This is a genomic window from Glaciibacter kafniensis (assembly GCF_039538945.1).
In the GTDB taxonomy this organism is placed as follows: Bacteria; Actinomycetota; Actinomycetes; order Actinomycetales; family Microbacteriaceae; genus Cryobacterium; species Cryobacterium kafniensis.
The window spans coordinates 113975-168526 of the sequence record NZ_BAABCN010000002.1; the positions used below are offsets into that span (position 1 = coordinate 113975).

A 54552-nucleotide genomic window follows, 5' to 3' on the forward strand; every position below is an offset into this window, starting at 1 on the left:
TGACCAGGTCCCATTCCTCGGGGGAGACCTCGAAGAACGGGCGCTTGCGCCCCTCATCCTTCGGCGAGATGCCGACGGCGTTCACCAGCACCGAGAGGGTTCCGAGGCCGAGCGCGGCGTCGACAGCCGCCTGGTTGGTGGCGGGGGAGGTGAGGTCGCCGGCCACGGCGGTGTGGCGTGCGCCGCCCGCGGTGGGGAGCGAGGCTGCGACGCGGTCGGCGGACTCTCGGCTCGCGTCGGCGACGACGACGTGAAAGCCGGCGGCGGCGAGCCGCTCGCTGACAACGCTGCCGATGCCGCCCCCGCCCCCGGTGACGATGGCGCTGCGTGCGATCTCTGTGCTCATGGGCATCTCCTGGTGCTGGGTTCTGGCTAGTAGTCGGCGCGTCCGCCGGAGGCGTCGAAGACGAACCCCGTCGTGAATGCGGCGTCGGCGGAGGCGATGAAGGAGACGATTCCGGCGATCTCCTCCGCGGTGCCGAAGCGGCCCATCGGAATGAGCGCCTTCTGCACGTCGCGGCGCTCCGGCGTCATCGCCTGGATGAGCGGCGTCTCGATGGAGGCGGGCGCGATCGCATTGATCGTGACCCCGCTGGCGGCGTACTCCTTGCCGACCGACTTGACGAGGCCGATCACGCCGGCCTTTGAGGCCGAGTAGGCGGCCATCTGCGGGTTGCCCTCCTTGCCGGCGATGGAGGCGATGTGGATGATGCGCCCGTTGCCGCGGGGAAGCATGAGCTTCAGCGCGGCGCGGGTCACGGCGAAGGCGCCGCCGAGGTTGAGGTTGACGATCCGGGCGAAGGTCTCTGGCGTGGTGTCCACGGTCGCTGAGATGGGGCCGAGGATGCCGGCGCAGTTCACCACGATGTCGGCCGACCCGAGGGCGGCGGCCGCCTTCTCGATCGCGGCGGAAACGCCCGCCGGGTCGGTCACGTCGACCGCGCCGAAGCAAGCAGCGGGAAGATCTTCGGGCCAGACCGCCGACTCCAGATCCAATGCGGCCGTCTGGATGCCCTGCGCTGCGAAGCGCCGTACGATGGCGGCGCCCATGCCGCTGGATGCCCCGAGCACGATCGCCCGGCGGGCGTCGATCGTCTGGGCGGAACGTTCAGTCATGGGTGAATCCCCTCGCAAAGCATCGTCGATTCGGTGGGCGTTCGAAGCTTCCGTTCGAACGTGACGATACAAACAGATGATTGCGAGAGAAGCAAATAACTGTAAGCTCATTTGCGTGTACCGCAAAGATGCCCCCAGAGTCGAGTCCGTCCACCGCGCGCTTGTGCTGCTCAAACTGATCATCGAAGAAGGTTCGATCAGCGTGACCGAGGCCGCCGCTGCTCTCGAGGTGAACGCCTCGACCGCGCAACGACTGCTCGTCACGCTCGTGCATGACGGTTTCGCCGCCCAGCGCGAGGACCGGCGCTACGGCGACGGTTCTGCGCTTGCCAACGTGGGCGTTGCCACCCCCCAGCTCACGACTCGGCTCCGACCGGCGCTGGAAAAGCTCTTCGAGCGCGTTGGCGAGACCGTGCACGTCGCGACGCTCGTGGGCACGCGCATTCAGAACATCGACGGCATAGAGGCGTCGTGGCATCCGTTGCGATTTGGATCACGCGTGGGGGCGTGGCTTCCGGCGCACATCACGTCAGGAGGAAAAGCGCTCCTCGCGGACCTCTCCGACGACGAGGTGGACGCCCGTTACAAAATGGCGTTGACAAGCCCTCGCGCGCACAGCGTCGATGTCGATCTGGTTTCGCTCCACGAGCAGCTTGACGACATCCGGGACAGCCGCATCGCCTGGAACTTCGAGGAGAGCGAGCCGGGCCTCGCGGCGATGTCGATCTCTGTTGGTGCACAGCACGGACCGCGCGCGGCGCTCAGCGTCGCCCTGCCGATCGCGCGTTTTACGAAGGAACTCGGCGCGAAGTGGAGTGCGGATCTCATCGAGATCGCTGACGAGATCGGCGGCAAGATCAGCGGCGAGATCGGCGGCGCCGCAGGCCCGTCTCCGGCCTCCCCGCGCTGAGATCGTGCGGTCATCGGTGTGTTCGACCGGTGCAGAGCTGACATGCGGATGGCCGCCCCTGGTAGTCGGGGCGGCCATCCGCTCACGTGAAGAACCCGAATCGATCCACTGAGCGCTGGGCTACAACCTCAGCACTGCCGGGATTCTTTGCCGTGTCACATTTCGGGCCTCCGCGGTGTCCTATGTTCACACGTTCGTTTGGCGATAGGAATCTCAATGTCTGCACTTTGTCGAGTGGTTATTATCGGCGCCGGGTATGCCGGAGTCATGGCCGCGAACAGGCTTGCCGGAAACCAGCGATTGTCCGAATCCATCAGCGTTACCGTTCTCAACCCGGTTGCCGATTTCGTGGAAAGAATCCGCCTTCATGTGGTCGCGGCCGGAAGTCGAGACTCCGCGGCTGTGCCGATGTGGTCTCTTCTGCATGAGCGTGCAGACCTGGTCGAAGGCACGGCTTCGCGTATTGACCCTGAACGGCGCACAGTGCACGTGTCAGGCGATCGCGCCCCGCTCGACTACGACGTTTTGCTGTACTCCGTGGGCAGCACCCAGGCATCGAGCAGCATTCCGGCAGGCGCGTATGGGCTGAAGGATTCCGAGGATGCACACCGTTTGCGGGCCAGGCTTTCACAACTAGAGCGGGGCGCAACCGTCAGCATCATCGGAGCTGGCCTGACCGGTATTGAGGTTGCTTCCGAAATCGCGGAAAAGTATCCGCAACTGCGGGTGCGTCTTATCTCCCGCGGAGTCATTGCGGAGAGCCTCTCCGGATCCGGGCGACACGCGATAACCAAGAGGCTTTCAATGATCGGAGTTGAACTGGTGGAGAATACCGAGGTGCAACGGTGTGATGATTCTTCGGTTAGAACTTCGGGTGGTGACTCCCTGCGATCTGACTGCACGATCTGGACCGCAGGATTCAGCGCACCACACCTGGCACGGGACAGCGGACTGCCAACCGACGCGCTGGGGCGCCTCATGGTTGACGAGTCGCTGTCGTGCCCGCAGTACCCCGACATTTTCGGGGCGGGCGACGCCATCCAAGCCTCCCGCACGGTTGCAGGTCACCTGCGTATGAGCTGCGCAACGGCACTGCCGCTGGGAGCCCATGCGGCCGATAGCATCATCGCCCGCCTCGAAAAACGAGCTCCGGCCCCGCTTTCGGCGGGATACATGCTCAGGTGCATTAGCCTGGGGCGCAAGTCAGGGCTCATTCAGATCGTGCGCGCCGACGACCAGCCGCGCCGCGTCTTCATCCGGGGTCGCCTCGCTGGACTGGCAAAAGAGCAGATCTGTCGCAAGACGCTTTCGTGGATTCGAGGCGAGCTTCGCAAGAACGGCTCGTACAGCTGGCCCCAGGGCCCGCGGTCGGTGGAAGCCCGATAAGGCCGTGGGATCCGCGGAGGTTTTCGAGGAACACCGTTCCCTGCTATTCACCATTGCCTACGAAATCACCGGAACAGCGACGGATGCGGAGGACGTCGTTCAGGACAGCTTTCTGCGATGGTCAGTGGTCGATGCAGACGCTGTCCACAATCCGCGGGCCTATCTGGCCAAGACCGTGACGCGCCAAGCGCTGAACTCCCTGAGGGCAGCTCAACGGCGCCGGGAAGACTACATTGGCCCGTGGCTCCCGGAGCCTGTGGCCACGGCCCCGGATGTCGCTGACAATGCGGTGCTGAGTGAATCGCTGTCATTTGCGATGCTCGTGGTGCTCGAGACGCTGTCCCCTGATGAGCGGGCCGTTTTCGTCCTCCGCGAGGTGTTCGACTTTCCGTATGCGGAGATCGCCGAAGCCACCGACAAGTCGCTGGCGGCCGTGCGTCAAGTGGCAAGCCGGGCCAAGGCGCACGTCCGCGCGCGGCAACCCCGCTTTGAGGTGGACGCGCGCCGGCAACGGGCGGTCGCTGACCGGTTCCTCACGGCGCTGCTCGGGGGCGACATGCAGTCCCTCATGGATGTGCTCGCCCCGGGAGCCGTGCTCCTCTCCGATGGTGGCGGAAAAGTTTCAGCAGCCCGCAAGCCTGTTATCGGTGCGGACAATATCGCGCGCTTCCTCGCCGGTATCGCCAGAACCCCGGTGCCCGATATGCGGGTTGAATCGTCATCTCTGAACGGGATGCCGGCCCTCATCGTTTACAGCGGCGACAGGGTTGACCTCGTCGCCCTTGTTGAATCAAGCAACGAACACGTTACCGGCATCTACCTCGTACGAAATCCGGACAAGCTCGGTGCGACCACCGGCGCGTCCCTCTCATGGAAGGGCAATCGCACTGATTGAGCCCGAGGTTCTCCTCGCGATGTCTGAGGAATAGGATCTCGCCATGGAAAGCAGGGAGATCGGAAAAAGCGAAGGCCAGAAACCGGCCACGGATGCTGCGGCACCGGGCGACGCCGCCTGGACACTACCGGAAGCCATGACCGGCAGGGCAAGCCCCGCGAAAGCGATGCTCGGCGACAAACCGGTCTTTGCTTACCTCGCGAGCCTGCCTCAGCCGCAGCGCGGCATCGCCGAAGCCATCGACGCGCTGGCGGCCAAGACGCTGCCTGACCTCCAGCGCTCCGTGAAGTGGGGCATGGCGTACTACGGCGTCGGCGACGGATGGTGCTTCAGCTGCGGCGGCTTCGCCGGCCACGTGAAGCTCATGTTTATCAATGGCGTGGCGCTCGAGCCGGTACCGCCGGTGACGCCGGTGGGGATGGGCAAGTCGACGCGGGGTGTGGAGCTTGAGTCCGTGGACGACCTCGACGAACGCCAGATCGCGGCATGGATGAAACAAGTCACGTCGGTGCCGGGTGTCGGCGGCAAGAAGCATTGAGCTCGCCGCAGCTGTTCTCAGGAAGCTTTTGCCGCTACTGGCATGCTGCATTGGAGATGGTGACGGCGAGGTCTGTTGGTCGACTCCACATCGGCCAGTGCCCGGTCGGGAGGTCCACAAGTTCGAGGTCGCGGAGGTTGGCGACTTCCGCCATCATCGGATTCCCTTCGCGAGCCATCTGCATTATTGCCTCTGAGGGGTAGGAGCAGGCAACGATGGTTGAGGGAACGTCTCGTCGCGACTCGTTCGTGAGGCGCACTGGAGTGCGCATGACGGTTGCGGGCTGCGGCACTGCCCGCTGACGGAACAGTTCGAGGTCTTCCTCGCTCAGCCCGTCGAGGCTGGCAACCAGTTGCTCGAACGATGGCAGTGGCGCCTCCCGTTGATCGGGTGGTACCGACGCATCAAAGACAGCACCATCGGCGGACGGACCGCTATCGACGTAGATGATCCGAGAGACCGCGGTGGGGTCCTCGTCCAGAAACACGGAGGCGGGGAATCCGGCGCCGCTGTGAACGACGAGGACGACGGGAGAGCCGTCGGCGCCAGCACCACGAACGGCTGAGCGCAGGGCGTCCACCTGATCGACCAGGCCCCGTGAAGTTCGATCAGGATCGTCGGGGTCGAGGCCCGGAAGGGTCATCGCGATGACATAGTGGCCACGGTCACGTAGTTCTGCCGCAACGGCGTCCCACGCCCACCCACCGAGCCAGTGGCCAGGGACGAGAACGAGAGATGTGAGGGTAGGTGCATTTGTTTCCATGTGCTCATGTTCCTCCGGACACACGTCAACGGCTTGTCACTATTACTGTCACCATTTCTGAGAAAATAGCAGAGTGAATCGAACCGAGCGCCTCCATGCCCTCACCGAGTCGTTGCGTCGGGCCGGTGCTCGAGGCCGCACTGCGCAGCAACTCGCCGACGAATTCGAGGTGACCGTCCGCACGATCAAACGTGACATCACCGCTCTCGAGGCCGGCAGTCTGCCGGTCTGGGGGCGAACCGGTCCCGGCGGTGGCTACGGGTTGACGGAGATATCTTCTCTACCGCCGGTGAACCTCACTGCAGCGCAAGCGCTGGCCCTCACCGCTGCAGTGTCGGCGACCGCTCAGGCGCCATTCTCCGATTCGGCGCGCGCTGCAATTCGTAAAGTGCTTGACGTGCTGGATCCAGTGGCCCGCCGTCGAGCAGCTGAGCTGTCAAACCGAGTGTGGGTCGTCGTCGGCCCAGCGGCTCCCCGTCGAGTGATGTCTGTGCTTGAGCAAGCTACCGTCGACCAGCTCACCATCAACCTCACCTACACCGACGGGAGGGGCCGGAGAACGCAGCGCGAGATAGAGCCGATGATCTTCGCCCTCAACAGTGGTCGATGGTTCCTTGTTGCATGGTGCAGGCTCCGAGACGATGTCCGTTGGTTCGACCTGACCAGAGTTCAGAGCGCAACAGCAACCCGTCATCCGTGCACCGGTCACCAGGTCCACGAGATCGGCACCCCTCCCGAGCTGGCACGCCCGGTCGACCTCTGACCGATACCGATCACGTCAGCGGACCGGTGCGTACCGGGCGGCGATGATGCCCGAGTCGTGGCCCTGCACCCCGAGTAGTCTCAGGCCGATGGGATGCGGTGTACGCAGGCGAATCTCGGCGTTGCCCACCGTGAACGGATGGATGCCGGCGTGTATCCGATGAGTGTCGCGTTCCAGTCGAGCGGGCCAGAGAGCGTACGCGAGGCGACGTACTTGGGGAGCGCGTTGTAGTGCGCGGCGAAGCCACGGTCGTCTGTTTGCTTCGGCCAGTACTCGCGAAAGAACTCGTAGCTTTCCCTGCCGAGCAGCACTGCGTCGGCACTGAAGACAAGTTTGTCAGAGGCTCGCTGCACCCCCGGATCTTCCGGATCGAACCACTGCTCCATCTGGTCGAACACCCCGTCGAGAGTCATTTCAAAAGAAATCGTCACTTTTCCCATGTGCCGAGTATTCTCCGATCCACTCCGAAGGTCATGACCCTTGCGCCCACCTGCCCAGGCGCGCAGGTTCACCATGCCGAAATCCCAAGTGACATCTGATGATCGATCCGAACGGACCATCTAAGTCACAGGCCGGTGGCGCCCCGCCAGTGCGCGGCGGCCGAGCCGCTGGCATTCGTCGCCACGATCTTGACCGTAAAGAAGGTGCCGAGCCCGCTTGATCCGCAGCTGATCGGCACGCCGGCGACACCCGACGGACTCAGTCCGGAGGCGACCACTACGTAGCCCGACGTTGCTTGGACTTCGCTGTCCGTCATGGCGACATAGAGATCCACCGTCGAGGCGTCGGCGGCGGTCCAAGAGAAGTCCTTCACGACGACGTGGTTGCTCGTCATGTCAGGGCAGATGACGCTGTCACTTCCGACCCAGCCGAATGCGGTGAGGCGGGGCGGAATCTGAATAGCGGGCGGCTCGGGCGCTGGCACCGCGACTGGCTCGGGCGCTGGCTCCGCGACCGGCTCGGTTTCCGGCTCCGCAGCCGGTGGCTGCGCGGGTGACTGAGACTGCTCGTCGGCGGTGGGAGGGGGAGGAGGCGTCGGGGTCTCCGCCGCGTTGCTGGCGGTCGGGGCAGGCGTGCTCGTTGCAGTCGGACTCGGTGATGCGGATGGCGCCGAACTCGGCGGCGCAGAACTCAAAGCTTTGGACGAGGTCGCGCGTGCTGACGGCTCGAGTGCCGATAAAGCTCCACTGCCGATGAGGGGAAGGAGGAGCATCGCGGCGACGGTTAGCAGGACGATTGCGACGGCGATGAGGATGACGGTCCGCGTGCGAGCATAGACCCAGGTTTTCGGCCCCACGTTCATCCCCTCGCTAGATTCAACGTCGAGAGTCTAGACGGTGAGCTGTATTCGGTCATGTCGTTCTTCTCATCGACGGATTCAGTCACAATGCGCTGCGGGACGACTACAAGCCCCACTTCATCACTGAGGAATTGTCGAGACTTCTTTCGTTTGCGCCTCCGCGCGCGTAGGTTGAGTTATATCGCGTTTGCGACACAGGGGCCGCGGCGGAGACATCACGGAGGTGCAACTCATGAACTCGAAGCTCGCGACGAGGTGCAGGAGGTGGCAATCATGGACATCCTATTCGGGGTGCTGATCTCACTGGCGGTCATCGCCGCCATCTCGTGGATCGCCTTCTTCCTGATCGTGCGGACGCTGTATCGCCGCATCCGCCGCAGTCGCACGGTCAACGGGGCGGTGCTGAAGAGTCGCGCGCAGCTGAGTTGGGGTCCACGACGCAAGGTCTTCGCACTGCAAATGCAACTCGAGGAGGCGATCGACAGCGGCAGGGCGGCGATCGACCTCGCCGTTCGCAGCAACGGCCGTCGCGGCGACCTTCCCCGGCTGTTCCGGCGCATTGAGGCGGAGGGGACCGCCCTGCGGGCGCAGTTGCACCTGATGGAGAGCGAGACGGATTCCGGCGCACTGACCGATGAGCTCGCTGCAGCGGGCTTGGCGGTCGACCAGATCTCCGACATGATCCGAGAGCTGCGGGCATCCGTCGCCGACGGACTCAGCGACCCCACCGGGGCGGCACTCTCTTCCCTTCGTGCCGAGGTCGACCTGGAGGTGGCGGCCCTGCACGCGGGACTGGTGGAGTTGGCGCACCTGAATGGCGGCAACGTACGCGCCGACATCACCACCCAGTACCCATCAAATGATCGCTTCCCGACCAGAGGAGTCCAGTCATGAGCGACAACAGCGCACGGATGCGCACCATCTTTCGCACGAAGACCTCCAAGGCACTCAACCACATGGAGGACCCGCGCGACGCCCTCGACGACAGCTACGAGCAGCAGGTGAAGCTGCTCCACCAGGTGCGCCAAGCCGTCGCCGAGGTCGCCACGGCGAAGAAGCGCATCGAGCTGCAGGGCGAGGAGATGGGCGCGCGCTACGGGCGCTTGGGCGCTCAGGCTCTCGAAGCGATGGAGCAGGGGCGCGAGGATCTTGCTCGCGCTGCCCTCGAACGCCGCGCCGGGCTCGAAGGCCAGGTCGGAAAGCTGCAGGCGCAGCACAGTTCCCTGCAGAAGCAGATGTCCCAACTGCAGGAGCGGGAACATCGCCTGGCCGAGCAGATTGCCGCGTTCCGCGTCGAGAAAGAGACGATGAAGGCCACCTACAGCGCCTCCGAAGCACAGGTTCGCGCGAACGAGGCTGTTGCGGGGATCGGCGCGAACATGAACGATATCGGCGCCAGCCTCGATCGGGCGCGTGATCGCGTCGCCCAGATGCAGGCCCGCGCGCAGGCCACCGATGAGCTGCTCTCGAGCGGTGCCCTCCAAGACCTGACGGCGGCGCCGGATGCCGACATCGAGCGCCAACTGGCCGAGTTGGCGTCACGATCCGACATCGAGCGCCAACTGAAGGCGATGAGGGCTGCGGGCACCGACCGCGCCAGTACCACGGGGGCACCGAGTGATTCCTCCGACGGCTGGCTCGGTATCGGACAGGCGCCGACGCCGTAGTTGCATCAGGCAGTGGACAGGAGTTGCGAGACAGCGTGAGTGCGCGCTCGTAGAACGACCTTCAGGCTGTCTTCGGTGCGCCGAGCAAGAAGGTGCGCCGAGCAAGAAGGTGCGCCGAGCAAGAAGCAGGACGCTAGAGTCGGGTTCCTCTCGCTTCGAGCGCGTCGAGAAGGAGCTCTGTCGAATCAGCGAATACCTCTTCAGGGTCGGGGTATAGAACCCATGCGGATGCCTGTGCTGCCGGGAAAATGGCGGGGTCTAGCGCTGCATAGGTTCGCCTCTGGCCATCGCGGTCCGTTGTATTGGTGATCCATGGCGAGAATGCAGCGACGAGCCCGTGCCCCACAGTGTGGTTGTACACGGCCTGATAGGCGTGGCCGATTTCAGCGGGGGTGATGCCAGCCCGCAGGAGTTCCCGAAGGCACCAGTCGGTCAGGTGGAAGAGTTGAGGCTCGTCGTCTGCCTGGCCAGCCATAGCTTGGGCGAGGCTCGCATGGTCGCGGTATATTCGCCACCAGCTGCGCATGATCTCGCGCAGGTTGTCCCGCCATGGTGCATTCGCTGGTGGCTCCGCGATGTCGAGGAAGAGTTCGTCGATGAGCGTGGAGAGAAGCGCTTCCTTGTCGCGAAAATGCCGGTACATCGCAGTCGAATCGACACCAAGTTCAGCACCGAGGCGGCGCATCGTGAGCGCGGGCAGCCCTTCTTCGTCGCAGAGCGCTCTGGCCGCGTCAAGAATGCGCTGCCGATCGAGCCGCGCCGCGCCGCGCCGCGCGGGTCGTCCTGTTATAGCCATGACTGATCTTCTCATGAGCTTTCGGGGAGATTGCGTACTTATTACGATTCCGTCAACAACGTTGTCAACGTCGTTGACAAAGCCCTGAGTGTGGTGCCATTCTCTACTCCGAGCCGTCTTTGCCCTGAAAAACCGTCCGCATCGACCCTTATGAACCCGCCTATCGCTGTATGCGGAATGTCCAGGAAAGGACACACCATGACCACCGCTGCACCACAAAAGTATCGGCAGGAACTTCGCCGCTCGCTCTCGCTCTGGGGAAATCTTTCCTTGGTCGTATCAGCTGTCACCCCAGCCACCGGCGCATTCATCATCGCGCCAGTGCTCTTTGGACTCAACGGAACTGGAGCGGCCCTCACCTTCGTTATTGCGGCGGTCCTCGGTTTTGCTCTCGCATACTGTTGGGCCGAGCTCGGAGCTGCGTATCCGATCGCCGGGGGCGACTACTCATTTATCGCCCGCATTCTGGGCCGCGGCCCTGGGTTCGTCTCGCTTGTGCTCTCGGGGCCGGTGCAAGCAATCCTGATTCCCGCCGTTGTTGCGCTTGGGATGGCCGAGTACCTCAGCGTCATCATCAATCTCGACGCCAATATTCTCGGCGCCATCATCATCCTGCTTGGCACTGTCGTGGCGATCTTCGGGGTGCGGCTGAGTGCCGTTGCGGTGGGTGCTCTGCTCATTGTTGAGCTTCTCGCCGTAGTCCTCGTCACGGTACTTGGTTTCGTCAATAGCCAGCGCCCGATCAGCGTTCTGTTCAGCCCCGAGGTTTTTGCGGCGGATGGATCGGCTAGTCCGCTGACTTTCGGCGCAATCATCGCGGGCCTTGCAGTTGCAAGCTTCGCCTACAACGGTTTTCAGGGGGCGTTGGTGTTTTCAGAGGAGACGAAGGGGGGTGGACGCAACATTGCGCTCGCCGTTTTCGTCGCACTCGGTGTCGCAGTTGCATGTGAGGTTCTTCCCGTCGCCGCTGCGCTTCTCGGTTCGCCCAGTTTGACCGAACTCTCACACGCAGATCGTCCATGGCAGTACTTCCTCACCTCCATCGGCGGCGAGACGTTCAACACCATCGTCAGCCTCGGAATTGCCGTTGCAGTCCTCAATGCCGTCATCGCTCTCATGCCGTTCTTTGCGCGCATCCTGTACAGCTCAGGCCGTGACATGGCGTGGCCGGAGCCCGTCAGCAAGCTCGTCTCCACAGTGCACCCGCGCTTTGAGACCCCTTGGGTTGCGACAATCATCATCGGCGTCGGTGGGGCGATAATGATCCTGTTCACAGATATCGCCACCCTCACCACCTGGATTGGCGCGGTTCTCGCCGTTGAATTCATCCTTGTTGCGTTGTCGGCGATAGTCAGTCGCATCCGAAACCCGGAACTCAAGCGACCGTATCGAATGCCGCTGTGGCCAGCCGCTCCAGTTGTGGCAATCGTGATGGCCGTCGCGGTGTTGACCCAACAGAATCCCGCAGACCTTGCCGTCGCTGGAGGACTCGTCGTGCTTTCTGTTCTGTACTACGTCTTCTACCTTCGGCCGAGGAGGGCAACTCACATGATTTTGCTCGACCCGCCGGATGGTGAGGACGAAGACGAGCGTGCTCCGCGTGAGCGAACTCTTCAGCCATAGGACCCCAGTGCCGGACTCGGTGATACTTCTTTGATATGAAAGCATCTACATGACACGCCTGCGCCTTGAGGATGAACTCCGTGCTCGGATCGACGACATCTTCGCGCGATTCTTTGCGGAGGGAAAAGCCGGTCCCGGCCTCGCCTACGGGATTGTTCATGGCGGCCGCCTCGTTCACGGAGGCGGACTGGGAACGGCGGAAGGAGGGCAATGTCGAACGGTCGATGCGGATACAGTTTTTCGTATTGCATCGATGTCAAAGAGTTTCACCGCGGCCGCAATTCTCATCCTGCGCGACGAGGGCAAGCTGAGTCTTGACATGCTCGTCACGGATTTTGTTCCGGCGCTGCGTGCGGCACCCGGACTTCCCTGGGATGCGCCGGAACTCACGATCCGGCATTGCCTCACGATGAGCGCCGGCCTGCCAACGGATGACCCCTGGGCTGATCGCCAAGAATCACTGACGCGGGCCGAGTTCGATGCAATTCTCGCCGCGGGAGTTCACTTCATTGATGTACCTGGTGTGCGCTTCGAGTATTCCAACCTCGGCTTCGCGCTTCTTGGCCGTGTCATCGAGGAACTGAGCGGTCATCCCCTCGCCGACTACCTGCGTATTCGAATTATCGAGCCCCTGGGGCTTCAGTCCACCACCTATGATTTTGAGCGTGTTCCAAGCCCCCGTCTTGCGCACGGACACCGGAAGGGCCCAAGCGGGTCGGTTGTAGTGCCGTTTTGTTCTCCTGGCGCATTTTCTGCCATTGGGGGAGTGCTCTCGAGCACCTCCGACATCGCGCGTTGGATGCACTGGCTGGGAAGAGCGTTTCTCCCCGAAGACGACCGCGATAATTCCGTACTGAGTAGGGCGTCTCGCAGAGAGATGCAACAGTTCCATCGCTTTATCCCTGCGAGTGCAGGGGCAGACCCAGCTCCGGATGTCGATAGCTCGACAGCGACGGGCGCACACACGATCGCCCATGGTTACGGATACGGCCTCTTTATCGACGAGCATCCGCGGCTTGGAACCTTCGTGCAACATTCCGGCGGCTATCCGGGCTTTGGTTCGCATATGCGCTGGCACAGCAGAACAGGATGGGGCGTCGTTGCCTTTGGAAACTGCACGTATGCTCCCGTCTCGACACCGGCCGAAGAAGCATTGACAACGCTGATGGCCGACCTCGATGCATCCGCGCCGGAGGAGCCAGCTTGGGAAGCGCTTGCAGATGCTCGTGCGGCGCTCGAAGCGGTACTCACCGGGAAAGACGATTCTCACGTGAATCCGATGTTCTCGCCAAACATTCTTCAAGATGAGCCTGCAAGTGAGCGCCTGGCTGCCATAAGAACGGTGCTCGCCGAAGTGGGGGCACTCAGTAAAGGCGATGCCCTTCTTGTGCGAGCTCCCACTGCAGCGCGACTGGTGTGGGTGCTCCCTGCCGAGCGCGGCCGTGTGCGCCTTGAGGTTCGTCTCACTCCAACAACGCCTCCGCTCATTCACAGCTACTGGGTTCGTGCCCAGCCGTCGGGCCCGGCAACTCAGGAATAACTCAGCACGTGCTCTCGCCTGCAATGTCCTGCTCCGTTGCATCTACGAGCCTCCGGCCAGCCATGCGGCCGAGCGAGCTCGAGGTGGCAAAAGGTTTACGCACTCACTTCGGAGCGGTGTGAGAATCGCTTCGGCAAGATCTTCGTCGATCAAACCCCCGAGGGGCCTCACCGATTCGGCGATGCCCTTCGGGGTCGTCCAGCAGCTCCGACATCAGCGAGCGAGCCAGCCACGCGAAGCGCGGCGTTTGGAATATATGCGGTGCTCACTGGGTTGTGAGGTGTATGCCCAATTGGAACACGCCGATTATTGAGGAATTCCGTGCGAACGACGGGAAGGTCGGCGGCCACTTCGCCGGGGCCCCGATCGTGCTGGTGCATCACCGCGGACGCAAGAGCGATCGCGAGTTCGTCACACCGATGATGTACCTGGCCGACGAGCAATCGGACACCATTTATGTCTTTGCCTCGAAGGCGGGCGCACCCACGAACCCAGACTGGTATTTGAATTTGGTTTCTGCCGGCCAGGGAAAAGTTGAGATCGGCGTCGAGAGCTACCCCGTCACAGTGCGCGATCTGACGGGCGAGGAACGTGATCGGGTCTATGCCGAGCAGGCGCGCCGCTACCCGGGATTTGCAGAGTATGCGGCGAAGACCGCCGGCATTCGCACAATCCCCGTTTTGGCGCTCAACCGCGCATAGCCACCGTGCTCATCGCGTTTCGAGTGACCTCGGATCGCACCCGGGAATCGACCTCGGCGAATAGCAGTTCAGTGAGTATCATCGAGGCGAGTCGGAGGTGTCGGGCATGCGCAAAATCGTTGTGTACGAGTTGGTATCGCTCGACGGGGTTGCCGAGGACCCAGATAGTTTCTTCGCGGATTGGGACGACGCTATGGACGCCAACCTTGCCGCAGTGATCGCGACACAGGACGCGGTCATTCTCGGCCGCCGGAGCTATGCCGAGTGGGCAGAGTTCTGGCCGAACAGTCAGATTGAGCCATTCGCGACATTCATTAACGGGGTCACGAAGTACGTCGCGACATCAACGCCCCTTGACCGAGACTGGGCCGATGCGACGGTGATCGGCGGCGAGCTCATCGATTTCGTTCGAGAACTCAAGCAACAGAGCGGCAGCGATGTCGGCGTGCATGCAAGTATTTCGGTCGCGCAGTCGCTGCTCGCCGCCGACATTGTCGACGAACTCAGGCTCGTGATAGCGCCGAAGATCGCCGGCCGCGGACGACGCCTCTTCGATGGCTTGTCGTCAATTCAGCTCGAATCGATCCGAAGCGAAATGTCGCCGACTGGTTATCTGCTCGTCGACTATCTTGTTGTCCGCTAGCGCGGATTCGAGCCACCCATGATGCCGGGACTGCCCGTATCGATGTCGCAATCTGTGTCGCACCGCGCGAGACGGTCACGGCTGCCAGAGATGCGTGTGTACCGTTCAACCTTGGTCGCCGGACGTTCACGCCCGGACCACGTCACCGGACGCGAGCCCCGCGATTGTCGCGGCGCACCTGTCTCGGTGCTCGCCCGCCGAGAAATGACGCGCCGGCATCCACCAGGAATCCCTGGCTCAGCGCCTGGCGGCCGATGAGCATCCGGAAGCCCATCTGGTCGCGGTTGCTCAGCGTCGTCTCGGCCGTGATCGTGCGTCCGAAGAGTGCGATATCGAGCAGCACGACGATGCGTTCCTCGCTGTGCCCCGAGGAACTGCGTACCACGCGCCGATCATGCACCGGGCATTCGACAACGGCAACGTCGTTCTCGGATAGCTGCCAGGGGTGCACCCGAAAGCGCACCCAGTCGATGGCTGCGCCATCCGTTTCGTCTGCGTTGTCCGCGTCGTTTGGGCGCACGAATTCCTCGACGTCGAAGGCGTGCAGGGCCGAACTGCGTGCGCCGGTGTCGAGCTTCGCTTTGATCCAGGGCACGTCGATGCCGGGTAGGCCGACCCACTCTCGCCAGCCCGCAATGGTGGTTGAATAGATCGGTTCGCTCACTCGTTTATTTTGGCAGGTTCACCGATGAAATTGGCTATCCTCTCGCGTGCCCCACAGGCGTATTCGACCCAGAGGCTCAAAGCGGCAGGATTGCAGCGCGGTCACCAGGTGAAGGTGCTGAACACGCTGCGCTTCGCGATCGACCTGTCGGGCCCCGAGCCTGACCTGCAGTACCGCGGCCGGCTGTTGTCGGACTACGACGCCATCCTGCCTCGCATCGGCAACTCGATCACCTACTTCGGCACCGCAGTCGTTCGCCAGTTCGAGCAGATGGATGTCTACACACCGAACACCGCGAACGGCATCACCAACGCGCGCGACAAGCTGCGGGCCAGCCAGATTCTGTCCCGGCACGACATCGCCATGCCCGCGACGGCGTTCGTGCACAGCCGCGCCGATGTGCGCCTGGCCATCGAACGAGTGGGCGGCGCCCCCGTGGTGATCAAGCTGCTCGAGGGCACCCAGGGCATCGGCGTGATCCTCGCGCCGGAGGTGAAGGTTGCCGAGGCGATCATCGAGACACTGCACTCGACGAAGCAGAACGTGCTGATCCAGAGTTTCATCTCAGAGAGCCGCGGTCGCGACATTCGTGCCCTCGTCGTGGGGGACCGCGTGGTGGCGGCGATGCGCCGGGTGGCAAGCGGCGATGAGTTCCGCTCGAACGTGCACCGTGGCGGCACGGTGGAGCCGGTCGAGCTGACCCCGGAGTATCACAGGGCCGCCGTGCGGGCCGCGCAGATCATGGGCCTGCGCGTCGCCGGTGTCGACATGCTCGAGGGCAACGACGGCCCCTTGATCATGGAGGTCAACTCGTCGCCGGGTCTCGAGGGTATCGAGCGGGCGACGAACCTGGATGTGGCCGGTGCGATCATCGACTACATCTCCGACCAGGTCGGCTTTCCCGAGATCGACGTGCGCCAGCGCCTGAGCGTCTCGACGGGATACGGCGTCGCCGAGATCATCGTCTACAGCAACGCCGATTTCGTCGGAAAACGGTTGGCCGACTCCGGGCTGGGTGAACGTGACATCACCGTGTTGACGCTGCACCGCGGGGCCACTGTCATGCCCAACCCCAAGGGTGATCTCGTGCTGGAGGCCAGTGACAGGCTGCTCTGCTTCGGCAAGCTCGACGAGATGCGCTCGATGGTGCCCGAACGCCGTCGGCGGCGCACCAAGGTGCGGAAGCTCCCGCAGGAGCCCATCCCCGCCGCCGAGGGGTAGCGCACCGGGGGAGGGCGCGCCGCTGGTGTCAGCCGCGGATCTGCTCTACCTCCGGAGTGTCTACACGTGATTACTCGGTGGTGGCAGGAGTTCGAACCCGGAGTTTTCCGTGCTCGATCCACGCCCTGAATGCGACCGCTTTGCCGAATCCGTCTCCGTCGAGTTCGATCTCCTCCGGCCGCGAGAAGCGCGCGGTGAATTCCGAGCCTGTTTCATAGCGCAGGTCGCCGTCGTTTTTCTGGTCACCCGCGAGAGCTCTGCCCGCCTTTGTCCGCCGAACAATTCCATTGGTCCAGGCCACTTTCACCCACACCCGTATCCATCCCAGTGCGCCGCCTGGCCGGATCATCATCACATCGAACAATCCGTCATCCAGAACAGCCTCGGGCATCAGCAAAATGTTGGCGGGCAGTGAGCCGCAGTTACCGAGAATAAGTGTGTGTACCGTCGCCCGCTTGGGCGCACCATTGTTGATTTGGAATCGCATATGGAGTTCGTCCGGGTCGCGCAACGACTTGACGATCGCTTTCACATACGCCGCCCACCCTGCCTTGTCCTTCAAGTCTTCGTCGGTATTGGTGATCATTTTCGCGTCCAGCCCCAAACCCGCCATCACCACGAATGCATGGTCATCGCGGGACTTGTCGTCTCGCTCGATACGAATCATGCCCACATCAATGGCGCGATCCATTCCGGTGAATGCGACGCGCACGCTTTCGTGCATGTCATTGAGGGTCATTTTCAGGTTGCGGGCGAGCAGGTTGCCCGTACCCGAGGGCAAAAGTGCGACGGGCACATCATGCCCGCGTACGGCCTCGACCACCGCGCGAACGGTGCCGTCGCCGCCAGCGACGATAACTAAGTCGACGCTGAGCGCGAGCGCTTCAGCGGTAACGCCCTGGCCAACGTCATCGACGGACGTTTCAAACCAGACGCTCTCTGCCCACCCTGCGGCAACAGCTTCGGCGTTCACAGCGTCCCGGAGCACGTCGATGTCGACCTTCACGGGATTGTAAATGACTGCGGCGGTTCGAGGCGTGGCATCACTCATCGGGACAGTGTAGATCAGGCAGTCCTTGTCAGCGCGTTTGCTTGAGGAATCAGCTCGACGAACCTCCACGTCGGACCACGCTGAATATTGCGCTGATGAGCAGCGGCGCATGCTCAGCGGTAGAGATGGGTGGCTGCGGCACACCCGCGCCATCGGGCGTAGCATGACTCAAAACCTACTTGTCATTGGAATTAGGGGGGACCAGTGAAGATCCCACGGCCACGCGGACCGGCGAGCGCTGCGTTAATCCAAGCCCTCAGCATGCACCCCGGCCAGGGAGACATTGGTCTGCTGCGCGACGCGGTACGAGTTGGCATCGATGGCACCGTCGATATCCTTCGCGACGAGGATCTCCAGCTCACTCTCTTTTGCCTCTACGAGTTGCACTATCTGGGCATCGAGACGGTCAGCGACGCCTGGGAATGGGACCCCGAGTTGCTCGCCATTCGTGCCACAATTGAAGATCCCTTTGAAGCTGCCCTGCGCGCGCGGGTACCCATCCCCGAGCTTCCCGCACAGACCTCGGACGCCGTCGCCGCGGCATTGTTCGCTTTGACCGCCGACGATTCTGGTCCGAGTCTCTCGCGATATGTCGCGAAATCGGCCACCGTTCTTCACTTGCACGAGTTCTTGATACATCGATCCATTTACCAGCTGAAGGAAGCAGACCCTCACAGCTGGGCAATACCGCGCCTGCGCGGCCGCGCGAAGGCCGCCCTGGTCGAGATCGAAGCCGACGAATACGGCGGGGGCCGACCGGAACGGATGCACTCGACGATCTTCGCTGGGACGATGCGAGGACTTGGGCTGGACAGCGTCTACGGCGCCTATCTCGATCACGTTCCCGGGCTGACCCTGGCGTCGACGAACATGATGTCGTTGTTTGGGTTGCACCGGAGGTTGCGCGGCGCTATTGCGGGCCACCTCGCCGCATTCGAAATGACCTCCTCTATTCCCAACCGCTTGTACGGCAACGGGTTTCGTCGGCATGGCTACGACGACGACGTCACCTGGTACTTCGACGAACACGTCGAAGCGGATGCGGTGCATGAACAAATCGCCGGCCATGACCTCGCCGGTGGACTGGTCGAGTCAGAGCCAGAACTACTCCCTGATGTGTTCTTCGGCGCGGCAGCTTGTCTGACCGTTGACGGATGGGTCGCCGAGGGTATCTTGACGGCTTGGACCGCTGGTGAATCATCCCTACGCGTGCCCATACCGGATGCCGGTTAGGTCGTGCGCGCAGACGTCACCCGGTTAGACGCAGAGTATGTACTTCCCATTCGGTGGGAGCAGGACGCCGCCCGGGAGCAGCTCACGACCTACCTGTCTTGGCTCTCGACTTACCTCGACATTACGGTCGTCGATGGGTCGCCGCAGCCGCTCTTCGACGCTCACGCACGCGATTGGGCTCCGTTTGCCCGGCACCTCGGAGTGGAACCCTGGCCCGGACGCAACGGGAAGGTTGCCGGGGTAATGACGGGCGTCCGGCATGCCCGCCACGAACTGCTTGTGATCGCCGACGACGACGTTCGCTACGACGAAGCGTCCTTGCGGCGGCTTGTCGGTCTGCTTGGTGCCGCCGACGTTGTACGTCCCCAGAATTACTTCTGCCTGCTGCCCTGGCATGCACGCTGGGACACCGCGCGAACCTTGATCAATCGGGCCATCGCTGTCGATTACCCGGGCACGCTGGGCGTGCGCAGATCCGCGCTCCTGGCCACCGGTGGTTACGACGGGGACGTGTTGTTCGAGAACCGTGAACTGATCTGTACCGTTCGAGCCTCGGGGGGCAGGGAGAGGCGCGCCAACGACCTGTTCGTTGCGCGGGTTCCCCCAACATGGCGTCACTTCATGAGTCAGCGGGTGCGCCAGGCGTATGACGATTTCGCCCAACCGGCACGCCTCGGAACCGAACTGATGATGCTCCCGCTGTTGGTCTGGGCGCTTCGCCGCTGGAAAACCACCGTCGGCATAGTCGCGGCCGCCTGCATTCTGGCGGAGACGGGCCGAAGACGCGAGAACGGCCGGTCAGTGTTTCCCGCGACCTCCCTTCTCTGGGCACCCGTTTGGGTTGTCGAACGCGCGGTCTGCATCTGGATCGCGCTGGGCATGAGAGCGACAGGCGGCGTTCGCTACGCTGGCGGCCGCGTCAAGCGTGCAGGCTCGTCGATGTCGTCTATTCGGCGGCGACAGGCCGACCGAACCATGAAACGGCAGGGGTAGCAAATGGCAGCGGGAAACCAACACGATGCGTCCGTGGTGCAGATTGTGCCCTGCGCCGACGGACCGCTTATCGTGCGCGGAGATTTCGAGATTCTCACGCCGGAGGGGGAGCCGGTGCCTCGGCGCCGGCAAACTGTCGCACTCTGCCGGTGCGGCGTATCGATGATCAAGCCATTTTGCGACGGCACCCACAAGGTGACCGGGTTCCGCACAGAACCTTCCGCACAAATCGAGGATCAGGCCGCGCGGCAGCCCGGCGAGGGGTAGAGGACGCGCCCGACTATGACTCGGTGCCGACTCACGAGAGTTGCGGTCGGTTCGCCTGTTCTTTCTCACGCGCCGCATTTGAGGTACGCTCACAATTGCGAGTTGTCCTTGCAGCAGAGATGAAAGGTCTTCGCCATGAACCTCTTACTCATCATCATCGTCATCGTCGCTGTTGTGCTCCTCATCACAGGCGGCTTCGTGCAATCCCTGCAGTTCCTGCTCTGGGTAGGAATCGTGCTTGCGATCATCGCTGTCATCCTCTTCATCTACCGGGCTATGACCGGCAAGAAGAACGTTTAGCCCGTCGTCGGACGCATCCTCGGGGACCGCGCCTCACGGCTGGACCCCTACTCGGTCGCCGCAATTAAGCGGCCGACTTCTGGCGCGTCTGTGAATGCAGTCGTGCCCGATCCGCCGCGTCTGCTCGAGGGTTCTGTGCTAACGCCCGAACAACGAGTCGATTGACCGGCTCAACTCGTAGCCGACCATGTCGCGTCCTGGCGAGAATTGGTCTACGGTGATCTGACCAACAACGGGAACGGTCGGGCCGAGTGGCCGTGGTTGTTCCCTCACGATGAGGAGGATCCGCACAATGAAAGCCTCAGCAACGCTCAGCAAGAATCTGCAGTCAGTTCTGGTCGATCTGATCGAGCTGCACCTTCAAGGTAAGCAAGCCCACTGGAACATCGTGGGCACGAACTTCAGAGATCTGCACCTGCAACTCGACGAAATCATCGCCGATGTGCGCGAATTCTCCGACGACCTCGCTGAGCGGATGCGCGCGCTTGATGCAGTGCCGGACGGTCGCAGCGAGACCGTTACCAAGACGACTCATCTCCCGAAGTTTCCGTCTGGTGAGGTCGACACGACCAGCACCGTGGACCTCATCACCGAGCGCCTCGACGCAACCGTCGCCAACATTAGAAAAGTGCACGATGAGGTCGATGAAGAAGACCCGACGACGGCGGACATCCTGCACACGTTCATCCACAAATTGGAACAGTATGCGTGGATGGTGAGCGCCGAAAACCGCAAACCTCACCGGGCTTCTTCGAAGTCCACTCACAAATAGCGGCATTTCAGCACGCACCCTCATCGGCGTTTGAGGCGGAGGTCCACCCCACCCGGGGTGGACCTCAGTTCGCGCTCAACCGGCGTCGAAGTGGATGGACTATTCTTCGGCGCCGAGCACCTGGGCGAGGGCGAGGTCATCGTCTGGGCTGAGAGCGGAGACGAGCATGCTTCCTCCGAATGGTTCAAGCTGGCGGGCGAATTCACCTTCTGCGATTTCGATCGCGTATAGGGCCAGCGCCCAATGGCCGTGCTTGACCGCCTCGGTGGCCCTGCGACGAAATTTCGAGTCCACCAGGTCGTCGTTCTTTTCGTGCGCTTTGAAGACATCGCCGATGATGCCGCCGGCGGCGAAGCCCAGCACGGGTGCGAGAGCGAGCGAACCAAGGATGAGCCCGAAGGCTGCACTTTGCACTGCGCGTACTCGGTCTAACTTGCCGTAGGAGGCCTTAGTCATGACTACTTGGTCTGCGTCATCCACGGTGAGTACGGCGGCACCAACAAGAGTGAGCAGCGCGGCGCCGTTCAATTCGTGGATTCGTTCGTATGCCGCCTGAGCCTGGTCCTGGTCAGAGAAATCGACGATGATGAGCGTGGACATCGATTCACCGCAGTATAAAATCGATGGACATCGCTCGGGCATCGCCGGGGACCTGGAGCGCTGCGCCGGTCTCAGAACGGCTGTCATTACGTGGACGTTGAGTCGTCGTGTCGTCGACCGCCCCGCGTTGATTGTCGGTGTGTTGCTGCATGGGTGCCTCCCCGGCCAGTTACCGTGAACGTCTCGATCACTCCACGCTACGCGCGCGAACCAGTCCTGACGAGGGTAGATATTCGAGACTGGATTGACTCGCCCGGGCCACGGCGGGGGAGTCGCTGGGCGTGCCGATCGCCCCGTGTTGCTTCACGTCAATACCCCACGAAAAAGGGGCCCCGCCGGTGCCGTTGGGCCTCTGCCTCAGAGACCCTTCCCTCCAGTGACGGGAAGGATACAGATTTGTTTCCATCACCCGTTTGAATTCATTGGTGCTGCCTCGGAACCTCGAAATGGTCTTGAAAATTTCGCAAACCTTGAGACCATCGCATTGGAATAGGTTCCAGCTGCCTGGGCGTGGGTGGCCCAGGCCAATCATCTTCCGCTGCGCCGGTCACCGAACTGGCTCAGAGGGAGATGCGGGCGTATGTTGGCCGGAATTCTCGGCACGTTGGTGCGAAGGGAGCGGACCATGTCAGATATTGATCAGAAGGGTCAGGGAAAGAGCCGCCTCGACAGCGTGGCAAAGGAGCAACACGCTCCCGACGCTGAGGACAATCGCAAACCTGACGCGATCTCGGAGGTGACGAAGCCGGCCTGGAGATACATTTTCAAGCGCACTCTGCACGAATTTTCCCGGGACGGATGCACAACGCTCGCTGCCGCCCTCACGTACTACGGCGTTCTGGCGCTCTTTCCCGCATTGTTGGCGCTCGTGTCACTTCTCGGTATTTTTGGTCAGGCCAAGCAAGCCACCGACGCCGTCCTGAAGATCGCGGCGAGCGTAGCGGATGACTCGACGGTCAAGATCATCCAGCAGCCCATCGAACAATTGGCCAGTGCACCCGGCGCCGGTTTTGCCTTTGCTGTCGGCCTGATCGGGGCGATCTGGTCCACGTCGGGCTATGTAAGCGCGTTCGCCCAGTCCATGAACCGCATCTACGAAGTCGACGAGGGCCGCCCACTCTGGAAGCTCCGCCCGGTGATGTTTCTGATCACGGTTGTGATGCTCGTGCTGGCAGTCGTCGTGGCCCTCCTGCTCGTCATATCAGGACCCGTCACGCAGGCAATCGGCGATGCTTTCGGGCTGGGTGATGCTGCTGTGCTGGTGTGGAATATTGCCAAATGGCCAATTCTCATCCTCTTCGCAATTGTCATGATCGCCGTGCTCTACTACGGCACCCCGAACGTCAAGCAGCCCAAATTTCGGTGGATCAGCGTGGGCTCCGTGATCGCCCTCGTCGTGCTTGCCGTGACGTCGTTGGCTTTCTTCTTCTACGTGTCGAACTTCGGCCACTACAACAACACCTACGGCAGCATCGGCGGAGCAATCGTGCTGCTCCTGTGGCTCTGGCTGGCGAACCTCTCGCTACTTTTCGGAGCCGAGTTCAATGCCGAGATGGAACGAGGCCGGCAACTCCAGGGCGGGATCGAGGCAGAGCAAACCATTCAGCTTCCACCACGCGACACCAAACGGAGCGAGAAGGCACTCGAGACGGAGAAAAGGGATGTCGAAAGTGGCCGCGCCATACGAGAAGAACAGGCTGCGCCGCCTTCAAATGCTGGCAGCGAGCCCCGGTGAAAGGCCTGATCCTGGGCCCGTATGGGTGACAGGACGAGGCAGCCGAGCGCATTCGGGTTCGGAGTGCCTCCAGCTATTCTCACGTTCGTATTTTGTTCAATCCAGCTCTTGACAAGAAAAAATCGGTGCCCCCACAATGGGTGTCAAGAATCGACGTTTTCAACTGGTGGGAGGGGATGACGAATGATGCACAACGTTTCTCAGGACCCGGCCATTCGCTGGAGCGACACCGGCCACGAGATCGAACGCGTCCACGGGGAAAGCGGGCCGCGCACCATGGGTGATCTCGAGGTGCAGCTGGTCGGCGATGGGGTGTGGCGAGTTCGCGATAAGCGGCTGCCCGAGCATGATGCATCCTGCGTGCTCGGAGTGATCGAGAAGACCCGCAGCGGCTATGAAGCCACCCGAGTCGGCAGAAGCCTCGAATGCTCAGTGACCGCCTCGTTCAGCGATGCCGCCGGCAGTTTCGTCTAGCAAACTCCAGGCGGTGGTCCCGTAGCGGACAAGTCCAGACGGTCCTACGGTAGCGGGCAAGTGGGCTTGCAGATCCAAAGTGGCAGTCGACTCGGTTCGAGTGCTTGCCATCCGGGACACATGATGTCCTCATCTCAATCGACCCTCACTCGTCCAGAAATACCCATGTGTACATCGACCGCGAGCCATGCCGCTTGGCGTGGCAACCGGATTCAGAGAAAGGGAAATGACATGTCGAATCCTTACCCGCCGGTTCCGCCCAGGGACGAAGACGCGCTGACAGACCTACATCGAGACGAGGCGCTGCCGCCGGCCCCAGGCGAGGAACCAACGACGGTCGAGATCTCTAGCCCCGGCCCTGGCACCGGCGACGCTGCTTCTATCGCCAAGGACGAGGCAGCGCATCTGAGTGAGCAGGCTGCCGAATCGGGACAGAAAGTTGCCGGAGTTGCCAAAGATGAGGCCGCGAAGGTCGCCTCCGAGGTGAAGGTGCAGGTCAGCGACCTCTTGTCCGAAGCCAAGGAGGAGCTCAACGAGCAGGCAACCGCCCAACAGGAACGCGTCACGGCTGGCCTGCATTCGATCAGCGATGAGCTCCAGCGCATGGCCGACAACTCGGATGAGGGCGGCATGGCTGCCGACCTTGTGCGGCAGGCTGCGGAGAAAACCGGAAGCGTTGCATCGTGGCTCGGTGATCGTGACCCAGGGTCCCTCCTGGAAGAAGTGCGCAAGTTTGCACGGGAGAAGCCGGGTACCTTTATCGCGATCGCCGCTGCTGCGGGCGTGCTGGCAGGTCGGCTCACCCGCTCAGTTGCCAGTGGGTCCGCCGACGCGCATGCGAGCACCGCGGGTGAGATGCCCTCCACGGGTACCGTGCCACCGACCGGCGTCACTTCCGGCTCGACCACGGGAGGCTCAGTGGGCACTACCGGGCCCGCGTCCTCATCGGTCAACATCGACCCAGATATCCAGGCGGGCTCGGCCACACCGATCTACGACGGAGCGTCTCTCGCGCACGGTCAGCGGGCCGGAGTCCCGCCCGAAGGTGGCGAACGGTGATGACTGATGCCCCCACCCCTTCAGAAGAACAAGCCGCGAAGAACTCTCTGGGTGACTTGCTCGGCGAGGTGACGCGTGATGTCTCCACATTGATGCGGCAGGAGCTCGAACTGGCTAAGGCGGAGCTGCGTGAATCTGCCACTCGCACCGGCAAGGCCGCCGGAATGTATGGTGCCGCGGCATACGGCGGCATGATGGCGGTGCTGTTCCTGTCGATCGCTGCTTGGTGGGGCCTGGGCTACCTCATCGGGAACGCCTGGTCAGCAGTCGTGATCGCGGTGGTGTGGGCCGTCGTGGCCCTCATCCTCTATTTGTCGGCCCAACGCAAGATGAAGACTGTGAAGGGTGCCCCTCAGACGGTCGACACCCTCAAAGAAATTCCCGAAACACTCAGAAGAAATGAGGAAAACCGATGACGAACAGCGACCCGGACCAGATCCGCGCCGACATCGAGCGCACGCGGTCCGAACTCGGCAGTGATGTGGACGCATTGGCCGACAAGGTGACCCCTTCGAAGATTGCCCATCGTCAGACCGAGAAAGTGAAGAACGCCCTCGGCTCCGTGACGGAACGCGTGATGGGGACAGCGGCGGATGCTCGTGAAGCGGGATCCGATGTGGTCGGTGCCCTCGCCGACGCCCCGCACAAGGCGGTCGAGAAGGCGAAAGGAAATCCTCTGGCCGTGGGTCTGATCGCCTTCGGGGTGGGGTGGCTCGCCGCGTCACTCATCCCGGCCAGCACGAAGGAGAAGGAGATCGCAGAGTCGCTCACTGACGCCGCCCAGCCCCTCCTGCAAGAAGTGCAGCATGCAGCGATGGACATGGCCGACGATTTGCGTGAGCCTGCCGAGGAGGCGGTTGCGGCCGTCAAAGAGACGACCACCGACGCTGCTGAGGCTGTGAAGTCTGAGGCGACATCCGCTGTCAGTGACTTGAAAGACGAAACAGTGGACGCTGCGCAGTCCGTCCAAGACGGGGGTACCCGGTCGTAACTAACCACGCAATATAACCCGCTTCGCTCGAATCTCGCTCGTCCAGCTCTGAAATTCAGTCATCCGAGGAGGAAACATGTTCTATCACGTGCAGCGATTGATCAATGAGATTGTTCCGGACGAACCAGATCCAGCTGCCGCGAACGCCCTTCAAGAGGGGCTCGGTGGTCAATTCGGCGAGATGCGCACGATGATGCAATACCTCTTTCAGAGCATGAACTTTCGAGGGGCCAGCGCGAAGCCCTATCGGGACTTGATCCAGGGCATCGGCACCGAGGAGATCAGCCATGTGGAACTCATCGGCACAACTATCTCTCGGCTATTGGATGGGTCACCGCGTTACCAGGGTAAGCAGAGCGACCCGCTGGACACCCCGGGCGCCGGGGGAGCAATCCCACTGGAGATAGCGCTGTCGCAGGGCAACATCCACCATTATCTGGTGGGCGCCCAAGGGGCGCTACCGGTGGACGCGGCTGGCAACCCATGGAGCGGTAGCTACGTCTACAACTCGGGCAATCTCGTGCTGGATCTGCTTTACAACCTCATGTTGGAGTCGACTGGACGCCTGCAGAAGTGTCGCATCTATGAGATGACTGACAACGCCACCGCACGCTCAACCGTCGCCTACTTGATTGTGCGCGACCAGGCACACGAAAACGCGTACGCGAAAGCGCTAGAGACCCTCGGCGTGGATTGGAACAAAGCACTACCCATCCCGAAGACCAATGCGGAGAAATTTCCCGAGGTTGCGCGCCTGCTCGATCTCGGGCTGCAGAGCAAACAGTACACATTCGACCTTGCCAATCAATCGGAGGCCGGCAAGATCTTTCAGGGTCTCGCTCCCTCCAACGATGGCACCACCCTGGACGCCAGTGAGCAGGCCCCGGAGGGCGTACCCTCGCAGATCGCCCCCGAGCGCTTGGAAGAATTCGCTCCGGGTCTCGACCCTGCGTTGCTTGAGTTGATCCAGGCGACCGCGGCCATGGAAATGGCAGAGGTCGACATGACGTTCGGGGCGCTGAAGAGCACGGCGGCCCAAGCTTCGGAGCCGCCCGTGTCGAATACTCCGAACCCCTCGACGAAAGCCCACCAGAAAGGCTCGTCTCACTCGAAAGCCGCCGCGAAATCAAGTAAGAAATGAGCTCCACCATGTGCCGGGTGGCTTTGCGCGGCCAAACGCAGGCCAAACCGTTCAAAGAAAAACCACTGACCAGTACCGGTGAACCAACGACATGGATGGAGCACGAACGTGAATGAGGCAAGTCAGGTTCCCGGTGAAGGTGACGCTCACACGCAAGACGAACCGGTAATGGAACAAAACGACGTCTCCGAACGAGCGAAGCTGAACGGGATCATCGCCCAGACGCTCTCCGACCTCGGAGGGCAGCATCCTCTCACCGACATCGAGGCGGTCGTTCGCCAACGAAGCGCCGAGACAGGGCTCAGCTACTCATCTAATGAAGTGTCAACTGCACTGCAGGAGGCGATAGGGCACGTTGGTGCCGACGGCATGTCCGAGTAGACGCTTCAAGCCTTCGTCGGAAGTCCGGGTTCGCGAACGAGTGAAGGCTCCGCCGGCCACAGCCGACGGAGCCTTCGCCGTTGCTAGTCCTTGAGAGTGTCCTTGACCTTCTCGCCGGCCTGCTTCAGATCCGCCTGGGCCTGGTCGACCTTGCCTTCGGCCTTGAGCTTGTCGTTGCCGGTCACATCGCCAACGGCTTCCTTGCCCTTGCCTGCCGCCTTTTCAGCAGCATTCTTGATCTTGTCAGTACCACTCATTTTCTTGCTCCCTCTGTTGCTTGGAAGAGACTGTCGTCGCTATCGTAACTCTTCCTTCCCCCGCTTGGGGGGCATATGCTCAAAGCAAATTTCGAGCTTGATTGGGCAGTAAAAAGAGCTTGATTGGGCAGTAAACAGCAGGAACGAGGAGCCGTGATGAAAGGAAAGATCCTGTTTGTGGCTGGCGTTGCGACCGGGTTTATGCTCGGCTCAAAGGCGGGCCGGCAAGCGTACGAACGCATCATGACGCGTGCGAAACAGACGTGGGAAGACCCCGCCGTGCAGAAGACCGTCTCACAAGTCGGACAGTTGGCTCAGGATGCCGCGTCTGTTGCACACACGAAAATGTCAGAAGCGATGGACCACACCGCAACGACCGAACCTGAGCATGAAGCGGAGCACAGCGCGACCGCTGACGAGCCGACCGCGATCGTTGACTCGAACGAATCAAACGGCATTGCCGACACGACGCGCAACCCCGGCGGCGAACAGAACCAGAGTTGAACCTGAACAGGCGAATCTCTCGCATCGGGGTGGCCGAAACGAACTGTTGACAACAATGCGGCGTTTTGCTGCAGGCGAAGACTGCTGAGGAACCGCTTCTCCGGAGCTTCCCCACGTCGGCGGCCGCTGCTACCGTTCCCTCATGAACCGACAAGACCTCTTTCTCATGTCCGATGCTGCGCTTCGTGATGTGATCGACATGATCGATCACGAGCAACTGTCGCTTGCTGCCCCCGCCGAGTGGTCGCGAAAGCCTGACCCGACTCTTCGCGACATCCTCGCCTCTCACGCATTCGATGAGGCATGGGTTCCAGACGTGCTTGCAGGTCGCACCGCGGAGGAGGTTGGCGGCCGGTATGAGGGAGACTTGCTCGGCGACTACCCGATTGCAAGTTACGACAGAATCAATGATACAGCGACCCACGCTGTCACTCGGGACCTCGATTTCGACAAGATCGTGCACCTCAGCTACGGGGATTTCTCCCTTGGCGAGTACCTCGAGCACATCAGTATCTATCGGGCGTTCCAGGCCTGGTCGATCGCGCGCTTCCTCGGACTTGACTACTCTCTGCCGGGTCCACTCGTCGACGGACTCTGGGAGATCATCGGACCGCAGGTCGACGGTTTTCGGGCAATGGGCGTGTTTCCGCCCGAGATCCGGGTGCCAGAGGACGCCGACAGCCAGACCCGGCTGCTCGCGAAGGTCGGATACTGGGTGCCCTGAACCTCCGCGAGCGATTCCACTGCCACCCACGATGGGGCGGGGCGTTTCGAGAAGGATGTATGGGCGCTCACCCATCTTTCCCCGCCGACGCCGAAGTAGTGTCAGTGAATGAACGATTCACGAGAGACCATCGTCGTTGGCTTCATAGCCGATCCAGGCTTGCCGATTAAACTGGCCGAGAGGTTCCAGAAGACACTTCCCGCGTCTCTCGCTGAGTCAGTTGATTCTGAGGTTGAGTGGCGCGTGCAAGTCGTCGAATTTTCATTGCCGCTCAACGACGCCGGAGTCGTCGAATTGAACAAGGATTCGGCACTCTTGCGCGATCAGTGGAACTGGGACTATGTCGTGTATCTCACGGATCTTCCCAAATACGTCGAAAACGAGCCGTTGATTTCCAGCGCAAACGTCGCGTTCAAGACTGGAATGATCGTGCTGCCATCGTTGGGAGTGGTGCGCAGCCGGCGGTTGAAGCGTGCTCTTTTGGAGGTCTTGGCGGCACTTCACGGCGCAGAGGCGACGAAGGATCAGCGACGAGGCAAAGATTCTCTGACGAGACGTGCGCTCTACCGCGAGACAGACTCAGATACTCCTCATGACCAGGACACGTTCGAAACGGTCAAGGGCTTTCTCGGACGCCTTCTCTTGCAAGCCGGGATGGTGCGCAGCAACAGGCCATGGCGATTGCTTCCCCAACTTTCATCAGCGATGGCTGCGGCCATCGCTGCCGGGGCTTTCGGCATTTTCTATACGAGCATTTGGAGCATGGCCGATTTCGCCAGTCCCTGGAGACTATTCGGCATCAGCATCTTGTCGATTGCAATATTGAGCACATGGCTTATGGTGTCGAACAGCCTCTGGGAGCGCCCGCGAGGGGGACTCAAGCGAGAACGGCAAATAACCTACAACGTTGCGACGGCAACCACGCTTGTGGTCGCGGTGGCCAGCATGTACGTCGGCCTCTTTGTCGTTATTCTTGCTGGTTCACTCATGATCATCAACAGCGGATTCATGGCCCAACAGCTCGGGCATGAAGTTGGGTTCGCAGACTACGTCAATCTCTCCTGGCTCTCCGCTTCACTGGGCACGATGGCTGGCGCTTTGGGTTCGAGTCTGGAAAACAAGGAATCCGTGCGCAGGGCTACCTTCAGTAGCCGCGAATATGAGCGCCGACAGACAACGATTCGTCAGAAGATCGAGAAAATGGAGCCGAGTGAGGGCCTCGAAGGCGAAGCGAAATAACAAGAGCGGAGAGGCATCGGGTGCGCAAGTTCACCCTCTCGTCATGCTGGCGGCACCATTCTTCTCCCATCGGGTCACGCCGGCTGCGGCTGCGTTCGCCGTTCGAAGAGAACGAGAACCACGGCGGCGAGGCAGAACACGGCGAGGATCGGGGATGCGAGTTCCACGGCCATTTGCAGTCCGAGCGCGGTCGCGAGCATGCCCGCCCCGATCGCAACGACAGCCTGCACGACGTAGGCGAGCAGGTAGAGCAGCGACAGCGTCGCCCCGCGGTGGTGCGCGGGTGCGGTGCGGTTGATGAGTGAGAGCCCGCCCGTGAAGGAGAAGGAGTATCCCATCCCGCCGATGATGCACCACAGCAGAAGGACCAGGATCGATCCTGTCGCGCTCGCCGCCGCCATCAGCCCGAGTCCGATCACGGAGAGTGCGCCGCCGATCAGGATCGTGGTGTGCGCGTGCATGCGCGAGAGGAAGAGCGCGGTGATGCCGATGGTGGCCGAGGAGACTCCGAGCAGGGCGCCGATCGCGAACAGGTTCGTCGTTCCCGTGAACTCTCGGGCCATGTCCGCGCCGAGAGACAGGAACATCGCGCCCACCGCGTAGGCGATGGACACCGAGATGGTGGCCAAGACGAACGGGCGCAACATCCCCGGCGCGACTCGCGGCAGCGCGAATGTCCACCGCTGTCCGACCGTCTCGTCGTGGGGTGTGAACAGTGTGAGCACGAATGCGACGATCGTGAGTGCGAGAAGTGCGACGAAGCTCAGGACCAGGGGGAGTGGCGCGTATTCGGCGAGCAGGCCGGAGATCACGAGCGCGAGCGTGAGACCGGCCGACGTGGAGACCGTCGTCAGAGAACTGGCGATGCGTGGGTTGCCCGTGTAGTTGTTCTCGACGAGTGCAGCGCTCGCGGCGCCGATCGCAAAGCCGGTGCCGACCCCCTGCAATACGCGGCCGAGATAGAGGAATCCGACGTTCGGGGCGATCGCGAAGACGATGGCCGACAGAGCGATCAGAGCGACGCCGATGAGGATCGTCTTTCGGCGTCCGATGGTGTCGGACAGGCTGCCGAAGAAGAGCAGCACGAGCAGCAGCGAGAGCGGATAGACCCCGAATACCGATGTTGTCACGGCGGCCGACAGGTCCCATTTCGCCGCGTACACCGGATAGAGCACGCTCGGTGCGCCGCTCGCCCAGAGAGGGCCAGCACGAGAGAGGCTGACCAGAACGTTCCGCGCTTGCCGAATTGTTTCATAGGGATAACCTAGCTTGGTTTTTCAAAGTCACGTACAATGGAGGCATTATGAAACCGAAATCGACGTGCCAGATCGTTCGCACCCTCGACGTGATCGGTGAGAAGTGGTCGTTGCTCATCGTGCGCAATGCGCTGCGTGGGCAGACGCGCTTCTCGCAGTTCGGGGAGAACCTGGGGCTGTCCTCCGACATCCTTGCGAATCGTCTAGCGAAGCTGGTCGACACGGGCATCTTCGAGAAGCAGGACTATCACGAGCCCGGAGAGCGGATGCGGTCTAGCTATCACCTGACGCCCCGCGGAGAAGGGCTGCGTGTCGTGATGGCCGCAATGATGCAGTGGGACGACGAGTTCAACCCCTCGCCGCTGAGCGGTGGTTCCCGGCTCGTCGAGGCAGATGGCGAGCGACCCCTTCGGCTCGCGTTTCTAGACGCGCAGGGTGGCGAAGTCGACGGCAATGCCGTCGCCATTCTTCCTCGCGCCGTCGGCGTCGTGGGCTGGTAGGCGCCAGCTGAAAGCTGGTAGGCGCCAGCTGAAAAACGGATGGCCACCCCGGGCGGTCGGGGCGGCCATCCGCTGCGGAGTGAGCGCGGCTCAGTCGCGTTCGCCCGCGCCCACGAGCTCGTGCCCGCCGGGTGCGTCATCGGCCGACGCGGCATGCTCAAGGTCGGCGGTGGTGGCGACGGCGTCGTCACGCGCAGAGGTAGCGGGAGCAGGCTCTGTCTTCAAAGCGGGGATGAAGGCCACGATGACGGCCGCGACCACGGCGACGCCAGCGCCGATCGTGAGCACAGTGTGGAAACCGGCCTCGCTCGGCACCGCGACGCCGCCCAGCTGAATTGTCATCTGCGCGAGCACGATGCCCACGATTGCGGAGCCCGTCGTGGTGCCCAGTGAGCGCATGAGTGTGTTGAAGCCGTTCGCGGAGGCGGTCTCGCTGCGCGGCACGGCGCTCATGATGATGGCGGGCATGGCCCCATAGGCGAACGCGACGCCGCTGTTGACCACGAGGCCGGCGAGGAGGATGCCCCAGGCGTGACTCATTGCGAGCAGCGCGACGCCGTAGCCCGCGGCGAGGATGACGACTCCCAGCAGGAAGGTGAACTTCGGCCCGCGCTTGTCACTCATCCGTCCGCCCACTGGGGAGAGCACGAGCATCATGAGGCCGGCCGGGGCCATCCAGAGACCGGCCGCGAGGATCGACTGGCCGAGGCCGTAGCCCGTCGCCGATGACAGCTGCAGTACCTGCGGAAAGACGAGCGAGCTCGCGTACATGCCGAATCCGACGAAGATCGACGCGATGTTGGTGAGCAGAACGCGGGGTCGTGCGGTCGTGCGCAGATCGATGAGCGGGTCGGTCGTGCGCAACTCCCACCAGCCCCACAAGCCGAAGACGACGACAGCCGCGGCCAGCATTGTGATCGTGAGTGGGGATGACCATCCCCACGCGGATCCCTTCGAGATTCCGAGGATCAAGGCGACGAGGCCTAGTGCTAGTCCGGCGGCGCCGACCCCGTCGAAGCGTTGCCCCGAAGCGCCGGCGGGAACGGCGGGAACGATCTTCCAGATCGTGAGCGCGATGAGTCCGCTTACGATGGCGGCGGCCCAGAAGAGGATGCGCCAGGAGGAGAACTCGATCACGGCGGCCGAGATTGGCAGCCCGATCGCGGCGCCGGCTCCGAGCGTGGCGCTCACGGTCGCGATCGCCGATGACAGCCTCTCCTTCGGCACCACATCACGCAGCAACGCGATCCCGAGCGGAACCATGCCGGAGCCAAGCCCCTGCAGCGCGCGTCCGAGGATCATGATCTGCACGTTCGGGGCGATGGCGCAGACGATGGCGCCGAGGGCGAGCGGCAGCGCGAGCAGCAGGATCATCCGGCGCTTGCCGAAGAGATCGCCGAGGCGACCGGAAATCGGCACGGCAACCGCCGCGGCGAGCAGCGTTGCCGTGAAGATCCAGGTGGTGTTGTCGGACGTGGTCTTGAAGATCCCAGGCAGCAGGGCGACCAGCGGGGTGACCATCGTCTGCGTGAACGCGGATGAGATACCAGCGGATGCGAGGGCGGCGATTATGAGCCCTGGGCGGGCGACGGTCTTGGCCATATGGGGGAGTCCTTCCGACAAGCGGTGCAATGCAGCTGAATGCATCATGCATATGTAGTCTACATATGTATTCTACATATCTTCTGTTAGAATTGGCTCGGACGAGGAGGGCCGCCATGGACCGTCGCATCGGTGATATCGAGTACGAGCAGATGCTGCTGAGCCGTCATACGATCGCGCAACAGCGCGGGCGTGTGATCGAACGCAGCTCGTATCTCCTACTGAGTCGCATCCGCTCTGATGGCCCGCGCTCGATCGGTGAGCTGAGCGAGACGCTGCGCCTCGACGCATCGACGCTGCAGCGACAGACCGCGGTGGCCGTGCGCGACGGGCTGCTCAAGCGCGTCGACGACCCCGCTGGCGGCATCGCCCGCAAGTTCGCGCTCACCGAGTTCGGACTCGAGAGCCTGGTCCAGTCGCGTGACCGGTCGATCGCCGCACTCGGGCGCATCCTTGTCGACTGGACCGATGACGAGGTCGCCGACTTCGCCGACGCTCTGCACCGCTTCAACGTCGACATCGAGGAGTACAGCGCATCCGTGCGCGCCGCCGCACTCGACTGACGTGTCGTTCGCGTGCTGTGAGGCAATCGACGACCGATAGTATGTGCTCTGTTCGCGGCGACGATGTTGTTGGTAGCCGTCTCCTCGTAGATAGGAATTCCAACGTGCGCCTTCGCCCCATCGCTATCACCGCCGTCGCTGCGCTCGCTCTGACGCTGGGTTGGCCAGGTGCTGCGTTCGCCGATGCGCCGTCGGCGACCATCGCCATGGCAGACACGTCACTCGTCGCCGGTGAGACCTCGCTCGTCACTATTACTTTCACCGAACCCGTAACCGGCTTCGACAACGCCGACCTCAGCATCGCCAACGGCACGCTGTTCGACCTGGCTACCGGCGACGGCGGCGTGACATGGACCGCCACTTTGGTACCCACTGGCGGAGTCGAAGATTCCACCAACCTGATCCGGCTCGACCTCACCGGTGTCACGGACGGCTCAGGGAATGCGGGCTTCGGCGCGGCCGAATCGAACAACTACGCGATCGATACCCGGCGTCCAACGGCGACCATCGTGGTGGCAAACAGCGCGCTCGGAGTGGGCCAGACTTCCCTCGTCACGATCATCTTCTCCGAGGCCGTTACCGCCTTCACCCGCAACGACCTCACCATCGACAACGGCTCGCTGTCCAACCTGAGCTCCTCCGACGGCGACATCACTTGGACAGCCACCCTCACCCCGTCGGCGGGCCTCAACGACAGCTCCAACCTGATCACGCTCGACCTCACCGGCGTCACGGACCCCTCCGGCAACACCGGCACCGGCACGACAGACTCGAACAACTACGCGATCGACAGCCAACGCCCGACTGCAACCATCGTCTTGACGAACACTGCCCTTCGCGCCGGTGAGACCTCGCTCGTCACGATCACCTTCTCCGAGGCCGTTACCGGCTTCGACAACGCCGACCTCAGTATCGCGAACGGCACCTTGTCCGCCGTGAGGTTCTCCGACGGCGGCGTCACATGGACAGCCACGTTCACCCCAAGCGCCGAAGTCTTCGATGCAACCAACATCATCAAGCTCTTCAATCCAGGTCTGACCGACCTCGCCGGCAACGCCGGTACCGGCGAGACCAACTCTGCGAACTACTCGGTCGATACCGTGCGCCCCACGGCGACCGTCGTCATCGACGACGACGCGCTACGCCTTGGCGAGACCTCGCCCGTCACGATCATCTTCTCCGAGGCCGTCATCGACTTCGACAACACCGACCTCAACGTTGCGAATGGCACACTGACCGCCGTGAGCTCCTCCGACGGCGGCATCACCTGGACCGCCACATTCACCCCCACGTCAGGTGTCGACGATTCCAGCAACCTGATCAGCGTCGATATGACCCGGTTGCACAATGCGACGGGCAACACCGGCACCGGAACGACAGACTCGAACAACTACGCGATCGACACCGTGCGCCCGACTGCAACCATCGCCGTGTCAGACAGCGCGCTCGGGATCGGCCAGACCTCCCTCGTGACGATCACGTTCTCCGAGGCTGTTACCGGCTTCGACATCTCAGACCTCAGCGTTGCAAACGGTACCCTCACGAATTTGATCACGAACGACAACATCACCTTTCTCGCCACCCTCACTCCGACGGCCGGCATCAATGACGTCACCAACCTGATCATGCTCGACGTCTCCGCCGTCGTGGACGGTGCCGGCAACGCGGGATCAAGCTTGAGCCTGTCGAACAACTACAAAATTGACCATATTCGCCCGACCGCGACCGTCGCTCTGTCAGGCGACGGCGTGCTCGTCGCCGGTGAGACGTCGCTCGTGGCGATCACCTTTTCCGAAGCCGTAACCGACTTCGACAACGCCGACCTCAGCATCGCGAACGGCGCACTGACCGACGTGAGTTCCTCCGACGGCGGCATCACGTGGACGACCACGTTGACCCCGACAGCCAACGTTTCTGCCTCGTCCAACGTCATCACGCTCGCCCTTACAGATGTGAGCGACCTGGCTGGCAATGCCGGTTTTGGCACGGCTGACTCCGCGAATTATTCAGTCGACACTGTGCGTCCGACGGCGACCATCGTTGTGGCCGACACGTCGCTCGCTGCTGGTGAGACCTCGCTCGTTACGATCACCTTCTCGGAGGCCGTCACCGGCCTGACGAGTGATGACTTCACCGTGTCGAACGGTGCGCTGGGATCGCCCACCACCGCTGACGGTGGGAAGACCTGGACTGCTACCCTCACTCCGACGCCCGGAGTCGAGGATGCGACGAACGTCATTTCCCTCAGCCTCGTGGGTGTGGTCACACTGGCGGGCAACGTTGGTGTCGGAAATGCGGAGTCCAACAATTTCGCAGTGGCCACTACGCCTGTTCCTATCGCCACGCCTGTTCCTGCCGCCACGCCTGTTCCTCTCGCCACGCCTGTTCCTCTCGCCACGTCTGCCAAGCCTGCCCAGGCGACGGCATCGGCGCTCGCAGCGACCGGAGCCGAGGCTGGCGGCGTCCTGGGTGCTGGCCTGCTGCTTATGCTCCTCGGCGCCGCGGCGTACCTTGTTCGTCGACGCGTCACACGCGCCTGAGGAGACCCCATGGCAGCGAAGCAGCCAGCGATGTCACCGTCCGACCTGCCGGTCGCGGAGGTGCTCAACCGCGCCACAGGCCCTCGGCGCACCGAGGCTGACGAACTGCTCGCGATGTTCGGCGAGATCAGCGGAGAGCAACCGGTCGTGTGGGCGGGCCGCATCATCGGATTCGGCACGTTCGAGTATCGCTACGAGAGCGGGCACGGCGGCCGCTCCCCCCTGCTGGCCTTCGCTCCGGGCCCGACGAAGCACACGATCTACCTCCCCGAGAATTTCTCGGAGCGCTGGCCCGATCTCATGGCCAAGCTCGGCAACTACCGTGCGAGCAAGGTCTGCCTCTATCTCACTCGGTTGACGGGGGTGGATCGCAGTGCGCTGCGCACCCTGCTTGAGCACTCGCTCTCCGAGGCGCGGTCGCAGGCGGTCTGAGCGTCGCGCACACGATGTGGCGCTTTCACCTTCGACGTGCGATTCACCAGCCCCACGTTCCCGGTGCCCCCTTGAAGGGGCCAACGACCCATGACGTGATCCAACCGCCGTAGAAGTCTCCTTCCTGGGCCGTTACGGTCTCCCCACCCACGGTGCAGCGCTCCATCGCCCCGGGGTACACCGCGACCCGGTCGGCGAGTTGCTCGTACCCGGGTGTCGGCACCGGATAGAACCAGGCTGCACCGACGGCGCTTCCCACTGAGAGGTAGTGCGCCTCACCCTTGAACTCGCAGAAGGATTGCCCCCGCGCCGGCTGCAGCACGCCCGGCGCGAACGCGCTGCGCGGCAAATAATAGACCGGCGGATGGCTCGTTTCGAGAACGCGCACAACGTCACTGGTGTCGACCACGCGCTGCCCATCGACATCCACAGTGACCCGCTGGTTCATCCGTTCGACTCGCGGGGGTCTGGGATAGTCCCAGACAGATTCTTGGCCCGGACCGGGAGCGATCCGACGATGCTGCAGACGGTTGGGATTCATGGCAGCAGGCTAGTGCGCGCGGCTGTATCGTGCCTGACCCCGATGCGGTTCGGGTGTCCAGTTCAGCTCTCGTGGACGGGTTAGCATCGCTGGTGGGAGCATCCGTCGATGCCTTCGCACTGTCTCATACCCCGATGCCAACGGTTGTTGAACGCAAGACACACGAAGTGTTCGCAGGATTGGCATCCACGAAAGGAACAATCGTGGTCAGCTTTCGAACAACACTGTGGGCCGCCGGCGGCAACAATGTGGGCATCGTCGTGCCTGAGGAGGTTGTGCTCGGCTTCGGCCGCGGCAAACGCGTGCCCGTCGTCGTCACGATTGATGGCGGGTACTCATACCGCACCACCATCGCATCGATGGGTGGTCGATTCCTGATTTCGTTCAACGCCGAGACCCGAGCCGCCACCGGCAATGGCGCGGGCGACGAGGTCGAGGTCACCCTCGAGGTCGACGACGCACCGCGCACCGTCGAGATCCCTGCAGACCTGGCAACGGCATTCGACGCGGACCCGGTGGCGGCGAAGGTCTGGGCGACCCTCTCGTACAGCAAACAACGCGCACATGCCGAGTCCGTTGCAAGCGCGAAGAGCGACGACACCCGATCGCGGCGAGTGCAGAGCGTCCTGGAGACGTTGCGATCTTAGGCGGGGGTGGGGCGCTGCCTGCTTGCTTCGCGCATCGGGAAGCAGCCACAATGGGGGAGTTGCCGAGCTGTGGTTGCCATTGGGGAATGCAGCGATGATCGGCCCCGACCTGAAGGGCCGGTAGTGCGGTTCCATCCGAAGAACCAGATCGATTCGCTCACGGCTCGCAGGCCGCGGCCGGCATGGCGGACCGCCAAGCCAACGTCGTCGGATGAGCATCCGTTGAGTGATCGCTCAGATCTTGATCGCGCCGCAGATGCGTTTCTGCTCGTGCGGGGACGACTGTTTGGTATTGCCTATCGCATGCTCGGGAGCGTGGCAGACGCCGAAGACATCGTGCAAGATGTCTGGCTGCGCTGGCAGCGCTGCGATCGCGATGCAGTCCGTGAGCCGGCCGCGTTTCTGGCTACGACGACTACCCGGCTCGCCCTCACCCTGTTGCAGTCCGCGCGCGCTCGCCGTGAAGCGTATGTCGGACCCTGGCTTCCGGAGCCGCTCGATACCAGTACGAGTCCGGAGGTCAGCGTCGAGCGCAATGAGACGATACAGATTGCCGTGCTCTTTCTTCTCGAGCGGCTCTCGCCCGTTGAGCGGGCGGCATACGTTCTGCGCGAAGCATTCGGGTATCCCTACAGCGAGATTGCAGAGATTCTCACGGCGACCGAAGTCAATGTGCGTCAACTCGTCAGTCGCGCCCGCAAGCATCTCGCGATTGAACGGCACGCGCCGGTCGGGGCTACGGAGCAGCAACGGTTTCTCACCGCGTTCCTCGAAGCCGCGCAAGCGGGTGATCTCGCAGCCCTTGAGTCAGTTCTCACCGCGGATGTCGTGAGCTACTCCGACGGCGGCGAGCGCTTCCAAGCTGCGCGGATTCCGCTTGTCGGACGAAGCCGCGTCGTCAAATTTGTGATGGCGGTGTCGGAGTGGTTTTGGGACGGTGTCGATGTCGAATGGGTCGAAGCCAACGGGCAGCCTGCTGTTCGGCTGTCTGCCCACGGCGAGCAGATCGCACTCATCGCGGTCTCTGCGACGACCGAAGGAATCGACCGCATCTTTTGGATGATGAACCCGGAGAAGCTCGACGGAGTGCTGCCCAATCCCGCCCCTGACCTGCCCAACTCGGCCAGCCTCGACACAACGGCGTCGACCTCGGCGAGAAATTAGTCATCTCCCAGAGCGCGGTCACAAGCCTCAGAAACCGGGATCATCCGGGTCGATCAGATCCGCGAACTGCTGGTTTCCGGCCATAAACGATGCGACGACCGGGCAATACACGGTGACGCGCAGGCCGCGCTCTCTAATATCGTCTAGCGCGTTGGCGATGAGGTCTGCGGAGATGCCACGACCACGGAACTCCGGAGCAACGTTCGTCGTGAGAATAACGACTCGGCCGGCCGCCTCGCGGTATCGAAGGTTCGCCAGTTCGCGGTCGCCGATCACGGCGACGTAGATCTGCGCGTCATCGTCGCGGTGTACGGCTATCTCGGAATCGGCGTCGGCCGAGGGGCGGTCAACCTCGCGAAGCGCGTCGGCTGTCACTTCGTCGACGAGCGCTGCGGTGCCCTCATCGAGGGTGCCGGTGCCATCGGGATACCCCGCCGCATCGGGATACTCCATCGGCTTGAACTCATCTGCTGTACTCATTGCGCTGCTCCTTCTCCTCGTGACAGGCGGCTCGGTGGGGGAGGGACGCCTCGACCGAAGTCCCATCACGAGCTATGACCGGGCTGACGACCTCATTGTGACAATCGCGTCGAATGGAGGAGACTGCGTCGAGAGTTACTGTCACAGCGCATGACCCGAGGCGGTCAGAGCTATGGCCGGACTTACCGGAAGCGGCCACAGCGCCGAGAGAGCGTAGGAGTGAACGAACATGGCGACAACGGATGTGAACCCAACGATCGCGCCAAGCGGTGACGGGTGTGTCGAATGTCTCGGCGGTGGTGGCTGGTGGTTTCACCTGCGACGCTGCGCGGAATGCGGCCATATTGGCTGCTGTGACAGCTCCCCGGAGCAGCATGCACGTGCACACGCAACTCACACCGGTCACCGCGTCATTCGTACCTTTGAACCCGGCGAGGAATGGTTTTGGGACTACTCAGCCGAGGCGTATCTCGAGGGCCCGGAGCTTGCCGAGCCGGCACACCGCCCTCTCGAGCAGGCGGTACCCGGCCCGCTCGGCGCCGTGCCGGCTGACTGGAAGTCGTTGCTGCGGAGGTGACTCGGCCATTTCGGTGATCGAGGAGCGCGCGAGCTTGCGAGCACGCGTCTCGAGATCTCGCGAGCCAATCCTTGAACTCGAGTTGACTTCGAACATCGGCTCGCGAGGTCTCGACCCGATCGCGGGCGGCCTCTTCGACCAACGAAATGGTCCGAGTCGGTCACAGGCGAGCGGGCCATCCGGTCATAGCTCTGTGACGGCCGGGAACACTCCGCGCCGCACAGACGGAAGGTTCGCTCATGTCCAAGATCGTCGTTATCGGAGGCACCGGCCTCATTGGGTCCAAGGTCGTCGCAAAGCTCACCGCCCACGGCCATGAGGCGATTGCCGCCTCACCGAACTCGGGTGTCAACACGATCACCGGCGAAGGACTGGCCGAGGTACTCACCGGCGCGCAGGTGGTGCTCGACGTGTCGAATTCGCCTTCGTTCGCCGACGACGACGTGATGAACTTCTTCACCACGGCCACGACCAACATCATCGCCGCAGCGAAAGACGCGGGCGTCGGTCACTACGTCGCGCTGTCGGTCGTGGGTGCCGAGCGGATGACGGACAGCGGGTATCAGCGCGCGAAGGTCGCCCAGGAGAACCTCATCACAGGCAGCGGCATCCCGTTCTCGCTTATTCATGCGACTCAGTTCTTCGAGTTCGTCACGAGCATCGCGGCCACGGCGACGGTGGGCGACGAAGTCCACCTTTCCCCTGCCCTGATCCAGCCGATCGCTGCGGAAGACGTGGCAACCGCGGTGGCCCGCACGACCGCTGGCGCTCCGCTGAACGGCACCATCGAGGTGGCCGGCCCCGAACAGTTCGGCCTCGACGCACTCATTCGCACCGGCCTGGCGTTCGCGGGCGATCCGCGCACCGTGATCGCAGACCCCGAAGCCACCTATTTCGGTCAGAAACTGGGGGAGCGGATGCTGCTGCCGGGCGAAGGGGCTGTCATTTTCGAGACTCGCTTCGAGGAATGGCTGACGAGCGCCGCTCCGGCACGGTTGTCCGCTTCCGCGAAGTAGACGCTTCGACATCCGTGCCGCCACTGAAAAACCAACGTGAATCGGCGCGCAGACGTAACGACCCCCGGGCCCGCTGGACCGGGGGTCGTTCGTGCGATCGGCGGCGGGACAGCAACTCGGGTGCGACCGCGGGTCAGTCCCGATTCCAGTGGTGGAGCTTGTCGGGGTTGAGCACGATCCACGCATCGACGATCTTGTCGGCTTTGATATTCACGCTGAGCACGCCGATCACCCGATGAGACTGCCGAAAGACGAGCCCGGCATGTCCATTCACCGACTGCTCGGAGACGGTCATGGCGGGCGCCCCAGCAAAGAGGCGCATGAGGAGACGAGCGGCCCGCTCGACGCCCCGCACCGGCGATGGGTTATCCGGCATTGTGCCGCCGTCATCGACGAGCACGGTGACCTCCGGATGAAGCGTCGATTGCACCTCGGTCTCATCGTGGGCCGCGCAGCCGGCAAGAAGAGTGAGCACGATGCTGCGACGCCGTTCCGGGGACAGTTCGTGCTTCGTTCGCAGCTGAATCTGTGTGCGGGCAGAACGGGCGAGTTCGCGAGTGTCATCGCGCGACCGCCCGACGACCTCAGCGATTCTGTGAAAGGAGACGCCGAAGACGTCGTGAAGAATGAACGCCACTCGCGCTTCCGGCGTGAGCGACTCGAGCACGACGAGAAGAAGCACCTGCAACGATTCGTCGAGCGTGATCCGATCGACCCGATCGGCATCCGGGTTCGTCGGCTCAGCGAAGTCGGAAGCCATTTGTTCTCCTCTCCGATGCTGCGCAGCCTGCGGGGTTCGGGCCGGTGCCGAAGGTCAAGCGACAGCACGCGAGACGTGACCGAGTTTGTCGGGGTTCATCATCCACAGAAGCTGCTGAATCCCGTCGTCACCGACGGTCATCGTGAGCGCCGTCGTGACGGTTCCGTCCTCCGTCAACGTCACGGCATGCTGACCGTTCAACTCGACCCAGTCGATGGTTTTGCCGAGCCAGAAGTGGCTCGAGAACGCGGCAACGAACTTCGCGACCCGGCTGCGTCCGGCGACGGGAATCCGGGCGGCCAGTTTCGCGCCGTTGCCGTCGGAGTAGCTGACGACATCGGAGGCGAAGAGCGCTTCGAGTGCCGTGACGTCCCCGTTCTGAGCCGCCTGCAGAAACGCGGCGAGCAGTCGTCGCTGCTCGGTGGATTCGACCGGCACGCGGCGCTCGGTGGCCAGACGCTTTCGCGCACGGCTGACCAGCTGCCTCGTCGCCGGCTCCTTCTGCTGCACGATGTGAGCGATCTGACCATACGGGTAGTCGAAGGCCTCCCGAAGAATGTAGGCCGCGCGCTCAGTGGGCGTCAGCTTTTCCAAGAGAAGAAGCATCGCGAAGCCCAGGGCCTCACCGCGCTCCGCCCCGAGGCCCGGATCGTCGCTGGTGTTGATCGGCTCCGGCAGCCAGGGGCCGATGTAGGTTTCGCGGCGGTGATGCGCCGACTGCAGAACGTTGATCGACAATCGGGTGGCCGCCGTTGCCAGAAAAGCGGGCGGGTCAAGCACCACGCTTCGATCGCAGGTCTGCCAACGCAGCCAGACGTCCTGAACGATGTCCTCGGCATCCGCTGAGCTGCCGAGCATGCGGTAAGCGATGCCAAAGAGCCTGCGTCTGACGGTTGCGAACACGGCAGCCGCGTCGTTCAGGGCGTCTCCGGCAGAACTCTCGGTGATGAGCGACATAGGCATTCCTTCGACGGGGACCGAGCCACTTCGATCCGCTGCAAGCTATGACCGCATAGCCCGCCTCTTTGTGACGGACTGTCACAAGATCGCGCCTGATCCGGTCATAGCTGATGTGACGCTGCTCGCCGAGCTGCAGAGGGAAAGGTAGACATGAAAATCGTCGTCGTTGGAGGCACCGGGCTGATTGGCTCGAAGGTGGTCAATCTGCTCGCTCGCACAGAACACGAAGTGGTAGCGGCCTCACGGGCGACCGGGGTCAACTCGTACACCACCGAGGGGCTAGAGAAGGCTCTCGACGGAGCGGAAACCGTCATCGACCTCTCAAACTCGTCATACACCGACCAGGAAGGGGCACTCGATTTCTTTTACACTTCTACCCTGAACCTCCTCACCTTCGGGCAGGCCGCCGGCGTTCGTCATCACGTCGCGTTGTCCGTGGTCGGCACCGACCGACTTGCGCAGACTGAGCGGGGCTACTTCTTCGCCAAGGACGCCCAAGAGACGCTGATCCGGCGCTCCTCGCTGCCGTATTCGATCGTGCATGCCACGCAGTTCTTCGAATTCGTGCGGAGCATTGGAAATGCCGCGACCCGGGGCAATGTCGTGCGCCTGTCTCACGCCCGTGTGCAGCCGATGGCTGGAGACGACGTGGCCGCCGCCGTCGTGCGAACCGCCCTGGGCGAACCGACGAACTCAACCGTTGAATTTGCCGGCCCAGAGGTGTTCGGGTTGACGGAGCTCGTGCAACTCGAGCTGCGATCGCGCAACGACACCCGTCAAGTCGTCGCCGACCCGCTTGCGCGCTATTTCGGAAACGCACTGGCCGAGAATGAGCTTCTGCCCGCACCGGATGCCTACACGTTTCCGACTCGATTCGAAGACTGGCTGCAACAGGTCAAGTCAGCGAAATCCCTATCGCAAACCCCCCTGGCGACATAGCGTTAAGTATCGTTCGCAGTTCACGGAGGAGGTCACCATGGGTGGTTCGTTCCCAACTGGCGGGTTTGGTCCCGGCGGTCGCAGCGAGGGCATGTGGCAGATGATGGAGCAGTTGCGCTCAACATTCGAGAAGCGCTCTGGCGCCCGCATGGGCAGAGGCGATGTGCGCGCGGCTGTGCTCGCGCTCCTCGCCGAGCAACCGATGCACGGCTACCAGATCATTCGCGAGATCGACGAGCGCAGCAATGGACGGTGGAAGCCCAGCGCCGGTTCGGTCTACCCGACACTGCAACTGCTCGCCGACGAAGGGCTGATCAGCGCAGAGGAGTCGAACGGCCGCAAGACCTACGCGCTCACCGAAGCGGGTCGCGCAGAGGCGCCAGCGGCAGGCGGGTCGGCGCCGTGGGAGAACATGGGCGCGGATGACGGCTCCGGGTTCGCTGCGCTGCCCAAGGCCGGTTTCGAGCTCGCCCAAGCGGCAGCCCAGGTTGGTCGCACCGGAACCCCTGAACAAATTCAGCAGGCCGTGACGGTGCTGGGCGAAGCGCGCCGTCGGATCTACTCGATCCTCGCGCAGGACTGACGAGGGTGGCGTCGGTTCGCCGGGAACGCGCAGATTCGATGCCCGGCGCCGCAAACACCCGTGCCCGCTACCGCCGTATCCTGCGTTTTGCCGGGTGGTATCTGACACAGACGTGGTGGTACGAGCTGTTTCTTCCGCGCATCGGGCTCGCAAGAGTCGCAGAACGCACCAGGGCACGGCGGATGCAGCGCTTCGCCCAGCGATTTCATCTGCTCGCGGTTGAGCTCGGCGGGCTGATGATCAAAGTCGGCCAGTTCATGTCGTCGCGGCTCGACATTCTGCCGCCCGAGATCACCACCGAGCTCGAGGGGCTGCAAGACGAGGTGCCGCCCGTGCCATTCGCAGACATTCGTGCGCTCGCCGAGGCGGAGTTGGGGATGCCGCTCGAGCGTGCGTTCGCGGCCGTCGACGAGTCACCGGTGGCCGCGGCATCCCTCGGTCAGGCTCATCGTGCCTGGCTGGCCCCGCTCGACGTCGCCGAGACCGGCCTGAGCAAGGTGATTGTCAAGGTGCAGCGGCCGGGAATCGACCGGATCGTTGACGTCGACCTGGCGGCATTGCGCAAGGTGGGCGGCTGGCTCAGCCGGGTGCGGCTGGTCTCCGACCGTGTCGACATGCCTGCCCTCATCAAGGAGTTCGCGTCGACGAGCCTCGAAGAGATCGACTATCTGCACGAGGCGATGAGTGCTGAGCGCTTCGCGGCAGACTTCGCCGGCGACGAGCGGATGGCGGTGCCCGCGGTCGTCTGGGAACGCACGACTCGGAAGGTGCTCACTCTCGAAGACGTGACGGCGATCAAGATCACCGATGTCGCGGCTCTGCGCGCGGCGGGCATCGACCCGGCCGAGGTGGCTCCGCTCTTCGCGGCAGTGATGTTCGACCAACTGTTCACCAACGGCTTCTTTCACGCCGATCCGCATCCGGGCAATATCTTCGTCACCCCGGCGGCCGACGGGGCCGGTGGGCGACCCTGGAAATTGACGTTCATCGACTTCGGCATGATGGGCGAGGTGTCCTCCGGCACGCGCAGCGGTCTACGGAAGCTGCTCATTGCGGCGGCCTCGCGCGACGGCAAGGGGTTGGTGGATGCGATCCGCGACGTGGGAGTGCTGCTGCCCTCCGCCGAGACGACCGAGCTCGAGCGGGCAATGGTTCAGCTCTTCGCCCGGTTCGGCGGCATGGGCTTCGCCGAGCTGCGCGATGTGGACCCGCGTGAGTTTCAGGACTTCGCCGTGCAATTCGGAGACATGGTGCGCTCGCTGCCGGTGCAGCTGCCCGAGAACTTTCTGCTCATCATCCGGGCGATGTCCCTCACCTCCGGGGTGTGTAGTGCGCTCGATCCCCAGTTCAATGTGTGGGATTCCATCGAGCCATATGCGGCGCAGCTGCTGCGCGAAGAAGGGGGAAACGCGGTGACGGATGTCGCGCAGCAGGCACTGGAGATCGCCGGCGTGGTCTGGCGCCTGCCGAAGCGACTGGATGGGATTCTCACCCGCCTCGAGGACGGCACATTGTCGGTGGCGATCCCCAGCATTGACCGGCGGATCGACCGGCTGGAGCGCACCGCACGGCGGGTGATATCCGCACTCCTCTTCGGGGCCCTCCTCGTCGCCGGTGTCCGGCTTCGCGCCGACGATGTCGTGCTCGGCTCGGTGCTGCTGCTGGTGTCGATCATCCCGTTGCTGCACACGCTGTTCTCGGGGCGCCGCGGCTGAGCCATTCGCCGCCCGCGTCAGCAGGACTACTCCTGTGGACTACTCCTGGTCGTAGAACTGCTGGGCGGTGAGAACGGCGCCGAGGTGTTCGATCGACCAGTCTTCTAGTGCCTTCAGCGGCGCGCGGAGACTGATCCCTGCATCGGTGAGCCGGTACTCCACCTTCACGGGAACCTGCGCGAAGACGGTGCGTATGACGAGGCCGTCGCGTTCCATCTCTCGCAGGGTCTGGGTCAGCATCTTCTGCGAGATCCCCTCGACGCGGCGCTTGAGTTCGGAGAAGCGGGCCGTGTCGTCGCCAAGCGCGCCGACCACAAGCACAGTCCAACGATCCCCGATCCGATCCAGGATTCGCCGGGTCGGGCAGCCTTGGTTGTAGGGGTTGCCGTCGAGAGCGACGGAAGTGCTCGGGTTTGCGGTTACCAAAAAGTGCCTTCTTCCCATCGGTGCTTTGGTCACCTATGGTAACCACTAGCGGTCTGATTCGCCAGACCAGCGCACATCACAAGGAGACAACAGATATGAGCACCATCGCCGTAATCGGGGGGACCGGGTACGCCGGATCATCGATCGTGAAGGAGGCCGCTTCCCGCGGTCACGAAGTAATCTCACTGAGCCGCTCGCTTCCGGTCGAGCCCGTCGACGGTGTCAGCTATGTACGAGGCACTGCCGCCGACGCGGAGCAGGTTGTCGCCGGCGCCGATATCGTGATCGGCGCCCTGTCGCCACGTGCCGGAACCGAAGGCACCCTGGTGGCCACGTACACGAAGCTGGCCGACCTCGCCGCGGCAAGCGGCGCCCGTTTGATCGTCGTCGGCGGCTTCAGCTCGCTGCGCCCTGCGCCGGGCGCTCCCCGCTTCGCTGAGGGTGATGACCTGCCGCCTGAGTTCGCTGCCGAAGCCACGGAGGGCAACTCCGTGCTCACCGCCCTGAGCACGAGCGCACCCGAGAACCTCGACTGGCTGTTCGTCAGCCCCGCTGCCACGTTCGGCGCGTACACCGAGCAAGGCGAGCCGCGCGGCACCTACCGAACGAGCACCGACGTTGCCCTCTTCGATGCCGAGGGCAACTCTGCGATTGAAGGCGCGGACTTCGCCCGCGCGATCCTCGACGAGATCGAGAAGCCCACGCACCACCGCAGCCAAATCCACTTCGCCTACTGACCAGCTCCGTCCCTGCAGATAGAGGTTCAAGAAGAACCACATCGCCACCCATGCCGCACCCAGCAGGAGCTGCGTAGCGTTGGCTGCCCCGAACAGGGGTGCGCGAAGCAGGCCGAGGCGCAGCAGCGGCTGCAGTTTCGGGCCTGGATGATGAAGAAGGTCACCAGCAGCACGCCCCGGCGGTTCCTCCGATGGTCGCCGCAGCTCCGTAGACGGCCCGGTAGGGGTGTGGCGCATACCCCTGGGGGGGTACGCGACGCGACCAGTCGGGTTTCGGTTGCGGAATACCCTGCCGGGGTATACGGTTGGATCTACACATACCCGGTAGGGGTATAAGGAATGAGAAAGAGGATGCGCAATGGCCATGAGCGAATACCAGGTGACCGGCATGTCGTGTGGGCACTGCGAGATGTCGATTCGTGAAGAGGTTGGCCAGATCGCGGGGGTCGAGAACATTGAGGTGAGTGCGCAGACGGGCATGCTCGTTGTCACGGGCGCGGAGTCGGTTGACGATGCCCAGGTTCTGGCCGCCGTGGAGGAGGCAGGGTACTCGGCGGTGCGGGCCATATGAAGACGGGCACGCGTCTAGCCGCTTATGGGCTCGGACTCGTCGTGGCGTTTGGTGGCGCGTTCGGCATCGCCGGCGCTGTCGTTCCTGACAGCGCAGTAACCGAATGGATGGAAGGCGCAAAAGTGAACGGTCATGAAGAAGGTCACGATTCCACGAGCGCCGGATCCGGATCCGCAACCGGATCCGAAACCGAAATCGCCACAGCGGTCGCGGCCGCGGTGAAGGGCCTCTCGCTCGGCATCGACGGGTATCTGCTGTCGCCGGTTGAGGCGCCTGCAGCGGTCGGTGAGTTTGGCGAGCTGAGCTTCCAGATTCAGGATGCCTCCGGGGCCTCGGTCACGGAGTACGAGACCTCCCACGACCGGGATATGCATCTGATCGTCGTGCGCTCAGATGGCAGCCAGTTCCGTCATGTTCACCCGGTGTTGGACGAGTCGACTGGCACCTGGTCGCTGCCGTGGGAATGGGTTGAAGCGGGGAGCTATCGTGTGTTTGCGGATTTCACGCTGGCCGACGCATCCGCTCTGACGCTTACGCGTACCGTTCAGGTGGCTGGGGAGTTCGTTCCGGTGGTGCCGCAGCCGATTCGGGTCGATCAGGTCGACGAATTCACGGTATCGCTCGACGGCGAAATGGTGGCGGGCTCGCCCCGCGAACTCGCGATCACCGTCACCCGTGGCGGCGAACCGGTGACCACCTTGGAGCCGTACCTTGGCGCATTCGGCCACCTCGTTGCCCTGCGTGAGGGCGACCTCGCCTTTCTGCACGTGCATGCCGACGGTGAAGAACCCGTGGCAGGCGACACGGCCGGGCCGCAGATTGTGTTTGCCGCCGAGGCCCCGACTGCGGGTCGATACCTGGTGTACCTGGACTTCCAGGTCGATGGCGAGGTTCACACCGCCGAGTTTGTGCTCGACGCCGCCCTCGATCCCGCCCCTGGCGCCGCCACGACCAGTGACGGCTCCACGAGCACCGGGAGCCCGACGCATCCGGAGGGGCACTGACCATCAGGTCTCGCTTTCTCCCGCTAATAGAAGGAACAGCACATGAGCACATCAGCGCCCCCAAGTGTGGGCACCGGCATCGAGTTGGAGATCGGCGGAATGACCTGCGCCTCCTGCGCGATGCGGATCGAGAAGAAGCTGAACAAGCTCGACGGCGTGACCGCGACCGTGAACTACGCCACCGAAAAGGCGAAGGTCACCGTGCCAGAAGGGTTCGACTCGGCGCTGTTGATCGCCGAGGTCGAGAAGACCGGGTACACGGCCGCTATCCCCGCCCCCAAGGGGCGCAAGACGGATGGCGAAGGCTCCGCCGACGCGGATGACGCTGACCCGGAGCTGCTGTCGCTGCGCAACCGGCTGATCGGTGCGATCGTGCTGACCCTGCCGGTGATCGCGATGGCGATGATTCCCGCGTTGCAGTTCACCTACTGGCAGTGGGCGTCGCTCGCGCTGGCTGCCCCCGTGATTTTGTGGGCGGCCTGGCCGTTCCACAAGGCGGCATGGGTGAACCTCAAGCACGGCGCCGCGACGATGGACACGCTCATCTCCTTGGGCACCTCCGCCGCGTTTCTCTGGTCGCTCTATGCGCTGTTCTTCGGCACCGCCGGCACGCCGGGCATGACGCATCCGTTCGAGTTTGCGTTGGCCCCCTCCGATGGTGCGGCGAACATCTACCTCGAGGTCGGCGCCGGGGTGACGATGTTCATCCTCGCCGGTCGGTACTTCGAGAAGCGATCGAAGAAGCAGGCCGGTGCAGCATTGCGCGCCCTGCTCGAACTCGGCGCGAAAGAGGTTTCGGTGCTGAGCGGCGGGGTCGAGACGAAGATCCCTGTCGAGGACCTGCAGGTCGGTGACGTGTTTCTCGTGCGACCGGGGGAGAAGATCGCCACCGACGGTGTCGTGGTCTCCGGCTCGTCTGCGGTGGACGCATCCATGCTCACCGGCGAAGCCGTTCCGGTCGAGGTCGCCGAGGGCGACACCGTCACCGGTGCCACGACGAATGTCGGCGGTCGGCTCTCGGTGCGTGCAACCCGGATCGGGTCAGACACACAGCTGGCGCAAATGGCTCAGCTCGTCGAGGATGCCCAGACCGGTAAAGCCGAAGTACAGCGCCTCGCCGACCGGATCTCCGGCGTGTTCGTGCCGATCGTGATCGTGATCGCGTTCGTCACACTGGGCGGATGGCTGGGCGCCGGTTTCCCCGTGACAGCGGCGTTCACGGCTGCCGTCGCGGTGCTCGTGATCGCGTGCCCCTGCGCGCTGGGCCTGGCGACGCCAACAGCGTTGCTGGTGGGCACCGGTCGGGGTGCGCAGATGGGCGTGCTCATCAAGGGCCCCGAGGTTCTGGAATCCACCCGCACCATCGACACCGTTGTGCTGGACAAGACCGGAACCGTCACCACAGGCAAGATGACTCTCGTCGACGTGTTCGTCGAGGCCGGCACCGATCGCGTCGAACTGCTGCGGCTGGCGGGGGCGTTGGAAGATGCCTCTGAACACCCGATCGCCCAGGCAATCGCCAAGGGTGCGACGCAGCAAGTCGGAGCGCTGCCGGCGGTGGACGGCTTCGTGAACATCGAAGGCAAGGGTGTGCAGGGCATTGTCGATGGCCACGCCGTGCTGGTGGGCCGTGAGTCGTTGCTGGCCGAGTGGTCACTGCAACTGAGCCGTGAGCTCGCGTCGACGAAGGCGCGCGCAGAGGGCGAAGGCAAGACGGTCGTCGCGGTGGGCTGGGACGGCCAGGCGCGAGGCATTCTCGTCGTCGCCGACACGGTCAAACCGACCAGCGCCGAAGCGATCGCACAGTTCAAGGCGATCGGTTTGACTCCGATTCTGCTCACGGGCGACAACGAGGCTGTCGCCCGGCGGATCGCCGCAGAGGTCGGCATCGAGGAGGTCATTGCCGAGGTTCTCCCGAAGGACAAGGTCGACGTGATCACCCGGCTGCAGAGGGAGGGGAGGATCGTGGCGATGATCGGTGACGGCGTCAACGACGCTCCCGCCCTCGCTCAGGCCGACCTCGGTCTGGCCATGGGAACCGGCGCCGATGTCGCGATCGAAGCATCGGACATCACTCTGGTGCGCGGCGATCTGCGGAGCGCGGTCGACGCCATCCGTCTGTCACGCAAGACGCTCCAAACGATCAAGACCAACCTATTCTGGGCGTTCGCCTACAACGTCGCCGCGATCCCGATCGCGGCGCTCGGAATGCTCAACCCGATGCTGGCCGGGGCGGCCATGGCGCTGTCCAGCGTCTTCGTTGTCGGCAACAGCCTGCGCCTGCGCGGGTTCAGAAGCATCGCGAAGCAGTAGCGGTCGCGGGCCAGCTGATGGCGGCCGACGGCGGCCGATAGTCTGAATCTGGCGGCATGCTCCCTACTCCGACCCGGGGAACTCTGCTTCGCCGCCTGCACTCTGCCCCATCCTGAACTGCTGCAACGTAAGGAACGTACGATGTCACCCTCCTCCGAGACTTCGACGCACGCACACGGTTATATCAGTGACAAAGACAAATACCTCAAGCGCATGGGACGCATCGAGGGGCAAGCGCGCGGCATCTCCAAGATGATCGATGAAGAGAAATATTGCATCGACATCCTCACCCAGATCAGCGCGCTGACGAGTGCGCTGCAGGTCGTCGCGCTCGGTCTGCTCGATGATCACCTCAAGCACTGCGTGCTCGACGCCGCGAAGCTCGGCGGGGACGACGCTGCGGCAAAGATCAAGGAAGCCAGCGACGCGATCAGTCGTCTCGTGCGCTCCTGACCGATAGCCGTCTCACGTCATAACTGGTTTGCCGGGGTGCCGGCCTCGCGGTGCCGGCGATACTGCAGCCCGACGATTCCGTTGCTGAACTCGGTGCTGGCGACCAAGTCGAGCCGATAGGACTTGGTGCTGCCATCGAACAGCCGGGTGCCTTCACCGGCAATGAAGGGGTGCAGGTCCACGCGGAACTCGTCGATGAGGTCGAGCCGCATGAGCGAGCGCCAGAGGCCGACGCCGCCCCAGACCACGATGTGGCCGTCTCCGCCGTGTCTGAGGGTGTCGATCTCCTCCATCGTGTCGCCGGCGGCGATGGTGGTGTTGGCCCACTCGGCCGTCTGCAGCGTTCGGGAGAAGACGACCTTGCGGGCGGAGTTCATGACGTTGGTGAACGGATGGTCGGCCGTCGGCAAGGCCGCGGCCATGCCCCGGTAGGCGGTGCGGCCCATGATGTGCGCGTACGCGCTCTCGTAGAGATCGATCTTCTGCTTCTGCTCCGCCGGGTCGATGGGCAATCCGAAGCAGAACTTCCAGTAGTCGGTGCCCTCGTCGGCGAGAAGTCCATCCAGCGAGTACATGAACGCCCACGCAATCAGTTTTCGCATGATCAGAACTCCCTCGTCCCAGGTCGCCTGGCAATATCGATCGACCATCGGTTGAGACGATTCTGTCCCCTGTTGCTCTCGTTCGCGAGGCAGGGGGCTCCGCAACGTTGTCTCAGGCTCGGATCTGGCGGATGGCGTCGGGGATCGACCCGGACCAGGCTGGTCCGTGACCGGGGACGACGCGGTGCGCATCGAGCGCGGAGAGCGCGTCGAGGGAGCGGAGTGCTTCGGCTGGATCATCGGTGAACGGTGCCGGCTGCGGGCCCGTCACCCCGGTGAGCACATTGCGCGTGGTGAGCGCATCTCCGACGAAGACCGTGTCGACGAGCGGCACGAACACGGCGACGCTGCCCGGCGAATGTCCGGGCAGACCGACGATCTGCGGTGACCCGGGGAGGGGGAGCGTCTCACCGTCATGCATCTCCATCACCGCGGTCAGGTGCGTGGTCTTCGCCCCGCCTTTGCGCAGCGCGTACGTGGCGAAACCGAGCATCGCGCCGAGCCGCTTGGGCCCACCCGCAGGATGCGACGTCACCTCACCGCGCGCTCGGGCGGCATCCGCTGCATGAACGTACACGGGGATGCCGTGGTCGCGGCGGAGGCGTTCCGCGATGCCGATGTGGTCACTGTCGCCGTGGGTGAGTACGACGCCGCGGATGTCTGTGATGTCGCGGCCCATGTGTGCGAGTTCTGCCCGGAGGTCGGACCAGTGGCCGGGGAGTCCGGCGTCGATCATGGTGATTCCGTCGGTGGTCTCGATGAGGTGGAATGCCACGATGTCATTGCCGACACGACGGAGGCCTGGAACGAGTTGCATTGTCATGCACCTTTCGAATTGCTACGCTGGCTACATGGCTACGATACATAGCCATCATGGCTATGGTCAATAGCTATCGACAATAGCTATCGACGATTTCGACCCGTGGAGAGTCCAATGCCAACACCTGAACGCACCTCTCGCGAGGCGATCGTCGCCGTCGGCCGTGAGCTCCTCGAAGCGGAGGGTCTCGCGGGGTTGACCATGCAGGCAGTCGCCGATCGCGTCGGAGTCAAAGCCCCGTCGCTCTACAAACGCGTTCGCAATCGCGATGAGCTCGTGCGGCTCATCACGGAAGCAACAATCGACGACCTCGGTGAGGAGCTGCGCAAGGCTGCAGCCGGGCCGACGGATGCCCCCTCTCTCGTCGCTGCGCTCGCGCTGGCGTTTCGGGCGTTCGCGCATCGGTTTCCGGCGGGCTTTCACCTCATCTTTGCGCCGGGGCCGGTCGGCACTCGTCCGTCTTATGACGCGATCGTCGCCTCGAGTCTGCCGCTCCTTGAGGTCGCGGGCGCGCTTGCGGGCCCAGAGCGTGCGCTCGATGCCGCGCGCACGCTCACGGCATGGGCCAACGGCTTCATCAGCATGGAACTGGCGGGTGCCTTCAACCTGGGTGGGGATGTCGATGAGGCTTTTGCCTTCGGCATCCGCACGCTGACAACCGCTCTGCAGGCTCGCGAGGTCGCGCAAGCGGTGGGTTGATCGCTCACGGCGGATCGGTGAGCGCAGTCGGCTAGTCATCGATCTCTGCAGCGCCCCGACGCTCCAGATCGGCGAGGGCCTCCCGCATCGCCTGCACCTGATCGGGCGAATGCCCCACCCAGTCCGTCAGCTCGCCGACGATCTTCACCGGTTGCGTGGTGCGGTAGGACCGGGTCGGATTGCCGGGAAACCTCTTATCGGTCACGTTGGGATCGTCTTCAAGGTCGCCCATCGGCTCCACGATGTAGATGCGGCCAAGGCCCTCGCCTGCAGCGAGTTCAGCGCCCCACGTTGCGGCATCCAGTGTTGCCGTCACGTAGACGTGGTTCATCGTGCGACCCGTTTCGAAGTTCGAGCGGCGTCCGGGCACGAGGAGGTCGCCCACCGTGAGGTTCGCTTTTGTCC

Annotated in this window: 63 protein-coding genes and 1 pseudogene (2 of these 64 only partly in view); 44 read left to right on the top strand and 20 right to left on the bottom strand. The window is 63.1% G+C overall.

The features are described 5' to 3' along the window. On the bottom strand, positions 1–346 hold the 5' portion of the coding sequence (locus tag ABD791_RS00975) for an SDR family NAD(P)-dependent oxidoreductase (protein ID WP_345061388.1). 452 nt of this gene lie to the left of the window's left edge; the window shows 346 of its 798 coding nt (coding positions 1–346); it begins with the start codon at positions 344–346; the stop codon falls past the left edge of the window. A 26-nt stretch (positions 347–372) separates the two neighbouring features. Then, a complete protein-coding gene (locus ABD791_RS00980) occupies positions 373–1116 on the bottom strand; it encodes an SDR family NAD(P)-dependent oxidoreductase (RefSeq protein ID WP_345061390.1) in 744 nt (247 codons plus the stop codon). Between the two features lie 115 nt (positions 1117–1231). Between ABD791_RS00980 and ABD791_RS00985 the strand changes: the two genes are divergently transcribed. The 4 genes from ABD791_RS00985 (at position 1232) to ABD791_RS01000 (ending at position 4845) form a co-directional block, all read left to right on the top strand. Continuing rightward, positions 1232–2026 carry an IclR family transcriptional regulator gene (locus ABD791_RS00985; protein WP_345061392.1) on the top strand — a complete coding sequence of 265 codons (795 nt, stop codon included), beginning with the start codon at positions 1232–1234 and terminating at the stop codon, positions 2024–2026. A 216-nt stretch (positions 2027–2242) separates the two neighbouring features. Beyond that, a complete protein-coding gene (locus ABD791_RS00990; protein WP_345064418.1) occupies positions 2243–3412 on the top strand; it encodes an NAD(P)/FAD-dependent oxidoreductase in 1170 nt (389 codons plus the stop codon). Between the two features lie 4 nt (positions 3413–3416). Beyond that, entirely contained in the window at positions 3417–4307 is an 891-nt protein-coding gene (locus ABD791_RS00995; RefSeq protein WP_345061394.1) for an RNA polymerase sigma-70 factor, read from the top strand. Between the two features lie 43 nt (positions 4308–4350). Next, on the top strand, positions 4351–4845 hold the full coding sequence (locus ABD791_RS01000; protein WP_345061396.1) for a DUF1801 domain-containing protein: 495 nt from the start codon (positions 4351–4353) through the stop codon (positions 4843–4845). Between the two features lie 34 nt (positions 4846–4879). On the opposite strand, the gene ABD791_RS01005 is transcribed toward ABD791_RS01000, so the two are convergent. Continuing rightward, positions 4880–5608 (bottom strand): alpha/beta fold hydrolase, encoded by a 729-nt coding sequence (locus ABD791_RS01005; protein ID WP_345061398.1) that lies wholly within the window; start codon positions 5606–5608, stop codon positions 4880–4882. 73 nt (positions 5609–5681) lie between these two features. Between ABD791_RS01005 and ABD791_RS01010 the strand changes: the two genes are divergently transcribed. Further along, a complete protein-coding gene (locus tag ABD791_RS01010) occupies positions 5682–6371 on the top strand; it encodes a helix-turn-helix transcriptional regulator (protein WP_345061400.1) in 690 nt (229 codons plus the stop codon). Between the two features lie 80 nt (positions 6372–6451). Here ABD791_RS01010 and ABD791_RS01015 read toward each other — a convergent pair whose 3' ends face one another. Both ABD791_RS01015 and ABD791_RS01020 read right to left on the bottom strand, forming a co-directional pair. After that, positions 6452–6811, bottom strand: coding sequence for a dihydrofolate reductase family protein (locus ABD791_RS01015; protein WP_345061402.1), 360 nt, complete (start codon positions 6809–6811; stop codon positions 6452–6454). A 125-nt stretch (positions 6812–6936) separates the two neighbouring features. Further along, positions 6937–7296: a hypothetical protein gene (locus ABD791_RS01020; protein ID WP_345061404.1), complete on the bottom strand. Its 360-nt coding sequence runs from the start codon at positions 7294–7296 to the stop codon at positions 6937–6939. A gap of 648 nt (positions 7297–7944) precedes the next feature. Between ABD791_RS01020 and ABD791_RS01025 the strand changes: the two genes are divergently transcribed. Both ABD791_RS01025 and ABD791_RS01030 read left to right on the top strand, forming a co-directional pair. Then, positions 7945–8565 carry a hypothetical protein gene (locus tag ABD791_RS01025; RefSeq protein ID WP_345061406.1) on the top strand — a complete coding sequence of 207 codons (621 nt, stop codon included), beginning with the start codon at positions 7945–7947 and terminating at the stop codon, positions 8563–8565. Further along, positions 8562–9338 (top strand): PspA/IM30 family protein, encoded by a 777-nt coding sequence (locus tag ABD791_RS01030; protein ID WP_345061408.1) that lies wholly within the window; start codon positions 8562–8564, stop codon positions 9336–9338. Before ABD791_RS01025 ends, ABD791_RS01030 begins: the two co-directional genes overlap by 4 nt. A 133-nt stretch (positions 9339–9471) precedes the next feature. On the opposite strand, the gene ABD791_RS01035 is transcribed toward ABD791_RS01030, so the two are convergent. After that, entirely contained in the window at positions 9472–10134 is a 663-nt protein-coding gene (locus ABD791_RS01035; protein ID WP_345061410.1) for a TetR/AcrR family transcriptional regulator, read from the bottom strand. A 198-nt stretch (positions 10135–10332) separates the two neighbouring features. Here ABD791_RS01035 and ABD791_RS01040 point away from each other — a divergent pair, with 198 nt between their 5' ends. From ABD791_RS01040 to ABD791_RS01055, 4 genes are all read left to right on the top strand, one after another. Continuing rightward, the gene (locus ABD791_RS01040; protein WP_345061412.1) at positions 10333–11757 is read left to right on the top strand and encodes an APC family permease; all 1425 of its coding nucleotides are present in this window, start codon (positions 10333–10335) and stop codon (positions 11755–11757) included. Positions 11758–11806: 49 nt separating this feature from the next. Continuing rightward, on the top strand, positions 11807–13297 hold the full coding sequence (locus ABD791_RS01045) for a serine hydrolase domain-containing protein (RefSeq protein WP_345061414.1): 1491 nt from the start codon (positions 11807–11809) through the stop codon (positions 13295–13297). 284 nt (positions 13298–13581) lie between these two features. Beyond that, positions 13582–13998 (top strand): nitroreductase/quinone reductase family protein, encoded by a 417-nt coding sequence (locus ABD791_RS01050; protein ID WP_345061416.1) that lies wholly within the window; start codon positions 13582–13584, stop codon positions 13996–13998. Positions 13999–14104: 106 nt separating this feature from the next. Further along, positions 14105–14641, top strand: coding sequence for a dihydrofolate reductase family protein (locus ABD791_RS01055; protein WP_345061418.1), 537 nt, complete (start codon positions 14105–14107; stop codon positions 14639–14641). A gap of 142 nt (positions 14642–14783) precedes the next feature. Here the strand turns inward: ABD791_RS01055 and ABD791_RS01060 are convergent, their stop codons facing one another. Further along, positions 14784–15305 (bottom strand): ATP-dependent zinc protease family protein, encoded by a 522-nt coding sequence (locus ABD791_RS01060; protein WP_345061420.1) that lies wholly within the window; start codon positions 15303–15305, stop codon positions 14784–14786. A 24-nt stretch (positions 15306–15329) separates the two neighbouring features. Here ABD791_RS01060 and ABD791_RS01065 point away from each other — a divergent pair, with 24 nt between their 5' ends. After that, entirely contained in the window at positions 15330–16526 is a 1197-nt protein-coding gene (locus ABD791_RS01065) for a RimK family alpha-L-glutamate ligase (RefSeq protein WP_345061422.1), read from the top strand. Positions 16527–16596: 70 nt separating this feature from the next. Here the strand turns inward: ABD791_RS01065 and ABD791_RS01070 are convergent, their stop codons facing one another. Then, positions 16597–17577 carry a diacylglycerol/lipid kinase family protein gene (locus ABD791_RS01070; protein WP_345061424.1) on the bottom strand — a complete coding sequence of 327 codons (981 nt, stop codon included), beginning with the start codon at positions 17575–17577 and terminating at the stop codon, positions 16597–16599. Positions 17578–17781: 204 nt separating this feature from the next. Between ABD791_RS01070 and ABD791_RS01075 the strand changes: the two genes are divergently transcribed. From ABD791_RS01075 to ABD791_RS01095, 5 genes are all read left to right on the top strand, one after another. Next, on the top strand, positions 17782–18810 hold the full coding sequence (locus ABD791_RS01075; protein WP_345061426.1) for an iron-containing redox enzyme family protein: 1029 nt from the start codon (positions 17782–17784) through the stop codon (positions 18808–18810). Between the two features lie 3 nt (positions 18811–18813). Next, entirely contained in the window at positions 18814–19803 is a 990-nt protein-coding gene (locus ABD791_RS01080; protein ID WP_345061428.1) for a glycosyltransferase family 2 protein, read from the top strand. 33 nt (positions 19804–19836) lie between these two features. Beyond that, on the top strand, positions 19837–20070 hold the full coding sequence (locus ABD791_RS01085) for a CDGSH iron-sulfur domain-containing protein (RefSeq protein ID WP_345061430.1): 234 nt from the start codon (positions 19837–19839) through the stop codon (positions 20068–20070). 135 nt (positions 20071–20205) lie between these two features. Further along, complete coding sequence (locus ABD791_RS01090) at positions 20206–20370, top strand: hypothetical protein (RefSeq protein ID WP_345061432.1); 165 nt, start codon at positions 20206–20208, stop codon at positions 20368–20370. Positions 20371–20662: 292 nt separating this feature from the next. Continuing rightward, the gene (locus tag ABD791_RS01095; protein WP_345061434.1) at positions 20663–21142 is read left to right on the top strand and encodes a Dps family protein; all 480 of its coding nucleotides are present in this window, start codon (positions 20663–20665) and stop codon (positions 21140–21142) included. A gap of 99 nt (positions 21143–21241) precedes the next feature. On the opposite strand, the gene ABD791_RS01100 is transcribed toward ABD791_RS01095, so the two are convergent. Then, the gene (locus ABD791_RS01100; RefSeq protein WP_345061436.1) at positions 21242–21742 is read right to left on the bottom strand and encodes a DUF1269 domain-containing protein; all 501 of its coding nucleotides are present in this window, start codon (positions 21740–21742) and stop codon (positions 21242–21244) included. Between the two features lie 514 nt (positions 21743–22256). Between ABD791_RS01100 and ABD791_RS01105 the strand changes: the two genes are divergently transcribed. The 7 genes and pseudogenes from ABD791_RS01105 to ABD791_RS01135 all read left to right on the top strand — a co-directional run bounded on the left by ABD791_RS01105 (position 22257) and on the right by ABD791_RS01135 (position 27523). Continuing rightward, positions 22257–23477, top strand: coding sequence for a YihY/virulence factor BrkB family protein (locus ABD791_RS01105; RefSeq protein ID WP_345061438.1), 1221 nt, complete (start codon positions 22257–22259; stop codon positions 23475–23477). A 183-nt stretch (positions 23478–23660) separates the two neighbouring features. Then, complete coding sequence (locus tag ABD791_RS01110; protein WP_345061439.1) at positions 23661–23951, top strand: hypothetical protein; 291 nt, start codon at positions 23661–23663, stop codon at positions 23949–23951. A gap of 231 nt (positions 23952–24182) precedes the next feature. After that, positions 24183–25010, top strand: coding sequence for a hypothetical protein (locus tag ABD791_RS01115; protein WP_345061441.1), 828 nt, complete (start codon positions 24183–24185; stop codon positions 25008–25010). Next, positions 25010–25426 (top strand): phage holin family protein, encoded by a 417-nt coding sequence (locus ABD791_RS01120; RefSeq protein WP_345061443.1) that lies wholly within the window; start codon positions 25010–25012, stop codon positions 25424–25426. The genes ABD791_RS01115 and ABD791_RS01120 overlap by 1 nt, the downstream gene beginning before the upstream one ends. Further along, entirely contained in the window at positions 25423–26001 is a 579-nt protein-coding gene (locus tag ABD791_RS01125; protein ID WP_345061445.1) for a DUF3618 domain-containing protein, read from the top strand. Before ABD791_RS01120 ends, ABD791_RS01125 begins: the two co-directional genes overlap by 4 nt. Positions 26002–26077: 76 nt before the next feature. Then, positions 26078–27022, top strand: a pseudogene (locus tag ABD791_RS01130) (manganese catalase family protein); the annotation flags it as partial. Between the two features lie 288 nt (positions 27023–27310). Beyond that, entirely contained in the window at positions 27311–27523 is a 213-nt protein-coding gene (locus ABD791_RS01135; RefSeq protein WP_345061447.1) for a hypothetical protein, read from the top strand. An 83-nt stretch (positions 27524–27606) separates the two neighbouring features. Here the strand turns inward: ABD791_RS01135 and ABD791_RS01140 are convergent, their stop codons facing one another. Next, positions 27607–27780 carry a CsbD family protein gene (locus ABD791_RS01140; protein WP_345061449.1) on the bottom strand — a complete coding sequence of 58 codons (174 nt, stop codon included), beginning with the start codon at positions 27778–27780 and terminating at the stop codon, positions 27607–27609. 156 nt (positions 27781–27936) lie between these two features. Here ABD791_RS01140 and ABD791_RS01145 point away from each other — a divergent pair, with 156 nt between their 5' ends. From ABD791_RS01145 to ABD791_RS01155, 3 genes are all read left to right on the top strand, one after another. Beyond that, complete coding sequence (locus ABD791_RS01145; RefSeq protein WP_345061451.1) at positions 27937–28284, top strand: hypothetical protein; 348 nt, start codon at positions 27937–27939, stop codon at positions 28282–28284. 142 nt (positions 28285–28426) lie between these two features. Further along, positions 28427–29008 (top strand): DinB family protein, encoded by a 582-nt coding sequence (locus ABD791_RS01150; protein ID WP_345061453.1) that lies wholly within the window; start codon positions 28427–28429, stop codon positions 29006–29008. A 108-nt stretch (positions 29009–29116) separates the two neighbouring features. Next, positions 29117–30247, top strand: a complete 1131-nt coding sequence (locus tag ABD791_RS01155; protein ID WP_345061455.1) for a hypothetical protein — start codon at positions 29117–29119, stop codon at positions 30245–30247. Positions 30248–30321: 74 nt separating this feature from the next. Here ABD791_RS01155 and ABD791_RS01160 read toward each other — a convergent pair whose 3' ends face one another. Beyond that, positions 30322–31494 (bottom strand): MFS transporter, encoded by a 1173-nt coding sequence (locus ABD791_RS01160; RefSeq protein ID WP_345064421.1) that lies wholly within the window; start codon positions 31492–31494, stop codon positions 30322–30324. 56 nt (positions 31495–31550) lie between these two features. Between ABD791_RS01160 and ABD791_RS01165 the strand changes: the two genes are divergently transcribed. After that, on the top strand, positions 31551–32003 hold the full coding sequence (locus ABD791_RS01165; protein WP_345061457.1) for a winged helix-turn-helix transcriptional regulator: 453 nt from the start codon (positions 31551–31553) through the stop codon (positions 32001–32003). A 90-nt stretch (positions 32004–32093) separates the two neighbouring features. On the opposite strand, the gene ABD791_RS01170 is transcribed toward ABD791_RS01165, so the two are convergent. Next, positions 32094–33653, bottom strand: a complete 1560-nt coding sequence (locus ABD791_RS01170; protein ID WP_345061459.1) for an MFS transporter — start codon at positions 33651–33653, stop codon at positions 32094–32096. A gap of 68 nt (positions 33654–33721) precedes the next feature. On the opposite strand from ABD791_RS01170, the gene ABD791_RS01175 reads away from it, so the two are divergent. The 3 genes from ABD791_RS01175 (at position 33722) to ABD791_RS01185 (ending at position 37140) form a co-directional block, all read left to right on the top strand. Then, the gene (locus ABD791_RS01175; protein WP_345061461.1) at positions 33722–34168 is read left to right on the top strand and encodes a MarR family winged helix-turn-helix transcriptional regulator; all 447 of its coding nucleotides are present in this window, start codon (positions 33722–33724) and stop codon (positions 34166–34168) included. Positions 34169–34272: 104 nt separating this feature from the next. Continuing rightward, a complete protein-coding gene (locus tag ABD791_RS01180) occupies positions 34273–36708 on the top strand; it encodes an Ig-like domain-containing protein (RefSeq protein WP_345061463.1) in 2436 nt (811 codons plus the stop codon). Between the two features lie 9 nt (positions 36709–36717). Next, entirely contained in the window at positions 36718–37140 is a 423-nt protein-coding gene (locus ABD791_RS01185; RefSeq protein WP_345061465.1) for a DUF1801 domain-containing protein, read from the top strand. 43 nt (positions 37141–37183) lie between these two features. Here ABD791_RS01185 and ABD791_RS01190 read toward each other — a convergent pair whose 3' ends face one another. Next, entirely contained in the window at positions 37184–37681 is a 498-nt protein-coding gene (locus ABD791_RS01190) for a DUF427 domain-containing protein (RefSeq protein ID WP_345061467.1), read from the bottom strand. Between the two features lie 134 nt (positions 37682–37815). Here ABD791_RS01190 and ABD791_RS01195 point away from each other — a divergent pair, with 134 nt between their 5' ends. Then, entirely contained in the window at positions 37816–38328 is a 513-nt protein-coding gene (locus ABD791_RS01195; protein ID WP_345061469.1) for a YdeI/OmpD-associated family protein, read from the top strand. A 222-nt stretch (positions 38329–38550) separates the two neighbouring features. Beyond that, positions 38551–39492, top strand: a complete 942-nt coding sequence (locus ABD791_RS01200; protein ID WP_345061471.1) for an RNA polymerase sigma-70 factor — start codon at positions 38551–38553, stop codon at positions 39490–39492. Between the two features lie 27 nt (positions 39493–39519). Here ABD791_RS01200 and ABD791_RS01205 read toward each other — a convergent pair whose 3' ends face one another. Beyond that, entirely contained in the window at positions 39520–39972 is a 453-nt protein-coding gene (locus tag ABD791_RS01205; protein ID WP_345061473.1) for a GNAT family N-acetyltransferase, read from the bottom strand. Between the two features lie 229 nt (positions 39973–40201). Between ABD791_RS01205 and ABD791_RS01210 the strand changes: the two genes are divergently transcribed. Next, the gene (locus tag ABD791_RS01210; RefSeq protein WP_345061475.1) at positions 40202–40549 is read left to right on the top strand and encodes a UBP-type zinc finger domain-containing protein; all 348 of its coding nucleotides are present in this window, start codon (positions 40202–40204) and stop codon (positions 40547–40549) included. A gap of 239 nt (positions 40550–40788) precedes the next feature. Next, a complete protein-coding gene (locus ABD791_RS01215) occupies positions 40789–41565 on the top strand; it encodes an SDR family oxidoreductase (RefSeq protein WP_345061477.1) in 777 nt (258 codons plus the stop codon). A gap of 133 nt (positions 41566–41698) precedes the next feature. On the opposite strand, the gene ABD791_RS01220 is transcribed toward ABD791_RS01215, so the two are convergent. Continuing rightward, on the bottom strand, positions 41699–42325 hold the full coding sequence (locus tag ABD791_RS01220; protein WP_345061479.1) for a sigma factor-like helix-turn-helix DNA-binding protein: 627 nt from the start codon (positions 42323–42325) through the stop codon (positions 41699–41701). 54 nt (positions 42326–42379) lie between these two features. Next, positions 42380–43282, bottom strand: a complete 903-nt coding sequence (locus ABD791_RS01225; protein ID WP_345061481.1) for an RNA polymerase sigma-70 factor — start codon at positions 43280–43282, stop codon at positions 42380–42382. Positions 43283–43435: 153 nt separating this feature from the next. Between ABD791_RS01225 and ABD791_RS01230 the strand changes: the two genes are divergently transcribed. The 3 genes from ABD791_RS01230 to ABD791_RS01240 are packed head-to-tail and all read left to right on the top strand — an operon-like array spanning position 43436 to position 46522. Next, on the top strand, positions 43436–44224 hold the full coding sequence (locus tag ABD791_RS01230; protein WP_345061483.1) for an SDR family oxidoreductase: 789 nt from the start codon (positions 43436–43438) through the stop codon (positions 44222–44224). A gap of 37 nt (positions 44225–44261) precedes the next feature. Continuing rightward, a complete protein-coding gene (locus ABD791_RS01235; protein WP_345061485.1) occupies positions 44262–44807 on the top strand; it encodes a PadR family transcriptional regulator in 546 nt (181 codons plus the stop codon). A gap of 38 nt (positions 44808–44845) precedes the next feature. After that, positions 44846–46522, top strand: coding sequence for an ABC1 kinase family protein (locus ABD791_RS01240; RefSeq protein ID WP_345061487.1), 1677 nt, complete (start codon positions 44846–44848; stop codon positions 46520–46522). 39 nt (positions 46523–46561) lie between these two features. Here ABD791_RS01240 and ABD791_RS01245 read toward each other — a convergent pair whose 3' ends face one another. Beyond that, positions 46562–46948 carry a winged helix-turn-helix transcriptional regulator gene (locus tag ABD791_RS01245; RefSeq protein WP_345061489.1) on the bottom strand — a complete coding sequence of 129 codons (387 nt, stop codon included), beginning with the start codon at positions 46946–46948 and terminating at the stop codon, positions 46562–46564. A 95-nt stretch (positions 46949–47043) separates the two neighbouring features. Between ABD791_RS01245 and ABD791_RS01250 the strand changes: the two genes are divergently transcribed. From ABD791_RS01250 to ABD791_RS01270, 5 genes are all read left to right on the top strand, one after another. After that, positions 47044–47685 carry an NAD(P)-dependent oxidoreductase gene (locus ABD791_RS01250; protein WP_345061491.1) on the top strand — a complete coding sequence of 214 codons (642 nt, stop codon included), beginning with the start codon at positions 47044–47046 and terminating at the stop codon, positions 47683–47685. 358 nt (positions 47686–48043) lie between these two features. Beyond that, entirely contained in the window at positions 48044–48256 is a 213-nt protein-coding gene (locus ABD791_RS01255; RefSeq protein ID WP_345061492.1) for a heavy-metal-associated domain-containing protein, read from the top strand. Next, on the top strand, positions 48253–49260 hold the full coding sequence (locus tag ABD791_RS01260; RefSeq protein ID WP_345061494.1) for a heavy-metal-associated domain-containing protein: 1008 nt from the start codon (positions 48253–48255) through the stop codon (positions 49258–49260). Before ABD791_RS01255 ends, ABD791_RS01260 begins: the two co-directional genes overlap by 4 nt. Before the next feature lie 42 nt (positions 49261–49302). Continuing rightward, positions 49303–51573 (top strand): heavy metal translocating P-type ATPase, encoded by a 2271-nt coding sequence (locus ABD791_RS01265; RefSeq protein ID WP_345061496.1) that lies wholly within the window; start codon positions 49303–49305, stop codon positions 51571–51573. A 141-nt stretch (positions 51574–51714) separates the two neighbouring features. Further along, on the top strand, positions 51715–52026 hold the full coding sequence (locus ABD791_RS01270; RefSeq protein ID WP_345061497.1) for a metal-sensitive transcriptional regulator: 312 nt from the start codon (positions 51715–51717) through the stop codon (positions 52024–52026). Between the two features lie 17 nt (positions 52027–52043). On the opposite strand, the gene ABD791_RS01275 is transcribed toward ABD791_RS01270, so the two are convergent. Further along, a complete protein-coding gene (locus ABD791_RS01275; protein ID WP_345061499.1) occupies positions 52044–52676 on the bottom strand; it encodes a dihydrofolate reductase family protein in 633 nt (210 codons plus the stop codon). Between the two features lie 64 nt (positions 52677–52740). After that, on the bottom strand, positions 52741–53445 hold the full coding sequence (locus tag ABD791_RS01280) for an MBL fold metallo-hydrolase (RefSeq protein WP_345061501.1): 705 nt from the start codon (positions 53443–53445) through the stop codon (positions 52741–52743). Between the two features lie 117 nt (positions 53446–53562). Here ABD791_RS01280 and ABD791_RS01285 point away from each other — a divergent pair, with 117 nt between their 5' ends. After that, the gene (locus ABD791_RS01285) at positions 53563–54147 is read left to right on the top strand and encodes a TetR/AcrR family transcriptional regulator (RefSeq protein ID WP_345061503.1); all 585 of its coding nucleotides are present in this window, start codon (positions 53563–53565) and stop codon (positions 54145–54147) included. 31 nt (positions 54148–54178) lie between these two features. Here ABD791_RS01285 and arr read toward each other — a convergent pair whose 3' ends face one another. Further along, positions 54179–54552: the 3' portion of an NAD(+)--rifampin ADP-ribosyltransferase gene (arr, locus tag ABD791_RS01290; RefSeq protein ID WP_345061505.1), read on the bottom strand. 55 nt of this gene lie beyond the right edge of the window; the window shows 374 of its 429 coding nt (coding positions 56–429); its start codon lies off the right edge, out of view; it ends in the stop codon at positions 54179–54181.

What these genes read in the sequence shown, in the direction of transcription:
- ABD791_RS00980 (WP_345061390.1), bottom strand. Translation starts at nt 1,116, where the DNA reads ATGACTGAACGTTCCGCCCAGACGATCGACGCCCGCCGGGCGATCGTG.
- ABD791_RS00990 (WP_345064418.1), top strand. Translation starts at nt 2,243, where the DNA reads ATGTCTGCACTTTGTCGAGTGGTTATTATCGGCGCCGGGTATGCCGGA.
- ABD791_RS01000 (WP_345061396.1), top strand. Translation starts at nt 4,351, where the DNA reads ATGGAAAGCAGGGAGATCGGAAAAAGCGAAGGCCAGAAACCGGCCACG.
- ABD791_RS01005 (WP_345061398.1), bottom strand. Translation starts at nt 5,608, where the DNA reads ATGGAAACAAATGCACCTACCCTCACATCTCTCGTTCTCGTCCCTGGC.
- ABD791_RS01015 (WP_345061402.1), bottom strand. Translation starts at nt 6,811, where the DNA reads ATGGGAAAAGTGACGATTTCTTTTGAAATGACTCTCGACGGGGTGTTC.
- ABD791_RS01025 (WP_345061406.1), top strand. Translation starts at nt 7,945, where the DNA reads ATGGACATCCTATTCGGGGTGCTGATCTCACTGGCGGTCATCGCCGCC.
- ABD791_RS01030 (WP_345061408.1), top strand. Translation starts at nt 8,562, where the DNA reads ATGAGCGACAACAGCGCACGGATGCGCACCATCTTTCGCACGAAGACC.
- ABD791_RS01035 (WP_345061410.1), bottom strand. Translation starts at nt 10,134, where the DNA reads ATGGCTATAACAGGACGACCCGCGCGGCGCGGCGCGGCGCGGCTCGAT.
- ABD791_RS01040 (WP_345061412.1), top strand. Translation starts at nt 10,333, where the DNA reads ATGACCACCGCTGCACCACAAAAGTATCGGCAGGAACTTCGCCGCTCG.
- ABD791_RS01045 (WP_345061414.1), top strand. Translation starts at nt 11,807, where the DNA reads ATGACACGCCTGCGCCTTGAGGATGAACTCCGTGCTCGGATCGACGAC.
- ABD791_RS01050 (WP_345061416.1), top strand. Translation starts at nt 13,582, where the DNA reads ATGCCCAATTGGAACACGCCGATTATTGAGGAATTCCGTGCGAACGAC.
- ABD791_RS01055 (WP_345061418.1), top strand. Translation starts at nt 14,105, where the DNA reads ATGCGCAAAATCGTTGTGTACGAGTTGGTATCGCTCGACGGGGTTGCC.
- ABD791_RS01065 (WP_345061422.1), top strand. Translation starts at nt 15,330, where the DNA reads ATGAAATTGGCTATCCTCTCGCGTGCCCCACAGGCGTATTCGACCCAG.
- ABD791_RS01070 (WP_345061424.1), bottom strand. Translation starts at nt 17,577, where the DNA reads ATGAGTGATGCCACGCCTCGAACCGCCGCAGTCATTTACAATCCCGTG.
- ABD791_RS01090 (WP_345061432.1), top strand. Translation starts at nt 20,206, where the DNA reads ATGAACCTCTTACTCATCATCATCGTCATCGTCGCTGTTGTGCTCCTC.
- ABD791_RS01095 (WP_345061434.1), top strand. Translation starts at nt 20,663, where the DNA reads ATGAAAGCCTCAGCAACGCTCAGCAAGAATCTGCAGTCAGTTCTGGTC.
- ABD791_RS01100 (WP_345061436.1), bottom strand. Translation starts at nt 21,742, where the DNA reads ATGTCCACGCTCATCATCGTCGATTTCTCTGACCAGGACCAGGCTCAG.
- ABD791_RS01110 (WP_345061439.1), top strand. Translation starts at nt 23,661, where the DNA reads ATGATGCACAACGTTTCTCAGGACCCGGCCATTCGCTGGAGCGACACC.
- ABD791_RS01115 (WP_345061441.1), top strand. Translation starts at nt 24,183, where the DNA reads ATGTCGAATCCTTACCCGCCGGTTCCGCCCAGGGACGAAGACGCGCTG.
- ABD791_RS01120 (WP_345061443.1), top strand. Translation starts at nt 25,010, where the DNA reads ATGACTGATGCCCCCACCCCTTCAGAAGAACAAGCCGCGAAGAACTCT.
- ABD791_RS01125 (WP_345061445.1), top strand. Translation starts at nt 25,423, where the DNA reads ATGACGAACAGCGACCCGGACCAGATCCGCGCCGACATCGAGCGCACG.
- ABD791_RS01135 (WP_345061447.1), top strand. Translation starts at nt 27,311, where the DNA reads ATGGAACAAAACGACGTCTCCGAACGAGCGAAGCTGAACGGGATCATC.
- ABD791_RS01140 (WP_345061449.1), bottom strand. Translation starts at nt 27,780, where the DNA reads ATGAGTGGTACTGACAAGATCAAGAATGCTGCTGAAAAGGCGGCAGGC.
- ABD791_RS01145 (WP_345061451.1), top strand. Translation starts at nt 27,937, where the DNA reads ATGAAAGGAAAGATCCTGTTTGTGGCTGGCGTTGCGACCGGGTTTATG.
- ABD791_RS01150 (WP_345061453.1), top strand. Translation starts at nt 28,427, where the DNA reads ATGAACCGACAAGACCTCTTTCTCATGTCCGATGCTGCGCTTCGTGAT.
- ABD791_RS01155 (WP_345061455.1), top strand. Translation starts at nt 29,117, where the DNA reads ATGAACGATTCACGAGAGACCATCGTCGTTGGCTTCATAGCCGATCCA.
- ABD791_RS01165 (WP_345061457.1), top strand. Translation starts at nt 31,551, where the DNA reads ATGAAACCGAAATCGACGTGCCAGATCGTTCGCACCCTCGACGTGATC.
- ABD791_RS01170 (WP_345061459.1), bottom strand. Translation starts at nt 33,653, where the DNA reads ATGATGCATTCAGCTGCATTGCACCGCTTGTCGGAAGGACTCCCCCAT.
- ABD791_RS01175 (WP_345061461.1), top strand. Translation starts at nt 33,722, where the DNA reads ATGGACCGTCGCATCGGTGATATCGAGTACGAGCAGATGCTGCTGAGC.
- ABD791_RS01185 (WP_345061465.1), top strand. Translation starts at nt 36,718, where the DNA reads ATGGCAGCGAAGCAGCCAGCGATGTCACCGTCCGACCTGCCGGTCGCG.
- ABD791_RS01190 (WP_345061467.1), bottom strand. Translation starts at nt 37,681, where the DNA reads ATGAATCCCAACCGTCTGCAGCATCGTCGGATCGCTCCCGGTCCGGGC.
- ABD791_RS01195 (WP_345061469.1), top strand. Translation starts at nt 37,816, where the DNA reads ATGCCAACGGTTGTTGAACGCAAGACACACGAAGTGTTCGCAGGATTG.
- ABD791_RS01205 (WP_345061473.1), bottom strand. Translation starts at nt 39,972, where the DNA reads ATGAGTACAGCAGATGAGTTCAAGCCGATGGAGTATCCCGATGCGGCG.
- ABD791_RS01210 (WP_345061475.1), top strand. Translation starts at nt 40,202, where the DNA reads ATGGCGACAACGGATGTGAACCCAACGATCGCGCCAAGCGGTGACGGG.
- ABD791_RS01215 (WP_345061477.1), top strand. Translation starts at nt 40,789, where the DNA reads ATGTCCAAGATCGTCGTTATCGGAGGCACCGGCCTCATTGGGTCCAAG.
- ABD791_RS01220 (WP_345061479.1), bottom strand. Translation starts at nt 42,325, where the DNA reads ATGGCTTCCGACTTCGCTGAGCCGACGAACCCGGATGCCGATCGGGTC.
- ABD791_RS01225 (WP_345061481.1), bottom strand. Translation starts at nt 43,282, where the DNA reads ATGTCGCTCATCACCGAGAGTTCTGCCGGAGACGCCCTGAACGACGCG.
- ABD791_RS01230 (WP_345061483.1), top strand. Translation starts at nt 43,436, where the DNA reads ATGAAAATCGTCGTCGTTGGAGGCACCGGGCTGATTGGCTCGAAGGTG.
- ABD791_RS01235 (WP_345061485.1), top strand. Translation starts at nt 44,262, where the DNA reads ATGGGTGGTTCGTTCCCAACTGGCGGGTTTGGTCCCGGCGGTCGCAGC.
- ABD791_RS01240 (WP_345061487.1), top strand. Translation starts at nt 44,846, where the DNA reads ATGCCCGGCGCCGCAAACACCCGTGCCCGCTACCGCCGTATCCTGCGT.
- ABD791_RS01250 (WP_345061491.1), top strand. Translation starts at nt 47,044, where the DNA reads ATGAGCACCATCGCCGTAATCGGGGGGACCGGGTACGCCGGATCATCG.
- ABD791_RS01255 (WP_345061492.1), top strand. Translation starts at nt 48,044, where the DNA reads ATGGCCATGAGCGAATACCAGGTGACCGGCATGTCGTGTGGGCACTGC.
- ABD791_RS01260 (WP_345061494.1), top strand. Translation starts at nt 48,253, where the DNA reads ATGAAGACGGGCACGCGTCTAGCCGCTTATGGGCTCGGACTCGTCGTG.
- ABD791_RS01265 (WP_345061496.1), top strand. Translation starts at nt 49,303, where the DNA reads ATGAGCACATCAGCGCCCCCAAGTGTGGGCACCGGCATCGAGTTGGAG.
- ABD791_RS01270 (WP_345061497.1), top strand. Translation starts at nt 51,715, where the DNA reads ATGTCACCCTCCTCCGAGACTTCGACGCACGCACACGGTTATATCAGT.
- ABD791_RS01275 (WP_345061499.1), bottom strand. Translation starts at nt 52,676, where the DNA reads ATGGTCGATCGATATTGCCAGGCGACCTGGGACGAGGGAGTTCTGATC.
- ABD791_RS01280 (WP_345061501.1), bottom strand. Translation starts at nt 53,445, where the DNA reads ATGCAACTCGTTCCAGGCCTCCGTCGTGTCGGCAATGACATCGTGGCA.
- ABD791_RS01285 (WP_345061503.1), top strand. Translation starts at nt 53,563, where the DNA reads ATGCCAACACCTGAACGCACCTCTCGCGAGGCGATCGTCGCCGTCGGC.